At 68.3% G+C, this 55,715-nt stretch carries 55 protein-coding genes (1 of these 55 cut by a window edge); 45 read left to right on the plus strand and 10 right to left on the minus strand.

Annotation, left to right across the window (positions count from 1 at the left end; genetic code table 11):
- Nucleotides 1-52 precede the first annotated feature (52 nt).
- Nucleotides 53-310: a BTH_I0359 family protein gene (locus CBM2586_RS00555; RefSeq protein ID WP_012351433.1), complete on the plus strand. Its 258-nt coding sequence runs from the start codon at nucleotides 53-55 to the stop codon at nucleotides 308-310.
- A 97-nt stretch (nucleotides 311-407) separates the two neighbouring features.
- Here the strand turns inward: CBM2586_RS00555 and CBM2586_RS00560 are convergent, their stop codons facing one another.
- Nucleotides 408-800 (minus strand): rhodanese-like domain-containing protein, encoded by a 393-nt coding sequence (locus tag CBM2586_RS00560; protein ID WP_115663338.1) that lies wholly within the window; start codon nucleotides 798-800, stop codon nucleotides 408-410.
- Nucleotides 801-1,000: 200 nt separating this feature from the next.
- Here CBM2586_RS00560 and CBM2586_RS00565 point away from each other — a divergent pair, with 200 nt between their 5' ends.
- The 5 genes from CBM2586_RS00565 to CBM2586_RS00585 all read left to right on the plus strand — a co-directional run bounded on the left by CBM2586_RS00565 (nucleotide 1,001) and on the right by CBM2586_RS00585 (nucleotide 6,944).
- On the plus strand, nucleotides 1,001-2,062 hold the full coding sequence (locus CBM2586_RS00565; RefSeq protein ID WP_115686604.1) for a homocysteine S-methyltransferase family protein: 1,062 nt from the start codon (nucleotides 1,001-1,003) through the stop codon (nucleotides 2,060-2,062).
- A 17-nt stretch (nucleotides 2,063-2,079) separates the two neighbouring features.
- A complete protein-coding gene (gene metH, locus CBM2586_RS00570) occupies nucleotides 2,080-4,827 on the plus strand; it encodes a methionine synthase (protein ID WP_115686605.1) in 2,748 nt (915 codons plus the stop codon).
- 262 nt (nucleotides 4,828-5,089) lie between these two features.
- Nucleotides 5,090-5,545: a hypothetical protein gene (locus CBM2586_RS00575; RefSeq protein ID WP_115663335.1), complete on the plus strand. Its 456-nt coding sequence runs from the start codon at nucleotides 5,090-5,092 to the stop codon at nucleotides 5,543-5,545.
- Between the two features lie 308 nt (nucleotides 5,546-5,853).
- Complete coding sequence (locus tag CBM2586_RS00580) at nucleotides 5,854-6,486, plus strand: response regulator (protein ID WP_018006648.1); 633 nt, start codon at nucleotides 5,854-5,856, stop codon at nucleotides 6,484-6,486.
- Nucleotides 6,487-6,542: 56 nt separating this feature from the next.
- Nucleotides 6,543-6,944, plus strand: coding sequence for a response regulator (locus CBM2586_RS00585; protein ID WP_115663334.1), 402 nt, complete (start codon nucleotides 6,543-6,545; stop codon nucleotides 6,942-6,944).
- Between the two features lie 10 nt (nucleotides 6,945-6,954).
- Here the strand turns inward: CBM2586_RS00585 and CBM2586_RS00590 are convergent, their stop codons facing one another.
- On the minus strand, nucleotides 6,955-8,358 hold the full coding sequence (locus CBM2586_RS00590) for a sensor histidine kinase (protein ID WP_115663333.1): 1,404 nt from the start codon (nucleotides 8,356-8,358) through the stop codon (nucleotides 6,955-6,957).
- 307 nt (nucleotides 8,359-8,665) lie between these two features.
- On the opposite strand from CBM2586_RS00590, the gene CBM2586_RS00595 reads away from it, so the two are divergent.
- The 3 genes from CBM2586_RS00595 (at nucleotide 8,666) to CBM2586_RS00605 (ending at nucleotide 10,752) form a co-directional block, all read left to right on the plus strand.
- Nucleotides 8,666-8,833 carry a DUF1328 domain-containing protein gene (locus CBM2586_RS00595; protein ID WP_010812883.1) on the plus strand — a complete coding sequence of 56 codons (168 nt, stop codon included), beginning with the start codon at nucleotides 8,666-8,668 and terminating at the stop codon, nucleotides 8,831-8,833.
- A gap of 53 nt (nucleotides 8,834-8,886) precedes the next feature.
- The gene (locus tag CBM2586_RS00600; protein ID WP_115663332.1) at nucleotides 8,887-9,318 is read left to right on the plus strand and encodes a DUF883 family protein; all 432 of its coding nucleotides are present in this window, start codon (nucleotides 8,887-8,889) and stop codon (nucleotides 9,316-9,318) included.
- 213 nt (nucleotides 9,319-9,531) lie between these two features.
- A complete protein-coding gene (locus CBM2586_RS00605) occupies nucleotides 9,532-10,752 on the plus strand; it encodes an ISL3-like element ISRta1 family transposase (RefSeq protein ID WP_012353615.1) in 1,221 nt (406 codons plus the stop codon).
- A gap of 71 nt (nucleotides 10,753-10,823) precedes the next feature.
- On the opposite strand, the gene CBM2586_RS00610 is transcribed toward CBM2586_RS00605, so the two are convergent.
- Nucleotides 10,824-11,147, minus strand: coding sequence for a DUF1840 domain-containing protein (locus CBM2586_RS00610; protein WP_115663331.1), 324 nt, complete (start codon nucleotides 11,145-11,147; stop codon nucleotides 10,824-10,826).
- A 277-nt stretch (nucleotides 11,148-11,424) separates the two neighbouring features.
- Here CBM2586_RS00610 and argS point away from each other — a divergent pair, with 277 nt between their 5' ends.
- From argS to CBM2586_RS00635, 5 genes are all read left to right on the plus strand, one after another.
- A complete protein-coding gene (argS, locus tag CBM2586_RS00615) occupies nucleotides 11,425-13,212 on the plus strand; it encodes an arginine--tRNA ligase (protein WP_115686606.1) in 1,788 nt (595 codons plus the stop codon).
- A gap of 123 nt (nucleotides 13,213-13,335) precedes the next feature.
- Nucleotides 13,336-14,049, plus strand: a complete 714-nt coding sequence (locus tag CBM2586_RS00620; protein WP_115663329.1) for an SPOR domain-containing protein — start codon at nucleotides 13,336-13,338, stop codon at nucleotides 14,047-14,049.
- Between the two features lie 138 nt (nucleotides 14,050-14,187).
- Complete coding sequence (locus tag CBM2586_RS00625; RefSeq protein WP_115663328.1) at nucleotides 14,188-14,823, plus strand: thiol:disulfide interchange protein DsbA/DsbL; 636 nt, start codon at nucleotides 14,188-14,190, stop codon at nucleotides 14,821-14,823.
- Nucleotides 14,824-15,083: 260 nt separating this feature from the next.
- The gene (locus CBM2586_RS00630) at nucleotides 15,084-15,890 is read left to right on the plus strand and encodes an SDR family oxidoreductase (protein WP_115686607.1); all 807 of its coding nucleotides are present in this window, start codon (nucleotides 15,084-15,086) and stop codon (nucleotides 15,888-15,890) included.
- 1 nt (nucleotide 15,891) lies between these two features.
- Entirely contained in the window at nucleotides 15,892-16,725 is an 834-nt protein-coding gene (locus CBM2586_RS00635; RefSeq protein ID WP_115686608.1) for a helical backbone metal receptor, read from the plus strand.
- Between the two features lie 13 nt (nucleotides 16,726-16,738).
- Here the strand turns inward: CBM2586_RS00635 and CBM2586_RS00640 are convergent, their stop codons facing one another.
- Nucleotides 16,739-17,815: an MBL fold metallo-hydrolase gene (locus tag CBM2586_RS00640; RefSeq protein ID WP_115686609.1), complete on the minus strand. Its 1,077-nt coding sequence runs from the start codon at nucleotides 17,813-17,815 to the stop codon at nucleotides 16,739-16,741.
- A gap of 210 nt (nucleotides 17,816-18,025) precedes the next feature.
- Here CBM2586_RS00640 and CBM2586_RS00645 point away from each other — a divergent pair, with 210 nt between their 5' ends.
- From CBM2586_RS00645 to CBM2586_RS00775, 27 genes are all read left to right on the plus strand, one after another.
- Complete coding sequence (locus CBM2586_RS00645) at nucleotides 18,026-18,466, plus strand: MerR family transcriptional regulator (protein WP_115663324.1); 441 nt, start codon at nucleotides 18,026-18,028, stop codon at nucleotides 18,464-18,466.
- A 125-nt stretch (nucleotides 18,467-18,591) separates the two neighbouring features.
- On the plus strand, nucleotides 18,592-19,068 hold the full coding sequence (locus CBM2586_RS00650) for a PaaI family thioesterase (RefSeq protein ID WP_115663323.1): 477 nt from the start codon (nucleotides 18,592-18,594) through the stop codon (nucleotides 19,066-19,068).
- Nucleotides 19,069-19,127: 59 nt separating this feature from the next.
- Nucleotides 19,128-20,309 (plus strand): isovaleryl-CoA dehydrogenase, encoded by a 1,182-nt coding sequence (locus CBM2586_RS00655; protein WP_115663322.1) that lies wholly within the window; start codon nucleotides 19,128-19,130, stop codon nucleotides 20,307-20,309.
- Nucleotides 20,310-20,430: 121 nt separating this feature from the next.
- Nucleotides 20,431-22,278, plus strand: coding sequence for a bifunctional isocitrate dehydrogenase kinase/phosphatase (aceK, locus tag CBM2586_RS00660; RefSeq protein WP_115663321.1), 1,848 nt, complete (start codon nucleotides 20,431-20,433; stop codon nucleotides 22,276-22,278).
- Nucleotides 22,275-22,946 (plus strand): carbonate dehydratase, encoded by a 672-nt coding sequence (can, locus tag CBM2586_RS00665; RefSeq protein WP_115663320.1) that lies wholly within the window; start codon nucleotides 22,275-22,277, stop codon nucleotides 22,944-22,946. Before aceK ends, can begins: the two co-directional genes overlap by 4 nt.
- Nucleotides 22,947-22,997: 51 nt before the next feature.
- The gene (locus CBM2586_RS00670; RefSeq protein WP_115663319.1) at nucleotides 22,998-24,176 is read left to right on the plus strand and encodes an acetyl-CoA C-acetyltransferase; all 1,179 of its coding nucleotides are present in this window, start codon (nucleotides 22,998-23,000) and stop codon (nucleotides 24,174-24,176) included.
- A 203-nt stretch (nucleotides 24,177-24,379) separates the two neighbouring features.
- The gene (locus CBM2586_RS00675; protein ID WP_062796281.1) at nucleotides 24,380-25,060 is read left to right on the plus strand and encodes an SDR family oxidoreductase; all 681 of its coding nucleotides are present in this window, start codon (nucleotides 24,380-24,382) and stop codon (nucleotides 25,058-25,060) included.
- Nucleotides 25,061-25,091: 31 nt separating this feature from the next.
- Complete coding sequence (locus CBM2586_RS00680; protein WP_058698937.1) at nucleotides 25,092-26,222, plus strand: acyl-CoA dehydrogenase family protein; 1,131 nt, start codon at nucleotides 25,092-25,094, stop codon at nucleotides 26,220-26,222.
- A gap of 93 nt (nucleotides 26,223-26,315) precedes the next feature.
- The gene (locus CBM2586_RS00685) at nucleotides 26,316-26,972 is read left to right on the plus strand and encodes a 2-hydroxychromene-2-carboxylate isomerase (protein WP_115663317.1); all 657 of its coding nucleotides are present in this window, start codon (nucleotides 26,316-26,318) and stop codon (nucleotides 26,970-26,972) included.
- Nucleotides 26,969-27,655, plus strand: a complete 687-nt coding sequence (locus CBM2586_RS00690; RefSeq protein ID WP_115686610.1) for an HAD family hydrolase — start codon at nucleotides 26,969-26,971, stop codon at nucleotides 27,653-27,655. Before CBM2586_RS00685 ends, CBM2586_RS00690 begins: the two co-directional genes overlap by 4 nt.
- Entirely contained in the window at nucleotides 27,652-28,110 is a 459-nt protein-coding gene (locus tag CBM2586_RS00695) for a YchJ family protein (RefSeq protein WP_115663315.1), read from the plus strand. Before CBM2586_RS00690 ends, CBM2586_RS00695 begins: the two co-directional genes overlap by 4 nt.
- Nucleotides 28,107-28,796, plus strand: coding sequence for a glutathione S-transferase family protein (locus tag CBM2586_RS00700; protein WP_115686611.1), 690 nt, complete (start codon nucleotides 28,107-28,109; stop codon nucleotides 28,794-28,796). Before CBM2586_RS00695 ends, CBM2586_RS00700 begins: the two co-directional genes overlap by 4 nt.
- 64 nt (nucleotides 28,797-28,860) lie before the next feature.
- Nucleotides 28,861-30,468 carry a carboxyl transferase domain-containing protein gene (locus CBM2586_RS00705; RefSeq protein WP_115686612.1) on the plus strand — a complete coding sequence of 536 codons (1,608 nt, stop codon included), beginning with the start codon at nucleotides 28,861-28,863 and terminating at the stop codon, nucleotides 30,466-30,468.
- A gap of 39 nt (nucleotides 30,469-30,507) precedes the next feature.
- Nucleotides 30,508-31,404, plus strand: a complete 897-nt coding sequence (locus CBM2586_RS00710) for a dienelactone hydrolase family protein (RefSeq protein ID WP_115663312.1) — start codon at nucleotides 30,508-30,510, stop codon at nucleotides 31,402-31,404.
- 43 nt (nucleotides 31,405-31,447) lie between these two features.
- Nucleotides 31,448-32,236, plus strand: a complete 789-nt coding sequence (locus CBM2586_RS00715) for an enoyl-CoA hydratase/isomerase family protein (protein WP_115686613.1) — start codon at nucleotides 31,448-31,450, stop codon at nucleotides 32,234-32,236.
- A gap of 322 nt (nucleotides 32,237-32,558) precedes the next feature.
- A complete protein-coding gene (gene bioA, locus CBM2586_RS00720; RefSeq protein WP_115686614.1) occupies nucleotides 32,559-33,977 on the plus strand; it encodes an adenosylmethionine--8-amino-7-oxononanoate transaminase in 1,419 nt (472 codons plus the stop codon).
- Nucleotides 33,967-35,181 carry an 8-amino-7-oxononanoate synthase gene (gene bioF, locus CBM2586_RS00725; protein ID WP_115686615.1) on the plus strand — a complete coding sequence of 405 codons (1,215 nt, stop codon included), beginning with the start codon at nucleotides 33,967-33,969 and terminating at the stop codon, nucleotides 35,179-35,181. Before bioA ends, bioF begins: the two co-directional genes overlap by 11 nt.
- Nucleotides 35,178-35,921, plus strand: coding sequence for a dethiobiotin synthase (bioD, locus tag CBM2586_RS00730; protein ID WP_115663308.1), 744 nt, complete (start codon nucleotides 35,178-35,180; stop codon nucleotides 35,919-35,921). Before bioF ends, bioD begins: the two co-directional genes overlap by 4 nt.
- A gap of 20 nt (nucleotides 35,922-35,941) precedes the next feature.
- Nucleotides 35,942-36,964 carry a biotin synthase BioB gene (gene bioB, locus CBM2586_RS00735; RefSeq protein WP_115663307.1) on the plus strand — a complete coding sequence of 341 codons (1,023 nt, stop codon included), beginning with the start codon at nucleotides 35,942-35,944 and terminating at the stop codon, nucleotides 36,962-36,964.
- Between the two features lie 82 nt (nucleotides 36,965-37,046).
- Nucleotides 37,047-39,077 carry an acetyl/propionyl/methylcrotonyl-CoA carboxylase subunit alpha gene (locus CBM2586_RS00740; RefSeq protein ID WP_115663306.1) on the plus strand — a complete coding sequence of 677 codons (2,031 nt, stop codon included), beginning with the start codon at nucleotides 37,047-37,049 and terminating at the stop codon, nucleotides 39,075-39,077.
- Between the two features lie 221 nt (nucleotides 39,078-39,298).
- Entirely contained in the window at nucleotides 39,299-40,204 is a 906-nt protein-coding gene (locus CBM2586_RS00745) for a fimbrial protein (RefSeq protein WP_172587046.1), read from the plus strand.
- 172 nt (nucleotides 40,205-40,376) lie between these two features.
- Complete coding sequence (locus CBM2586_RS00750) at nucleotides 40,377-41,318, plus strand: 2-hydroxyacid dehydrogenase (protein ID WP_115686617.1); 942 nt, start codon at nucleotides 40,377-40,379, stop codon at nucleotides 41,316-41,318.
- A 63-nt stretch (nucleotides 41,319-41,381) separates the two neighbouring features.
- Nucleotides 41,382-42,317: a hydroxymethylglutaryl-CoA lyase gene (locus CBM2586_RS00755; protein ID WP_115686618.1), complete on the plus strand. Its 936-nt coding sequence runs from the start codon at nucleotides 41,382-41,384 to the stop codon at nucleotides 42,315-42,317.
- 27 nt (nucleotides 42,318-42,344) lie between these two features.
- Nucleotides 42,345-42,857 (plus strand): YbaK/EbsC family protein, encoded by a 513-nt coding sequence (locus CBM2586_RS00760; protein ID WP_115686619.1) that lies wholly within the window; start codon nucleotides 42,345-42,347, stop codon nucleotides 42,855-42,857.
- Complete coding sequence (locus CBM2586_RS00765; protein WP_115663301.1) at nucleotides 42,854-43,282, plus strand: thioesterase family protein; 429 nt, start codon at nucleotides 42,854-42,856, stop codon at nucleotides 43,280-43,282. The genes CBM2586_RS00760 and CBM2586_RS00765 overlap by 4 nt, the downstream gene beginning before the upstream one ends.
- A gap of 8 nt (nucleotides 43,283-43,290) precedes the next feature.
- A complete protein-coding gene (locus CBM2586_RS00770) occupies nucleotides 43,291-43,551 on the plus strand; it encodes a DUF1289 domain-containing protein (protein WP_115663300.1) in 261 nt (86 codons plus the stop codon).
- On the plus strand, nucleotides 43,521-44,477 hold the full coding sequence (locus tag CBM2586_RS00775; RefSeq protein ID WP_115686620.1) for an MBL fold metallo-hydrolase: 957 nt from the start codon (nucleotides 43,521-43,523) through the stop codon (nucleotides 44,475-44,477). The genes CBM2586_RS00770 and CBM2586_RS00775 overlap by 31 nt, the downstream gene beginning before the upstream one ends.
- Nucleotides 44,478-44,699: 222 nt before the next feature.
- Here the strand turns inward: CBM2586_RS00775 and CBM2586_RS00780 are convergent, their stop codons facing one another.
- From CBM2586_RS00780 to CBM2586_RS00805, 6 genes are all read right to left on the minus strand, one after another.
- Complete coding sequence (locus CBM2586_RS00780; protein WP_115688588.1) at nucleotides 44,700-46,895, minus strand: TonB-dependent receptor; 2,196 nt, start codon at nucleotides 46,893-46,895, stop codon at nucleotides 44,700-44,702.
- A gap of 159 nt (nucleotides 46,896-47,054) precedes the next feature.
- On the minus strand, nucleotides 47,055-47,453 hold the full coding sequence (locus CBM2586_RS00785) for a hypothetical protein (protein WP_231942522.1): 399 nt from the start codon (nucleotides 47,451-47,453) through the stop codon (nucleotides 47,055-47,057).
- A complete protein-coding gene (locus CBM2586_RS00790; protein ID WP_115686621.1) occupies nucleotides 47,443-48,738 on the minus strand; it encodes a GTP-binding protein in 1,296 nt (431 codons plus the stop codon). Before CBM2586_RS00790 ends, CBM2586_RS00785 begins: the two co-directional genes overlap by 11 nt.
- Nucleotides 48,739-48,991: 253 nt before the next feature.
- A complete protein-coding gene (gene dksA, locus CBM2586_RS00795) occupies nucleotides 48,992-49,411 on the minus strand; it encodes an RNA polymerase-binding protein DksA (RefSeq protein ID WP_010813282.1) in 420 nt (139 codons plus the stop codon).
- Between the two features lie 611 nt (nucleotides 49,412-50,022).
- The gene (locus CBM2586_RS00800; RefSeq protein ID WP_115686622.1) at nucleotides 50,023-51,102 is read right to left on the minus strand and encodes a CobW family GTP-binding protein; all 1,080 of its coding nucleotides are present in this window, start codon (nucleotides 51,100-51,102) and stop codon (nucleotides 50,023-50,025) included.
- Nucleotides 51,103-51,130: 28 nt separating this feature from the next.
- A complete protein-coding gene (locus CBM2586_RS00805; protein ID WP_115686623.1) occupies nucleotides 51,131-51,652 on the minus strand; it encodes a Fur family transcriptional regulator in 522 nt (173 codons plus the stop codon).
- Nucleotides 51,653-51,757: 105 nt separating this feature from the next.
- Between CBM2586_RS00805 and CBM2586_RS00810 the strand changes: the two genes are divergently transcribed.
- The 4 genes from CBM2586_RS00810 to hslU form a co-directional block, all read left to right on the plus strand.
- Complete coding sequence (locus CBM2586_RS00810) at nucleotides 51,758-52,657, plus strand: alpha/beta fold hydrolase (protein ID WP_115686624.1); 900 nt, start codon at nucleotides 51,758-51,760, stop codon at nucleotides 52,655-52,657.
- Nucleotides 52,658-52,948: 291 nt separating this feature from the next.
- Nucleotides 52,949-53,935, plus strand: a complete 987-nt coding sequence (locus CBM2586_RS00815; RefSeq protein WP_115663293.1) for a tripartite tricarboxylate transporter substrate-binding protein — start codon at nucleotides 52,949-52,951, stop codon at nucleotides 53,933-53,935.
- A 235-nt stretch (nucleotides 53,936-54,170) separates the two neighbouring features.
- Nucleotides 54,171-54,707, plus strand: coding sequence for an ATP-dependent protease subunit HslV (gene hslV, locus CBM2586_RS00820; RefSeq protein ID WP_012351483.1), 537 nt, complete (start codon nucleotides 54,171-54,173; stop codon nucleotides 54,705-54,707).
- A gap of 72 nt (nucleotides 54,708-54,779) precedes the next feature.
- On the plus strand, nucleotides 54,780-55,715 hold the 5' portion of the coding sequence (gene hslU / locus CBM2586_RS00825) for an ATP-dependent protease ATPase subunit HslU (RefSeq protein ID WP_115663292.1). It continues 396 nt past the right edge of the window; the window shows 936 of its 1,332 coding nt (coding positions 1-936); its start codon is at nucleotides 54,780-54,782; its stop codon lies off the right edge, out of view.

Below are 55,715 nucleotides of genomic sequence, written 5' to 3' on the forward strand. Positions count from 1 at the left end.
GGCAAGAACCACAAGGGCGAGCCGCCCATCCATGACGCCCAGGAGGTGTGCCATGCAAATGATCTACAACAGCGACAATTACTGCATCGTCGAGTTCGGTGCGGATGTCGAGCAAGCGCCGCTCGAATTCGGGGGCTATGAAATCGTCGACAAGAACCTGAAGCGCGAGATTTTCCTGGGCGGCCAGCTCGCCGAAAGCTTCCGTGCCGACGTCAAGCGGCTGATCGAAAGTGAGCCGTCGGTGGAGGAGGTCGATGACTTCCTCGGCAAGTTCGACAACGTGATGACGCATCCGCTGGTGATGCACTGAGCAGCCACGCCGTGCCGGCGCGCCGAGCCGCCGCGCCGCCCGGTTTCATGACGAGAGCCATGCCCGCTTCGGCGGGCTTTTGTTTGTTGCAGCGGGTTCAGTACTGCTCCCAGGGCAGCCCGTCGTGGCGCCAGCCGTTGAGCGTATTGCGGTGGCGCTGCGCATCGAGGTCGCCCTCGAAGCCGTGCAACACAAACTGGACGTTGGAAAACCCGGCGCCCTCCAGCGCGCGCGCCGCCGCCGACGAGCGGTTGCCGCTGCGGCAGATCAGCAGCACGGGCCGCGCCGATGCCTGCCCGGCGAGCTTTTTCACCATCTGCACGAAATGCGGGTTGACCTCCCAGTCGGGGCCGTCGTTCCAGGGCACGTTGTGCGCGCCCTTGGGATGGCCGACGAACAGGTATTCCATCTCGCTGCGGCAGTCGATGAAGAGCGTTTCGGGCGATTGCGCCAGCAAGGCGTGGGCGTCGGTCGGGGACAAGTGTTGCATGGTCGGAGGGAGCGCGGCGCGGGCCGTTGGACGGTGATGTCTGCGTCTCTCAGTGTAGGCGCCGGAGCGTCCGGCAGGCAACCGACCACGCCCGCAAGGCCTTGATACACCTGATAAAATCGCACCTCCCTGGCCGCCATCGGCCACCCGCGGCCTACCGTCGAAGCTCCGCCGGCCCCGCCTTTCCAGAGTTCCCCGCCATGAGTGCCCCTGAATCCCGCGCGGCCGCACCGCGCCCCTACACCCGGGCTGCCGAGTTGCCCCGGCTGCTGCAAGAACGCATCCTGGTCCTGGATGGCGCCATGGGCACCATGATCCAGCGCTACAAGCTGTCCGAGGCCGACTACCGCGGCGAGCGCTTCGCCGAACACAAGATCGACGTCAAGGGCAACAACGAACTGCTGCTGCTGACGCGCCCGCAGGTCATCAGCGAGATCCACGAGCAATACCTGGCCGCCGGCGCCGACCTGATCGAGACCAATACCTTCGGCGCCACGCGCGTGGCGCAGGAAGACTACAAGATGGCCGAGCTGGCGTACGAGATGAACGTCGAGGCCGCGCGGCTGGCGCGCGCCGCCTGCGACAAGTACAGCACGCCCGACAAGCCGCGCTTCGTCGCCGGCGCCTTCGGCCCGACGCCCAAGACCGCCAGCATCTCGCCCGACGTGAACGACCCCGGCGCGCGCAACGTCACCTTCGAAGAGCTGCGCGAGTCGTACTACGAGCAAGGCAAGGGCCTGCTCGAAGGCGGCGCCGACGTATTCCTGGTCGAAACCATTTTCGACACGCTCAACGCCAAGGCGGCGCTGTTCGCCATCGACCAGCTGTTCGAGGACACCGGCGAGCGCGTGCCGGTGATGATCTCCGGCACCGTCACCGACGCCTCGGGCCGCATCCTGTCGGGCCAGACCGTGGAAGCGTTCTGGAACAGCCTGCGCCACGCGCGGCCGGTTACGTTCGGCCTGAACTGCGCGCTGGGCGCGACGCTGATGCGTCCGTATATCGCCGAGCTGGCCAAGATCTGCGATGCCGCGGTGTCGTGCTACCCCAACGCGGGTTTGCCGAATCCGATGAGCGACACGGGCTTCGACGAAACGCCCGAGGTCACGTCGTCGCTGGTCGAAGAGTTTGCCGCCTCCGGGCTGGTGAATCTGGTGGGCGGCTGCTGCGGCACCACGCCCGAGCACATCGCCGCCATCGCCCAGCGCGTGGCCGACAAGAAACCCCGCAGCTGGCCCGGCCAGTATCGCGACGCCGCCTGAGCCCGAGAGCCGACAACATGAGCGACAACCAACTGCCCCCGCGCCCGATGCGCCTGTCCGGCCTCGAGCCCTTCACCATCGACGACGACACGCTGTTCGTCAACGTCGGCGAGCGCACCAACGTGACCGGCTCCAAGGCCTTCGCGCGCATGATCCTCAACGGCCAGTTCGACGAGGCGCTGGCGGTGGCGCGCCAGCAGGTCGAGAACGGCGCGCAGATCATCGACATCAACATGGACGAGGCCATGCTGGACTCGAAGGCCGCGATGGTGCGCTTCCTGAACCTGATCGCCTCCGAGCCCGACATCGCGCGCGTGCCGATCATGCTGGATTCGTCCAAGTGGGAGGTGATCGAGGCCGGCCTGCAGTGCGTGCAGGGCAAGCCGGTGGTGAACTCGATCTCGCTGAAGGAGGGCGAGGAGCAGTTCCGCCACCACGCCGAGCTGATCCGCCGCTACGGCGCTGCCAGCGTGGTGATGGCCTTCGACGAAAAGGGCCAGGCCGATACCTTCGCGCGCAAGACCGAGATCTGCCAGCGCAGCTACGACATCCTGGTCAATGAAGTCGGCTTCCCGCCGGAAGACATCATCTTCGACCCGAACATCTTCGCGGTCGCGACCGGCATCGAGGAACACAACAACTACGCGGTGGACTTCATCGAAGCCACGCGCTGGATCAAGCAGAACCTGCCGTATGCCAAGGTCAGCGGCGGCGTCTCCAACGTGTCGTTCTCGTTCCGCGGCAACGATGTGGTGCGCGAGGCGATCCACACCGTGTTCCTGTACCACGCGATCGGCGCGGGCATGGACATGGGCATTGTCAACGCGGGGCAGCTCGGCGTGTATGACCAGCTCGATCCCGAGCTGCGCGAGCGCGTGGAAGACGTGGTGCTGAACCGCCGCGAGGATTCCACCGATCGCCTGCTGGAAATCGCCGACCGCTACAAGGGCGGCGGCGCGAAGAAGGAAGAAAACCTGGCCTGGCGCGGCACGCCCGAGCAGCCGGTGCCGGTGGGCGAACGCCTGGCGCACGCGCTGGTGCATGGCATCACCACCTTCATCGTCGGAGACACTGAAGAAGTCCGCCAGCAGGTCGCCGCGCGCGGCGGCCGTCCGATCGAGGTGATCGAGGGCCCGCTGATGGACGGCATGAACATCGTCGGCGACCTGTTCGGCGCCGGCAAGATGTTCCTGCCGCAGGTGGTCAAGAGCGCGCGCGTGATGAAGCAGGCCGTGGCGCACCTGTTGCCCTTCATCGAGGAAGAGAAGCGCCTGCTGGCCGAGGCCGGCGGCGATGTGCGCGCGCGCGGCAAGATCGTGATCGCCACCGTGAAGGGCGACGTGCACGACATCGGCAAGAACATCGTCTCGGTGGTGCTCCAGTGCAATAACTTCGAAGTGGTCAACATGGGCGTGATGGTGCCGTGCAACGAGATCCTGGCCAAGGCCAAGGTCGAGGGTGCGGACATCGTCGGCCTGTCGGGGCTGATCACGCCGTCGCTGGAAGAAATGGCCTACGTCGCGTCCGAGATGCAGCGCGACGACTACTTCCGCGTGAAGAAGATCCCGCTGCTGATCGGCGGCGCCACCACCTCGCGCGTGCATACCGCGGTCAAGATCGCGCCCAACTACGAAGGCCCGGTGGTGTACGTGCCGGACGCCTCGCGCTCGGTCAGCGTGGCGTCGAGCCTGCTGTCCGACGAAGGCGCGGCCAGGTACCTGGACGAGCTGAAGAGCGACTACGAGCGCATCCGCACCCAGCACGCCAACAAGAAGGCCACGCCGATGGTGACGCTGGCGCAGGCGCGCGCCAACAAGACGCCGATCGACTGGAGCACTTACGTGCCGCCGAAGCCGAAGTTCATCGGCCGCCGCGTGTTCCGCAACTACGACCTCGCGGAGCTGGCCAACTACATCGACTGGGGCCCGTTCTTCCAGACCTGGGACCTGGCCGGCAAATTCCCCGACATCCTCAACGACGAGATCGTCGGCGAGTCGGCGCGCAAGGTGTTCTCGGATGGCAAGGCGATGCTGTCACGGCTGATCCAGGGCCGCTGGCTGAGTGCCAACGGCGTGATCGCGCTGCTGCCGGCCAATACCGTCAACGACGACGATATCGAGATCTACACCGACGAGACCCGCAGCCAGGTCGCGCTGACCTGGCACAACCTGCGCCAGCAGAGCGAGCGCCCGGTGGTCGAAGGCGTGCGCCGGCCCAACCGTTGTCTCGCGGACTTTGTCGCACCGAAGGACAGCGGCATCGCCGACTATGTCGGCATCTTCGCCGTGACCGCGGGCCTGGGCGTCGACAAGAAGGAGGCCCAGTTCGAGGCCGACCACGACGACTACAGCGCGATCATGCTCAAGGCGCTGGCCGACCGCCTGGCCGAGGGCTTCGCCGAATGCCTGCACGAGCGCGTGCGCCGCGACCTGTGGGGCTATGACGCGGCCGAGGCCCTGAGCAACGACGAACTGATCGCCGAGAAATACCGCGGCATCCGTCCCGCGCCCGGCTATCCGGCGTGCCCAGAGCATACCGTCAAGGGGCCGATGTTCGAATTCCTGAACGCGGCCGAGATCGGCATGGGCATCACCGAATCGCTGGCGATGACGCCGGCGGCCTCGGTCAGCGGCTTCTACCTGGCGCATCCCGCGTCGACCTACTTCACCATCGGCAAGATCGGCCAGGACCAGCTCGACGACATGGTGGCGCGCCGCCACGAGGACCGCGCCGCGCTGGCGCGCGCGCTCGCGCCCAACCTGTAACCGGGTGCGACGCCCGGGCGGCAGCGGCGGCGGCGGGGCCGCGCCGCCAGCCCTTTGATGCAGGGGGAAAAGCGCAGCGGATGGCCCGCACGGCGCCGCCGGGGTGGCGTGCGGGCCGCCTCACAACTCCTTACAGTGCCTTTCAACTGCTCACAGACCGCCGCAGTCCGGCTCCCTAGACTGAGGGCTCGATACACGCAATCACCAGCGTGATCACCGCGGCGAATGTTTCGCCGCGGGGCATCCTGAAAGGAGTCTGTCCATGAAGAAACTGCTGCTCTCCCTGTCCGCACTGTCGATCGCCGCCGCTTCCTCGCTGGCCATGGCCCAAGGCACCGGCGTCGGCGTTGGCACCAAGGCCGATGTCGGTGCCTCGGTGACCACGCCCTCGCCGGCCGCCGCGGCGCAGGGCGGTCTGAACACCGCCGGCAGCGCCGCCACGGGTGCCGCTGGTGGGGCCGAAAAGGGCCTGTCGACCGCTGGCGCGGCGACCGACAAGGGTCTGTCGGCAGCGGGCACGGCGGCCGACAAGGGCCTGTCGACCGCGGGCGCCGCAGTCGAAAAGGGTGCCGGCACCGCCGCCGACGCCACCGGCTCGGCCAAGGCAGACGCCGGCAGCAAGACCAAGCACGGCAAGCATGCCGCCAAGTCGACCAAGAAGTCGAAGGCAGACGCCAGCGTGGGGGTGGGCGCGGAAGCCGGCGCCAAGGCCCAGTAAGCACCTCCGGTAGTCGCTTGCAGGACTAGCCACAGCCTCTGCCGGTGCCGGCGCGCCGGGCTCACCTCCAGGGCAGTTCACGACCCTGACGCGCCGCAGCAAAGCGGGACGGATTGCATCCGTCCCGCTTTGCTTTGGAGCGGCCACGGCGTGCCCGCGGCCGGCCTTGGCGCCACGCGCATTGTCAGCCTGACACCGACAGCCTGAGCGCGCGCGCGGCACTACAATGACAACATCGCAAGCGGTTCCGCCTGCACCCGACGTGCACCGGGCCAAAGTGCCGGTCCGTTCAACCCGTGGAGCCCCACATGATCCGCGTCCTGATCGCCGACGACCACGAGATTGTGCGTGCCGGGCTGCGTCAGTTCATTTCCGAAGAACCCGATATCCAGGTGACCGGCGAGGCCGGCAGTGGCGACGAAGTCATGGCGCAGCTGCGCGATGCCGAGTTCGACGTGCTGGTGCTGGACATCTCGATGCCGGACCGCAATGGCATCGATGTGCTCAAGCTGATCCGCCAGCGCAAGCCCGACCTGCCGGTGCTGATCCTGTCGACGTATCCGGAAGACCAGTACGCGATCAACCTGATCCGTGCCGGCGCGTCCGGCTACCTGACCAAGGAAAGCGCCCCCGACGACCTGGTCAAGGCGATCCGCACGGTGGCGCAGGGCCGCCGCTACGTCAGCGCCACCGTGGCCGACCTGCTGATCGGCGGGCTCGACAAGCCGACCGAGCAGCCGGTGCACCAGATGCTGTCCGAGCGCGAGTTCCAGATCTTCTGCAAGCTGTCGCGCGGGCAGTCGGTGTCGGTGATAGCCGACGAGCTGTTTCTCAGCGTCAAGACCGTCAGCACCTACCGTTCGCGCATCCTGGAGAAAATGGGCATGAAGACCAACGCCGACCTGACCTACTACGCGATCAAGAACGGCCTGGTGGAATAGCAGTTCAATCGCGGCCCCGCGCGGGCCGCCCCGGAAGGGTACCCGCAATACACAATATGTCGGAGCAGGATTCGAACACTTCCTACCGCGCGCTGAACGTGCTGCTGATTGAAGATTCGGCGGTCCTGCGCGGCATGCTGCTCGAATACCTGAAGGATTTCCCGTTTATCGAGAACGTCGACTGGGCCGATACCGAAGCCCTGGCGTTGCGCCTGCTCGGCGCCGGCAAGTACGACGTCGCCATCGTCGACCTGCAGCTGCGCCAGGGAAACGGCATCAACGTGCTGCGCGCGATGCAGCGCGCCGGCACCGGCACCGTGCGCATCGTCTACACCAACCATGCCCAGCTCGAGATGTACCGGCGCCAGTGCGCCGAGGCGGGCGCCGACTACTTCTTCGACAAGTCGCTGGAGCTGGAGCAGGTGTTCCGCGTGATCGAGGAACACGCCGCGCTGTAGGCCTGACACCTCAGGCGCGTGCCGGCTCCGGACTCTCGGGTTCTTCGGCCGGCGCCAGCACCGATGCGGTCAGCGGCACCTCGATCCGGATCCGTACCCCGGCATCCGGCGACGAATCGATCTGCATGCTGCCGCCGAGCGCGGTGACGCGCTGCTCCATCCCCAGCAAGCCGTGGTGGCCGGCCTGGCTGCCGGCGTCGAAGTCCGGCGGCAGGCCCTTGCCGTCGTCGCGCACGGTCAGCGTCAGCAGTTCGCCCTGGCACGCCAGCGACACATCGACGTGCCTGGCCTCGGAGTACTTGCTGGCATTGGTCAGCGATTCCTGCACGATCCGGTACAGCGCGATCGCGGCTTCGTCGCGCAGCGCCGGCAGGTCTTCGGGCACGCTGACCCCGGTCTGCCAGTTGTTGCGCGCGCCGACTTCCTCGACCAGCTGAGTGACTGCCGCGCGCAGGCCAAGGTTGAGCAGCACGGTGGGGCGCAGGTCCTCGATCAGGCGGCGCTTGATCTGGATGCCCTGGTCCACATGCAGCATCACGCGCGTCAGGCGCTCGGCCGCCACCGGCTGGTCCGCCTGTATCTTGCGGCGCACCCAGTGCAGGTCGAGCTTGATCGCGGTCAGGATCGCGCCCAGTTCGTCATGCAGTTCGCGCGCGAGCCGGGTCTTCTCGTCTTCGGTCACGCGCTGCAGGTGGCCCGCCAGCGCCGACAGCTGGCGCGTACGCGCGCGCACCTTGCGGTCCAGCCGCACGCTTTCCTCTTCGAGCTGGGTGCGCACCGCCTCGGCCATCGACAGCCGCTTGGCGTGGCCGATGCCGACCGCCATCAGCAGGATGATGTTGATGGCGGTGAGAAGGCCAATGCCGTAGCGCGACAGCTGCACGTCGTTCTCGGCGCCCTCGAGCCGGTGCGAGACCGCGCCGGCCTCGCGCGCCTGCAGCTGGTCGAGCCCGCGGCGCGCGTTGTCCATGGTCTGCTTGCCGTAGTCGGTGCGGATCAGGTCCAGCGCCACTTCGAGGTCGCGCTTGCCGTACACCAGCGTCAGCGCCATCTCGTTGAGCTTGCTGTTGACCAGCTTGGAGGTGTCGCCGAACTGCTTCAGGCCTTCCGGGTCATTGGCGTAGCCCGCGCGGATCTGCGCCATCAGTTCGGCGATGCGCGGCAGCGCCTTGTAGTAGGGCTCCAGGTAGCTTTCCTTGCCGGTCAGCAGGAAGCCGCGCTGGCCGGCCTCGGCATTGACCAGCTCGCCGTTGAGCGCGGCCAGCTCGGTCTGCAGGCGCTGCGAGCGGATCACGTCGGTATAGCTTTCGCGCAGGCGGATATTGCCGGTTTCCGACGCCACCAGCACCGCCAGGGTCAGCAGGATGCCGCCCGCGAGCAACAGCGTGTGAGGGAGAAATGACTGCTTGAACATGGGGCAATTCCTCTCGTGAAGGCGCGCTCGCCCGCCGCGGCGCCAAGGGAGGGCCCATGGAATCACATCGACCGCCATGGGTCAACCCGGCGCCGGTTTCCGGGTCGCATTTCGCGCCGGCGCGGCAGCTGCGTGGCGCGCGGCCGCCGTTGTAGGACTTGGCTGACAGCGGAATCGGCTGCCTGTCGGTATTGGCACGAAGCGTGGCTTTCTACGATGAGGCTATGAGCTTGCACCCGTTGGCGCAAGCCTCACATGGGCCCAGCCAGGGCGCCTGGCCAGGTCCGAAATCTTCGGGAGCCTAGCCATGCTGCAATATGCACTCGTATTTTTCGTCATCGCCCTGATCGCCGCGATTTTCGGCTTCGGCGGGATTGCCGCCGGCGCCGTGGAAATCGCCAAGATCCTGTTCTTCATCTTCCTGGTCGTGGCGCTGGTTGCCGCGGTGATGGGACTGGTTCGCAGGGGACGATAAAGCCGGCGCAAGCCGGCGTCACGCCCTCGCCGACCCGAACCTGAGGAGACCGTATGCTGACGCAGAACCCCAAAGTCCGGAAGGAACTGAACCACCTGTCCGACAGTGCCGACAGTGCGATCCGCCATATCAAGCATGCCGCGCGCGATACGCGCGAGGCCGCGGCGCCGGTGTCGAGCGAAGTCAAGTCGCTGATCTCGCAGCTCGAGCACACCATCCAGGTGCTGGCGCGCGAGGGCTCTGCCGAGAGCCTCCAGGCCGGCCACCGCCTGCGTGAACGCGCCAGCGACATGGCGCACCGCCTGCGCGCCCAGACCGCCGACGGCATGATGCGCGCGCGCGAACGCGTGGACGGCGCGGTAGTGCAGGCCCAGCACCGCGTGGCCGAATCCCCGCTAAAGGCGCTGGCGATTGCCGCTGCCGTCGGCGCGTTGATCGGGCTGCTGCTGGCCAACGGCCGGCACCATGCCGATGATGAGGAATAGCCGCGCGGATCAGCCGGCAAGACCTGACCCGGAGATCCGGCTGGCGCGCCAGCCGGGCTCCGCCGGAATTCCCCCCTTTCCGGAACCCTCGTCCGGAAGCCCGGCCGCCAGCTGTGGTGCCGGGTGTTTTTTTAGGTTCTTCGCAGAAAACCGTGGCCCGAAAGAGCACATTTTGTATGCTGATGTCTGTTTCTTCAGGTATCAGGGGGATGTGTGCTGGATCGCAAGACGCTGCAAGCACTGGGTTGCTGGAAGGGCTACCGGCTGGAGCGCGTGGAATGGCCGGAGGGAGAGAGCCGTACGCTGTCGTTGTACTTGAAGCCGGTCAGCAAGGTCATGCATTGCGAGGAGTGTGGCGCGCGCTGCCATCAGGTGCATGAGACAGTGGTCAGGCGAGTCCGGGACCTTCCGCTGTTCGAGTATCGGGTCGTACTGCACGTGCCGCGCCGGCGCGTTTGGTGCGACCGTTGCGGCGGTCCGAGGCTGGAGCGGCTGGAATGGCTTGGGCGCTACCAACGCGTGACGGCCCGCTTGGCCCAGGCTTGCGGCCACTTGTTGCGCCACTGTACGGTGCAGGCGGTGGCGGCCTTCTACGATCTGGGCTGGCACACAGTTAAATCGATCGATAAGGCTCGCTTGCGTGAGGCAGTGGCCGAGCCGGACTGGTCCAATATCCGCTACCTGGCCATGGATGAGTTCGCGCTACACAAGGGGCATCGATATGCCACGGTGGTAGTCGACCCCATTGGGCGGCAGGTGCTCTGGATCGGACAGGGGCGCTCACGCGAGACCGCCCGAGCCTTCTTTGAGCAGCTCCCCGCCGGCGTTGCGCAGCGCATCGAGGCCGTCGCCATCGACATGACGACCGCGTATGAGTTGGAGATCCGGGCGCATTGCCCGCAAGCAGAGGTGGTCTTCGACCTGTTCCACGTGGTAGCTAAGTACGGGCGTGAGGTCATCGACCGAGTACGGGTGGATCAGGCCAATCAGCTGCGGCACGATCGGCCGGCCAGACGGGTGCTCAAGTCCACACGCTGGCTACTGCTGCGGAATCGGGAGAACTTGAGCGTCCCCCAGGCGGTTCATCTGGATGAGGTCCTGGAGGCGAACCGGCCATTGCTGACAGTCTATCTGTTGCGCGACGAGCTAAAGCGGCTATGGTTCTACCGCCGCCCGGCGTGGGCGCAAAAAGCTTGGGAGCAATGGTGCGAGCAGGCTCGGCAGAGCCGAATACCTGCCCTGGAGTTGTTTGCGAAGCGCCTGCAAGGCTACTGGCATGGCATCTTGGCCCGCTGCCGCCACCCATTGAACACCAGCGTGGTCGAAGGCATCAACAACACCATCAAGGTCATCAAGCGCCGCGCGTACGGCTATCGCGACGAGGAATACTTCTTCCTCAAAATCCGCGCAGCCTTCCCCGGAATTCCTCGATGAACCTTTTTTTATCCGCCGCCGCCGGACCGGCGCGCAGCGGCGCTCAGCGCCTTGCGGCCGGCGGGCGCCGCTCAGACGCCCCAGAGGACATTGACCCCTTCGCGCTGCGACGCGCGCAGCATGTCGAGGAAGGGATAGGCGCGCTGCCCCAGGTGCAGCGGCTCTTCCGCTTCGTCGTCGGCATCGGGCCGGGCCTCGACCGCGGTGTCGGCCGGATGCGCGCGGCGCGCGTCGGCCACGGCCGCTTCAAGCTTGCGGATCGCGTGCGGCAGTTCTTCGACGGTGATCACCCCCCGTTCTCCCAGATGCTTGCCGATGATGCCCAGGAGCGTCACGGCCAGATCCTTCATCATGATCAGGTCCTGCGCGGCGTGGGATTTGAAGGTGATCAGCATGATGGTTTTTCCTTTCACGGAGAACGGTGGGCGGCGTCCCCGGGGCGGGATGCCGCGCCGGTTCGGGCATGGTCCGGTGCGGCCGCCGGAGCGGATTGTGGTCCGTGGCCGTCCTTGCGCATGATGTCAGCATAGCACCTGATAAAATTGCGCGTTCCCGATTCCCATGCCAGGCACGCGGCGCGGCGTTGATTCGCCGTCACTTGCCGCGTACGTGGCACCGGCGCGGCCCGCGAGGCCTGCGCCCGAATACCAGCCCACAGGGCTTCCGACATCCATGCTGCCTGTTCAGACCTCAAATCTTGCCGCCGCGTTCACCGATGCCGTGCGCGCGCTCGCCCCGGCCGATGCCACCTTGCCCGGCGTCACCTTCGAGCGGCCCAAGGTCGCCGCCCATGGCGACCTGGCCTGCAATATCGCCATGCAGGTCGCGCGCGCGCTCAAGAGCAATCCGCGCGAGCTGGCGCAGCGCATCGTCGCCGCGGTGCAGGCCGATGCGCGCGCGCAGGAGCTGGTCGCGGCGATGGAGATCGCCGGTCCCGGCTTCATCAACCTGCGCCTGACGCCGGCGGCCAAGGCCGAGGTGCTGCGCGCGGTGCTGAACCAGGGCGACCACTACGGCGCGCGCGAGCGCGGCGTGCATGGCCAGGTGCTGGTGGAGTTCGTCTCGGCCAACCCGACCGGCCCGCTGCACGTCGGCCACGGCCGCCAGGCGGCGCTGGGCGATGCGCTCGCCAACCTGCTGTCGTGGCAGGGCTGGCACGTGCACCGCGAGTTCTACTACAACGACGCCGGCGTGCAGATCCAGACCCTGGCGCTGTCGGTGCAGGCGCGCGCGCGCGGCCTGAAGCCGGGCGATGCCAGCTGGCCCGAGGCCGCCTACAACGGCGATTACATCGCCGACATCGCCGCCGACTTCCTCGCCGGCAAGACCGTCAGCGCTTCCGACGGCGAGCCGGTGACCGCGTCGGGCAACGTCGACGACATCGACTCGATCCGCAAGTTTGCCGTGACCTACCTGCGCAACGAGCAGGACATCGACCTGCAGGCCTTCGGCGTCAAGTTCGACCGCTACTACCTGGAGTCCTCGCTGTACAGCGACGGCCGTGTCGACGCCGCGGTGCAGTCGCTGATCGGTAAAGGCAAGACCTACGAGAGCGAGGGCGCGCTGTGGCTGCGCACCACCGACGACGGCGACGACAAGGACCGCGTGATGAAGAAGAGCGACGGCACCTATACCTACTTCGTGCCGGACGTGGCCTACCACACCACCAAGTGGGAGCGCGGCTTCACCAAGGTCATCAACGTGCAGGGCAGCGACCACCACGGCACCATCGCGCGCGTGCGCGCCGGCCTGCAGGGCCTGGACATCGGCATCCCGCAGGGCTATCCCGACTACGTGCTGCACAAGATGGTGACCGTGATGAAGAACGGCGAGGAGGTCAAGATCTCCAAGCGCGCTGGCTCCTACGTCACCGTGCGCGACCTGATCGAATGGTCCAACGGCGGTGACGAGACCATCCGCGGCTGCCTCGACGGCGGCGTGGCCGACTGGCCCGCGCACTTCACCCGCGGCCGCGATGCGGTGCGCTTCTTCCTGCTGTCGCGCAAGGCCGATACCGAATTCGTGTTCGACGTCGACCTGGCGCTCAAGCAGAACGACGAGAACCCGGTGTACTACGTCCAGTACGCCCATGCCCGCATCTGCTCGATCTTCGAGTCGTGGGGCGGCGCGGACTGGGAAGCGCGTCTGGCCGAGCTGGCCGGCGCCGACCTGTCTGCCGTGACCGGCGCCGAAGCCAGCGCCCAGGCGCAGGCGCTGGGACAGCGCCTGGCCGATTTCCCCGACATGCTGTCGGCCGCCGCGGCCGAACTGGCGCCGCACGCGGTGGCCTTCTACCTGCGCGACCTGGCCGGCGACTTCCACGCCTTCTACAACGCCGACCGCGTGCTGGTCGACGACGAAGCCGTCAAGCGCGCCCGCCTGGCGCTGCTGGCCGCTACGCGCCAGGTGCTGCGCAACGGCCTGGCGGTGATCGGGGTGTCCGCTCCGCGCCGCATGTAAGCAGGCAGTCGGCGCCCGGCACGCGCGCCGGGCGACGCACGGGGCCAGCCGGCCCCGGGGACGATCCAGTGCGGCCGCCGGCGGCACTGGCTCTATAATCCCGGCATCACCGAAGAGGACTTCATGCAACAGCAACGCAAGCGCGAGTCGCGCAATGTCCGCCGCAGCCAGCAACGCGGCGGTACGTTCCTGGGCCTGGTGCTCGGGCTGATCGTCGGGCTGGCCATCGCCGTGGTGGTCGCCCTGTACATCACCAAGTCGCCGACGCCGTTCCAGCAGAAGCACGCCCCCCGGCCGAGCGAGCCGGGCAACGTCACCAGCCAGCTGCCGGCCCCGGCGCAGCGCGCCGACGAGGGCCCGAGCGACCCCAACAAGCCGCTGTGGAGCAAGACCCCGGCCAAGCCGGTGGGGCAGGCGCCGGAGCCCGAGCCCAAGCAGAACGGCCAGCCGCCGGTGGCGGCCCGCCCGGCGGAAAAGCCGGTGGAGCGGCCGCTGGAAAAGCCGGTGGAAAAACCGGCTGACAAGCCGATCGCCAGCAAGCCCGCCGAGAAGCCGGTGTCCGACCCGATCGCCGAGATCGCCCAGGCCGATGCGCACAAGGTCGGCTACCTGCTGCAGGTGGGCGCGTTCCGCTCGTCGGACGACGCCGATCGACAGAAGGCCAACCTGGCGATGCAGGGCTTCGAGGCCCGCATCACCGAGCGTGACGTCAACGGGGTCAAGATGTACCGGGTGCGCCTGGGGCCGTTCAACCGCATCGAAGACATGAACAAGGCACGCGACCGGCTGCAGTCGTCCGGTTTCGAGGCTTCGGTGATCCGCTTTACCAAGCAGTAAGCCGGCACCGCCCAATACCCGGTAACCGCCGCAACACCGCAGCAACAGGTTCCCGCCAGATCCAGCGGGGGCGCCGATGAACCGGGTGCCGCCGCCGCTGTCATACGCTCATCGTCCAAACCGCAAGGCCGTTCTCAAATGAAAAAACTCGCCGCACTGTTCGCCATGTTCGCCGCCGTGGGCGGCCTGCTGATGTCCGCCCCGTCGCAGGCGGCACCCACCGAAGGCAAGGAATACCAGGTCCTGAAGACGCCCCAGCCGGTGGCGGCGGGCAAGATCGAGGTGACCGAGTTCTTCTGGTATGGCTGCCCGCACTGCTATGACTTCGAGCCGGAGCTGGAGGCGTGGGTCAAGAAGCAGGGCGGCAATGTGGTGTTCAAGCGCGTGCCGGTCGCCTTCCGCGACGACCTGCTGCCGCACACCAAGATCTTCTACGCGCTGGAAGCCATCGGCAAGCTCGACGCCATGCACAACAAGGTCTTCAGCGCCATCCACGTGGACCGCAAGCGCCTGACCGACCCCAACGAGATCGCCGATTTCATGGCCAAGAACGGCGTCGACCGCAAGGCCTTCCTGGATGCGTACAACTCGTTCACGGTGACGACCAATTCGCAGCGCGCCAACAAGATCGCCGACGCCTACAAGATCGACGGCGTGCCGACCGTGGTGGTGCAGGGCAAGTACGTGACCTCGCCGTCGATCGCCGGCAACAAGCAGGGCGCGGTGCAGACCATGGATTACCTGGTGGAGCAGATCAAGGCGAAGAAGATGTGATTGTGACTGGCGGCCGTTCTTAAGCCGCCGGCTGTCTCCCCTCTCGCGCTTGCGGGACAGGGGCAGGGGGTGAGGGCAGGCGCAGGCATACCGACGCGCTGTACTTCGTCGATATTCCCGCCCTCACCCCACTCCCTCTCCCGCGAGCGGGAGAGGGAGTGGGAGTGGGAGTACCCAGGCAGGATGTCAAAGGCCTGTGGCAAGCCAAACGGCTGGTATCCTGTACCAGCCGTTTTTCATTTCAAGTCGCCTTCGCTTCTATGCGTCCCCTCAAAGTCTTCCTCACCGGCGCCTCCAGCGGCCTGGGCCAGGCGCTCGCGCGCGAGTACGCCGCGCAGGGTGCCATCCTCGGCCTGGTGGCGCGCCGCGAGAACGCGCTGCGCGAGTTCGTGGCGACGCTGCCCAACCCGGGCGCGGTGCGGGTCTATGGCGCCGACGTGCGCGATGCCGACGCGATGGCGCTCGCGGCGGAAGACTTCCTTGGCCATTTCGGCTGTCCGGACGTGGTGATCGCCAATGCCGGGGTCTCGGTTGGCACCGTCGCCAGCGAGCGCGAGGACCTGGACGCCTTCCGCCAGGTCATGGACACCAACTGGTTCGGCGTGCTGACCACCTTCCAGCCGTTCCTGCACGCGATGCAGGCGCGCGAGCCCGGCCACTTCGGGCGGCGCGGCACGCTGGTGGGCATTGCCAGCGTTGCCGGCGTGCGCGGGCTGCCGGGCGCCGGGGCCTACAGCGCTTCCAAGTCGGCGGTGATCAAGCTGCTCGAAAGCCTGCGGCTGGAGCAGCGCCGGCACGACATCCGCGTGGTCACGATCGCGCCCGGCTATATTCGCACGCCGATGACCGCGGACAACCCGTACCGCATGCCGTTCCTGACCGATGCCGAAGTGTTCGCGCGCAAGGCCGTGCGCGTGATCGCCGCGGGCCGGCGCTTCCGCGTGATCCCGTGGCCGATGGGCGTGGTGGCGGCGCTGCTGCACGTGATGCCGCGCTGGCTGTACGACGCGCTCGCCGCGGGCGCGCCGCGCAAGCCGCGCCGTGCCGACGCTGCCCGGGAGCCCTGAGATGTGGCGCGACGCCATCGGCCAGCAGCATGCCGCCGCCACCGGCGTGGTGCGGATCGCCTCGCTGGTGCCGTCGGTGACCGAACTGTTGTTTGCGCTCGGGCTGGCGCGGCAGATGGTGGCGCGCACCGGCTTCTGCATCCACCCGGAGCCGGCGGTGCGCGCTGTGCCCAAGGTGGGCGGCACCAAGGACGTCAACGTGGCGCGGCTGCGCGCGCTGGCGCCCACCCATGTGGTGGTCAATATCGACGAGAACCGGCGCGAGACCGTGGACGAGATCCGCGGCTTCGTGCCCAACGTGATCGTCACCCATCCGTGCGCGCCCGAGGACAACCTCGGGCTGTACCGGCTGCTGGGGGGCATCTTCGGCTGCCACGCCGAGGCCGAGGCGCTGTGCGCGGCGCTGCAGGCGCAACTGGATGCAATCCGCGTGCGGCCATGGCCGGCGCGGCGCGTGCTGTACGCGATCTGGCAGGACCCGTGGATGACGGTGTCGCGCGACACCTATATCAGCCGCATGCTGGCGCTGGCCAACTGGCACACCTGGCCGGCCGGCGTGGAGGCCGATAAAGCCTGCCAGGGCGGCGACTGCAGCCGTCCCAATGCGCCCGGCGAGCGCTATCCCAGCTTCCGCTGGAGCGACGCGCTGGTGCGCGAGCTCGACCTGGTGCTGCTGTCGACCGAGCCTTACCGCTTTACCGAAGACCACGCCGACGCGCTCGAGCGCCAGCTCGGCAAGCCGGTGCTGCTGGTCGACGGCGAGATGCTGTCGTGGTACGGCAGCCGCGCGGTCGACGGGGTGCGCTACCTGGCGGCGCTGGCGGCCGCCAACTGAGGAGCCGGCCTGGTCAGGCGGCGCGGAAGCGGATTACGCCGTCGTCGCCGGTTGCGCGCACCAGCTCGCCGCGGTGCCACAGGCAGTGCAGGTGGGCGAGCGACTCGCCCATGGCGAAAGTCATCTGGTGGATGTCGAACTGGCGCTTGAAGATCACGCTGACGATGTCGTGTGCGCTGCAGGGTTTTTCGCGGCACGCCTCCAGCGTTTCGGCGAGGCGGTCGGCATGGTGTTCGCGCAGCTGCATGATGCGGGTATGCAGGTTGCGGAAGGGGCGGCCGTGCGACGGCAGGATCAGCACGTCCTGCGGCAGCGGTTCGTACTTGCCCAGCGAATCCAGGTAGAGCTGCAGCGAATTGGCCTCGGGCTCCATGTCGAACACGCTGACATTGGTCGAGATGCGCGGCAGCACCATGTCGCCGGAAACCAGCACATTGGTGGCGGCGTTATACAGCGCCACATGCTCGGGCGAATGGCCGAAGCCGGTGATCACGCGCCAGCCGGAGGTCGCCGGGTCGGTGCCGACCCGCACCGTGTCGCCTTCCATCAGGCGGCGGTATTGGGTCGGCAGGTCGGGCACCAGCGACGGGTAGTAGGTCTTGCGCGCGCGCAGCTTTTCCTGGCTGTCGGGATCGGTCAGGCCGTGCAGCGCGAAATGCGCGGCGGCCGCTTCGCCGCCGGCGCTGGAGCCGGCCCCCGTGCCGCTGCCCATCACGCGCGCGCTCATGTAGTCGCCCAGGCTCATCCAGAGGCGCACGTCGAAACGCCGGCACAGCCAGTGCGCCAGGCCGACGTGGTCGGGATGGCTGTGCGTGACCAGCACGCGCACCACCGGCAGGCCTTCCAGCTCGTTGGCGAAGATGGTTTCCCAGTGCGCCTTGATGGTGTCGTTGGTGATGCCGCAGTCGATGATGGTCCAGCCCTCGCGTCCGTCGAGGCGGTCGCGCAGCAGCCACAGGTTGATATGGTCGAGCGCGAACGGCAGCGGCATGCGCAGCCAGTAGACGCCGGGGGCGACCTCCTGCCTGGTGCCGGGCGCCGGCATGGTGTCGCCGAACGGATATTGGAGCTGGTGTTCGAGTGCGTTCATGGGGAGTCTCGTGGTCGAAGCCTGGCGGCGGGGCGCGGGCTTTCTCATTCTGCCGGCACGTCCCTGATCGCGCGCGAGGGGGCGTGCAAGCACCGGTTGCCAGCCGATCTGGTTGACGCTAACGTAAACGTCAACAATACGGGTTCGTTTCCATCTTAAGCGAAAACTTGACTTCGCAACGAACGACCGTTCACTTTCTTTGGTCAGGCCATGTCAGCGACTCCAGCGGCGGCTTCCGCCACCTACACCATCACCGACCTCGCGCGTGAGTTCGACGTCACGCCACGCGCGATCCGCTTCTACGAGGACCAGGGCCTGCTGTCGCCGCAGCGCGAGGGGCCGGGCGGACGCAAGCGGGTCTACAACGGCCGCGAGCGGACCCGGCTGAAGCTCACGCTGCGCGGCAAAAGGTTGGGGCTTACTCTCAACGAGATCCGCGAAATTCTTGACCTGTATGAATCGCCGCGCGATACCGCCCCGCAACTGGACCGGTTCCTGGTCGCGCTTGCGGCGCACCGGCGCGCGCTCGAGCGCCAGCTGGAAGACCTGCAGGCGCAACTGGCCGAGATCGACCAGCATGAGCGCCAGTGCAAGGCGTTGCTGGCGGCGCAGGCCGGCGACGATGCGCCGGACCCGACCCATGCCGCCTGAAGCGCCACTTTGCGCGCGAGTTGGTGCGATCCAGGATTGACGTTTACGTAAACGTAAATAGAATAGCCGGACAGCGCGTTGGCCGTGCGCTGCCCGTCCAGACTGGCCCCACACCGGAACCCGCCATGACCGCCTCCCTCGCCCATGCCGTGCCCGCTGAACCGGAACCGCTGCCCGCCGCGCGGGCCGACGCCATTGCCACCAGCTTCTCGCGCCAGGGGCTGATGCGGACCTTCGGCGCCGAGCTGGCGCGCGTGCAGCGCGGCGAGGTCGAACTGGCGATGCCGTGGTCCGAGGGCGTGACCCAGCAACACGGCTTTTTCCACGGCGGCGTGGTCGGCGCGCTGGCCGACAGCGCCTGCGGCTATGCCGCGCTGACTCTGGTCGGCGAAGAGGAGGCGGGGCTGACCGCCGAATACAAGATCAACCTGCTGTCCCCCGCCCAGGGCGAACGCCTGGTGGCGGTGGGGCGGGTGCTCAAGCCCGGGCGCACGCTGATCGTGGCCCAGGGCGATGTCTACGTCGAGCAGCAAGGCCGCCGCAAGCCGGTGGCGACCATGCTGATGACGCTGTGCGTGGTCAAAACGCTGGGCCACGTCTGAACCGATCGATCCGGCGATCCCGGAACCCACCGACACACCGATTCCTACAGGAGACCATCATGACTGAATTGCCAGGGCTGAAATTCGATCTGGGCGAAGACATCGAAATGCTGCGCGGCGCCGTGCGCGACTGGGCGCAGGCCGAACTGGCCCCGCGCGCGGCCGAGATCGACCGTACCGACCAGTTCCCGATGGACGCCTGGAAGAAGATGGGCGACCTCGGCGTGCTCGGCATCACCGTGGCCGAGGAGTACGGCGGCGCCAACATGGGCTACCTGGCGCACATGATCGCGATGGAGGAAATCAGCCGCGCCTCGGCCTCGGTGGGGCTGTCGTACGGCGCGCATTCCAACCTGTGCGTGAACCAGATCCACCGCAACGGCACGCCGGCGCAGAAGGCGAAGTACCTGCCGAAGCTGGTCTCGGGCGAATGGATCGGCGCGCTGGCGATGAGCGAGCCCAACGCCGGTTCCGACGTGGTCAGCATGAAGCTGCGCGCGCAACTGAAGGGCGACCGCTACGTGCTGAACGGCACCAAGATGTGGATCACCAACGGCCCGGACTGCGACGTGCTGGTGGTCTACGCCAAGACCGAGCCCGAGCTGGGCGCGCGCGGCATGACCGCCTTTATCGTCGAAAAGGGCATGAAGGGCTTCTCGGTGGCGCAGAAGCTGGACAAGCTGGGCATGCGCGGCTCGCACACCGGCGAGCTGGTGTTCGAGGACGTGGAAGTGCCGGTCGAGAACATCCTGGGTGCCGAGAACGGCGGCGCCAGGGTGCTGATGAGCGGCCTGGACTACGAGCGCGCGGTGCTGTCGGGCGGCCCGGTCGGCATCATGCAGGCGTGCATGGACGTGGTCACGCCGTATATCCACGACCGCAAGCAGTTCGGCCAGAGCATCGGCGAATTCCAGCTGATCCAGGGCAAGGTGGCCGACATGTACACCACGCTGCAGGCGGCGCGCAGCTACCTGTACACGGTCGGCAAGAACCTCGACGCGCTCGGCAGCGACCACGTGCGCCAGGTGCGCAAGGACTGCGCCGCGGTGATCCTGTACACCGCCGAGAAGGCCACCTGGATGGCGGGCGAGACCGTGCAGATCCTGGGCGGCAACGGCTATATCAATGAATACCCGGCCGGGCGCCTGTGGCGCGACGCCAAGCTGTACGAGATCGGTGCCGGCACCTCGGAGATCCGCCGCATGCTGATCGGGCGCGAGCTGTTCGCGGAAACGATGTAACGGCGGGCGGGGACGCCGGAATCACCTCCGGCGTCCCCGGACATCCGGGGCCCTGGCCCGGAACCCATTTACAATCTCACTACCCGTCGCAAGACCCTCACGCAGTCGCCCCCGTCGACCCATGTCCCACTTCCCCAAACTGCTCTCCTCGCAGATTGCCTACGATGTGGCGAGAACGATGCTCGACGGGTTCGACAAGCACTACCGCCTGTTCCGCGAGGTCAGCCACCAGGCCAAGCTGAAGTTCGAGGCCGGCGACTGGCACGGGCTGCAGCAGATCCAGCGCGACCGCATCGCGTTCTACAACGAGCGCGTGCGCGAATCCAGCGTGATCCTGGAAGACGAATACGACGCCGAGAACATCGAGGACGAGATCTGGCAGCAGATCAAGCTGCACTACATCGGGCTGCTGACCAACCATCACCAGCCCGAGCTGGCCGAGACCTTCTTCAACTCGGTGTGCACGCGCATCCTGCACCGCTCGTACTTCAACAACGATTTCATCTTCGTGCGCCCGGCGATCTCGACCGAATACATCGAGAACGAGGAATCGCCGACGCGCCCGACCTTCCGCGCCTACTACCCGGGCAGCCGCGACGGCATGGCCGCGTGCTTCGAGCGCGTCGTCCACAACTTCCAGCTCGAGCGCCCGTTCGAAGACCTGCCGCGCGACATCGGCTACGTGGTGCGCGCCGTCGGCGAGCATTTCGGCGACCTGCGCATCGCGCCGAATTTCCAGATCCACACGCTGTCGTCGCTGTTCTTCCGCAACAAGGCGGCCTTCATCATCGGCCGCATCCTGAACGGCGACCGCACCTTCCCGCTGGCGATCCCGATCCTGCACGGGCCCTCGGGCAAGCTGGTGCTCGACACCGTGCTGCTGAAGAAGGAACAGCTGCTGATCCTGTTCTCGTTCACGCATTCCTACTTCATGGTCGACATGGAGATCCCGTCGGCCTACGTGACCTTCCTGCGCGACATCATGCCGCGCAAGCCGCGCGCGGAGATCTATACCTCGCTGGGCCTGCAGAAGCAGGGCAAGAACCTGTTCTACCGCGATTTCCTGCACCACCTGCAGCATTCGTCGGACCAGTTCATCATCGCGCCCGGCATCCGCGGGCTGGTGATGCTGGTGTTCACGCTGCCGTCGTACCCTTATGTGTTCAAGGTGATCCGCGACGTGATTCCGGCGCCCAAGGAAACCACGCGCGAGCTGGTCAAGTCGAAGTACCAGCTGGTCAAGCAGCACGATCGCGTCGGCCGCATGGCCGATACCCTCGAATACTCCGACGTGGCGTTCCCGCTGTCGCGCTTCGACGAGGCGCTGGTGCGCGAGTTCGAGCAGCTGGCCCCGTCGATGATCGAATACCAGCGCGCCAAGGACGGCGGCGAAGAGATCGTGGTGCGCCACGTCTATATCGAGCGCCGCATGACGCCGCTGAACATCTACCTGCAGGAGGGTTCCGACGCGCAGGTCGAGCACGGCGTGATCGAATACGGCAACGCGATCAAGGAGCTGATTGCGGCGAACATCTTCCCGGGCGACATGCTGTACAAGAACTTCGGCGTGACGCGCCACGGCCGCGTGGTGTTCTACGACTACGACGAGATCGAGTACCTGACCGACTGCAACATCCGCCACGTGCCGCAGCCGCGCAACGAGGAAGAGGAGATGTCGGGCGAAGTCTGGTACACCGTGCGCCCGCACGACATCTTTCCCGAGACCTTCCGCACCTTCCTGCTGGGTGACGCGCGCGTACGCGCGGCGTTCCTGCGTCACCATGCGGATTTTTTTGACCCTGCCATGTGGCAGAGCCACAAGGACCGGCTGCTGGCCGGACATGTCCATGACTTCTTTGCCTACCACGCTTCAGAACGATTTATTCACCGCTACGGCGCTGCCACCGGGCCGTCCGTCAATCAGGCCGACCCGCAGCCCGCCGCCGGCCCTGCAAGGAGAGTCGCATGAATGACGCCATCGCCCAGCTGTTTCGCAACAACCGCGACTGGGTCGACCGCGTCAACGCGGAAGACCCGGCCTTCTTCACCCGCCTGGCCAACCAGCAGGCGCCGGAATACCTGTGGATCGGCTGCTCCGATTCGCGCGTGCCGGCCAACCAGATCCTGGGCCTGGCCCCGGGCGAGGTGTTCGTCCACCGCAACATCGCCAACGTGATCGCGCACAGCGACCTGAACGCGCTGTCGGTGATCCAGTTCGCGGTGGAGGTGCTCAAGGTGCGCCATATCACCGTGGTCGGCCACTACGGCTGCGGCGGCGTCAAGGTCGCGCTCAAGCGCGAGCGCATCGGCCTGGCCGACAACTGGCTGCGCCATGTGCGCGACGTGGCCGACAAGCATGAGTCCTACCTCGGCACCATCCTGCGCGAGGAAGACGCCCACACCCGGCTGTGCGAGCTCAACGTGATCGAGCAGGTCAACAACGTCTGCCAGACCACCGTGATCCAGGACGCCTGGTCCCGCGGCCAGGCCATCACCGTGCACGGCTGGATCTACGGCGTGTCCGACGGCCTGCTGCGCGACCTCGGCATGGCCGCCAGCAACAACGACGAGCTGCACGAGCAGCTGGCCGCGGCCTACCGCCAGTACGGCGAGCCGCCGCAGGCGTCGATCCGCTGACCCCCCTATCCGCCACCAACGCTACCTAGCTACCGATCCAGGAGACCCGAGATGGAAGAGATCGTCATCGTTTCAGCCGCCCGCACGCCGATGGCTGCGTTCCAGGGCGAATTCGCCAGCGTCACCGCGCCGCAGCTGGGCGCCACGGCTATCCGCGCCGCGGTCGAGCGCGCCGGGATCAAGCCCGAGCAGGTAGAGGAAGTGGTGTTCGGCTGCGTGCTGCCAGCCGGCCAGGGACAGGCCCCGGCGCGCCAGGCCGCGCTGGGCGCGGGCCTGCCGCTCAGCGTGGGCTGCACCACCGTCAACAAGATGTGCGGCTCGGGCATGCGCGCGGCCATGACGGTTTATGACGGCTTGCTCGCGGGCTCGTTCGACATTGCCGTGGCCGGCGGCATGGAAAGCATGACCAATGCGCCCTACCTGATCCCCAAGGGCCGCGGCGGCTACCGCATCGGCCACGGCATGATCTACGACCACATGATGCTGGACGGCCTGGAAGACGCGTATGACAAGGGCCGCGCCATGGGCACCTTCGGCGAGGACTGCGCCGCCAAGTACGGCTTCACGCGCCAGCAGCAGGACGAGTTCGCGATGGAAAGCGTGCGCCGTGCGCAGCAGGCCACCGAGAACGGCGATTTCCGCTGGGAGATCGCGCCGGTGACGGTGGCGGGCAAGGGCGGCGACACCGTGATCGACACCGACGAAGGCCCGCGCCGCATCAAGCTCGACAAGATCCCGTCGCTCAGGCCGGCGTTTGCCAAGGACGGCACCATCACCGCGGCCTCGTCGTCGTCGATCAACGACGGCGCCTCGGCGCTGGTGATGATGCGCGCCTCCACCGCGAAGGCGCTGGGCCTGCAGCCGATCGCGCGCATGCTGGGCCACACCACCCACGCGCAGGCGCCGGGCTGGTTCACCACCGCGCCGGTCGAGGCCATCGCCAAGCTGTACCGCAAGCTCGACTGGAGCACCGACAGCGTCGACCTGTTCGAGATCAACGAGGCCTTCGCCGTGGTGCCGATGGCAGCGATGCACGATCTCAAGATCCCGCGCGACAAGGTCAATATCCACGGCGGCGCCTGCGCGCTGGGTCACCCGATCGGGGCCTCGGGCGCGCGCATCATGACCACGCTGATCGGCGCGCTGCGCAAGACCGGCGGCAAGCGGGGGGTGGCGAGCCTTTGCATCGGCGGTGGGGAGGCGACGGCGGTGGGGATCGAGCTGCTGTAACGCACGTTCGCTAACCGCTTGGATTTCCCCCTCTCCCGCTCGCGGGAGAGGGGCCGGGGGAGAGGGCAGAAGCCGGCCAAGCACGACAGGCTTCACTTCGTGGCAACGCCGGCCCTCTCCCCCAACCCCTCTCCCAAAGGGAGAGGGGAGCCGTACAGAGGCAGTTTGCTTAACCTGTGCGTACCCAGAACAAGGAGCAACCCTTGCCAACCGCCCTCATCCTCGGTGCCTCGCGCGGCATCGGCCTTGAATTCGTGCGCCAGTACCGTGCCGACGGCTGGCGCGTCATCGCGGCGGCGCGCACGCCCGAAGGCGTCGGTGCGCTGGAGGCGCTTGGCGCCGAGGCGCACCAGGCTGACCTGTCCGATGCCGGCGCGGTGGCGGGCCTGGGCTGGAAGCTCGACGGCGAGGCGCTCGACGTGGCGGTCTACAACGCCGGCGTGATGGGGCCGCGCACCGAGAGCGCGCAGCCGGTCACGCCGCCAGAGTTCGACCGCGTCATGCACGTCAACGTGCTCGGGCCGATGATGGCGCTGCCGTTGCTGCTGCCCTATGTCGAGGCCGGGCAGTCCGGCCACGGCGGCGTGCTGGCGGTGCTGTCGTCGCGCATGGGCAGCATCGGCGCGATGGAGCACAGCACCAGCTGGCTGTACCGCGTCAGCAAGGCGGGCGCCAACGCCGCGCTGCGCGCGGTGGCGCTGGACGCGCGCCACGCTACCTGCGTTGCGCTGCATCCCGGCTGGGTCAAGACCGACATGGGCGGCCAGGAAGCCGACCTGACCGTGCAGCAGAGCGTCAAGGGCATGCGCCAGGTGCTGGCCAGCGTCAAGCGCCGCGACAACGGCACCTTCCACAACTACGACGGCACGCCCATCCCCTGGTAAGGGCGTGCGCACAACCCAACCCCGAACCGACATGCTGCTGACCCCCGAACAGGAAATGATCCGCGACGCCGTGCGCCAGTTCGCGCAGGAGGTGATCGCGCCGCAGGCCGCGCAGTGGGACCGCGACAAGACCTTTCCCAAGGACGTGCATCGGGAACTGGCGGCGCTGGGTGCCTATGGCGTGGCCGTGCCGGAAGAATACGGCGGCGCCGGCCTCGACTACCTGTCGCTCGCGCTGATCCTGGAAGAGATCGCGGCCGGCGACGGCGGCACTTCCACCGTCATCAGCGTCAACAACTGCCCGGTGTGCAGCATGCTGATGTCGTTCGCCAGCGAGGCGCAGAAGCAGCAGTGGCTGGTGCCGCTGGCGCGCGGCGAGATGCTCGGCGCGTTCTGCCTGACCGAGCCGCACGTCGGCTCCGATGCCTCGGCGCTGCGCACCACGGCGGTCCGCGACGGCGATCACTACGTGCTCAACGGCGTCAAGCAGTTCATCACCAGCGGGCAGAACGCCGACGTGGCGATCGTGCTGGCGGTGACCGACAAGGCCGCCGGCAAGCGCGGCATCAGCGCCTTCATCGTGCCGACCTCGACCCCGGGCTACGTGGTCGCGCGGCTCGAGGACAAGCTTGGCCAGCATTCGTCGGACACCGCGCAGATCCTGTTCGAGGATTGCCGCGTGCCGGCCGCGAACCTGCTCGGCGACGAGGGCGGCGGCTACAAGATGGCGCTGTCGGGGCTGGAGGGCGGCCGCATCGGCATCGCCTCGCAGAGCATCGGCATGGCGCGCGCCGCGTTCGAGGCGGCGCTGGCCTATGCCAAGGAACGCGAGAGTTTCGGCCAGCCGTTGTTCCAGCACCAGGCGGTGCAGTTCCGCCTGGCCGAGATGGCCACGCGCATCGACGTCGCGCGCCAGATGGTGTGGCACGCCGCCGCGCTGCGCGATGCCGGCCGTCCCTGCCTGAAGGAAGCGGCGATGGCCAAGCTCTTCGCCAGCGAGATGGCGGAGCGGGTCTGCTCCGACGCGATCCAGGTGTTCGGCGGCTATGGCTACGTCAGCGACTTCCCGGTCGAGCGCATCTACCGCGACGTGCGCGTGTGCCAGATCTACGAGGGCACCAGCGACATCCAGAAGATCCTGATCGCGCGCGCGCTGGCCTAGCGCCGCCATTTGCGCGTACGATGAGCAGGCGTGCCGCGCCGGCGTCACGTATTCCCGCAACCGGACCTGCCACCACAAGAATAGGGCCCCGACATGACCGCAGCGATCGACTTCTACTTCGATTTCTCTTCGCCGTACGGCTACTTCGCCAGCACCCGTATCGACGACCTGGCGCAGAAGTACGGGCGCAACGTCGCCTGGCATCCGATCCTGCTGGGCGTGGTGTTCAAGACCACCGGCGCGTCGCCGCTGCCGCAGCTGCCGCTCAAGGGCGACTACAGCTGGCGCGACTTCGAGCGTACCGCGCGCTTCCACGGCATCGACTACAAGCGTCCCACGCATTTCCCGCTGCCGACCACGCATGCCGCGCGCGCCATGCTGTGGCTGCAGAACCATCACGGCGACGACCTGGCCGCGGCCTTTGCCCGTTCGGTGTACCGCGCGCTGTTCGTCGACGACATCAACATTGCCGAGCCGGCCGAGATCATGAAGCTGGCCGAGCCGCTGGGCGTGGACGTGCAGGCGCTCGATGCCGGCGCCAGCAGCTACCAGATCAAGGACCAGCTCAAGGCCGAGATCGAGGTGGCGATGGCCAAGGGCGTGTTCGGCTCGCCCTTCGTCATCGTCGACGGCGAGCCGTTCTGGGGCTTCGACCGCTTCGACCAGGTCGAGGCCCACCTGAAGAGCCGCCGCCAGACCGAGCTCCGGGCCGTGCCCAACCTCGATACCAAGGAAAAGAAACCCGCATGACTGCAGCAACCCCCGGCCATTCCGGCCGCTTCGATTGTGTGATCTTCGATTGCGACGGCGTGCTCGTCGACAGCGAGCCCATCGTCAACCGCGTGCTCAACCAGATGCTGAACGAACTCGGCATCGAGATCTCGCTGGAAGACTCCACGCGCCTGTTCCTGGGCCGCGCGGTGCGCGAAGAGCTCGACATGATCGAACGCATGCGCGGCGCGCCGCTGCCCGAGAACTGGCTGTCGACCTGGCTGGCGCGCCGCAATGCGGTGCTGGAAGAAGAGGTTGTGGCGGTGGCGCATGTGCGCGAGGCCATCCGCGCGGTCGCGGCCACCGGCATGCCGGTGTGCGTGGCGTCGGGCGCGGACCGCGTCAAGGTCAAGCTGCAGCTGACCAAGACCGGGCTGGTCGAGCTGTTCCAGCAGGACCAGCGCGAGCATATCTTCTCGGCCACCGAGGTGGCGCGCAGCAAGCCGGCGCCGGACGTGTACCTGCTGGCCGCGCGCACCATGGGCGTCGAGCCGGCGCGCTGCGCCGTGGTGGAAGACAGCCCGACCGGCGTGACCGCGGGCGTGGCGGCCGGCATGACGGTGTTCGGCTACGCCGCGCGCAACGATGCCGCGCAACTGCGTGAGGCCGGCGCGCGCACCATCTTCACCGACATGCGCGAGCTGCCGGAGCTGGTGGGATGACGGGCGCGAAGGCGGCCAGGGCGGCCAAGGTCCCGCAGCGCCTGCCCAAGGCAGGGCCGGTGCCGTGCCCGTGCGGCAGTGCGGACTATGACGCCTGCTGCGGCCGCTTTCACCGCGGCGAGGCGCTGCCGCCCAATGCCGAGGCGCTGATGCGCTCGCGCTACAGCGCCTATGTGCTGAACGACCTCGGCTGGCTGCGCCAGACCTGGCATGCGTCTACCTGCCCGCCCGACCTGGTGCCCGACACCGCGACGCGCTGGCTCGGCCTGACGGTCAAGGCGCATGCGCAGCAGGACGACACGCATGCCGAAGTGGAATTCGTGGCGCGCTACAAGGTAGGCGGGCGCGCCTGGCGGCTGCATGAGCGCAGCCGCTTTGTCTGCGAGGCGCGCGCCCCGGGCGAGCTGCCGCGCTGGCTTTATGTGGATGGCGACATCATCGGGGAGGCACCATGAGCATCGACAAGCAGAAAGAGCCGGAGTACCTGCTGTATTGCTTTGCCCAGTCCGGCAACGCCTACAAGGTGGCGCAGCTGCTCGAAACCGTCGGCGTGCAGCGCGGCCAGCCGCCGCATCAGCCACTCTGGCGGGCGCGCTTTGTCGATTTCTTCAACGGCGAGACCCGCACCCCCGAATACCGCGCCATCAACGTGATGGGCGAGGTGCCGGTGCTGGAGTTCGCCGGCCAGCGCCTGTCGCAGTCCGGCGCCATCCTCGAGACGCTGGCCGCGCGGCTGGATGCGTTCGGCCCGCGCAACGAAGCCGAGCGCGCCGAGGTGCTGCGCTGGCTGCTGTTCGACAACCACAAGTTCACCTCGTACACCGCCACCTACCGCTTCATGCGCAACTTCGCCAGGTCGCCCGATGCCGCCGTGCTGGAGTTCTTCCGCGCGCGCTGCGAAGGCGCGTGGAACATACTGAACGCACACCTGGCCGGGCGCGACTTCGTGCTGGGCGAGCGCCCCACCATCGCCGACTTCTCGCTGGCGGGCTACGTTTTCTTCGATGACGAGATCGGCGTGCACTGGCGCAAGGAATATCCGCATATCCATGCGTGGACCGAGCGCTTCCGCGCGTTGCCGGGCTGGAAGCATCCCTACGACCTGATGCCGGGGCATCCGTTACCCAAGGCCGCCGGCTGAGCCCGGCCGCGGCAGCACGGCGGCAGGCGGCGCACAACCCTATCTGGCAGCGAGAGACTCCGAGATGCCCACGCTCGAAACCAAACTGAACGTCCGCTCCGAATCGTTCAAGGCTAATGCCGAGGCCATGCGCGCGCTGGTGGCCGACCTCAAGGCGAAGATCGCGAAGCTGGCCGAAGGCGGCGGCGCGGCCGCACGGGACAAGCACCTGGCGCGCGGCAAGCTGCTGCCGCGCGAGCGCGTGCAGCAGCTGCTCGACCCGGGCACGCCGTTCCTGGAGCTGTCGCAGCTGGCCGCGTACGACATGTACGACGATGCCGCGCCGGGCGCCGGCATCATCACCGGCATCGGCCGCGTGGCCGGGCAGGAATGCGTGATCGTCTGCAACGACGCCACCGTCAAGGGCGGCACGTATTACCCGATGACGGTCAAGAAGCATGTGCGCGCGCAGGAGATCGCCGAGGAGAACCACCTGCCGTGCATCTACCTGGTCGATTCCGGCGGCGCCAACCTGCCCAACCAGGACGAGGTCTTCCCCGACCGCGACCACTTCGGCCGCATCTTCTACAACCAGGCCAACCTGTCCAAGCGCGGCATCCCGCAGATCGCGGTGGTGATGGGCTCGTGTACCGCGGGCGGCGCCTACGTGCCGGCGATGAGCGACGAATCGATCATCGTCAGGAACCAGGGCACCATCTTCCTGGGCGGCCCGCCGCTGGTGAAGGCGGCCACCGGCGAGGAGGTCAGCGCCGAGGACCTGGGCGGCGCCGACGTGCATACGCGCCTGTCCGGCGTGGCCGACTACTTCGCGCAGAACGACCACCACGCGCTCAGCCTGGCGCGCAATATCGTGCAGCACCTGAACCGCCGCAAGCCGGACCAGATCCGCCTGCACCAGCCGGTCGAGCCGCTGTACCCGGTGGAGGAGCTGTACGGCGTGATCCCGACCGACACGCGCAAGCCGTACGACGTGCGCGAGGTGATCGCGCGCCTGGTCGACGGCTCGGAGTTCGACGAGTTCAAGGCGCGCTATGGCACCACGCTGGTATGCGGCTTCGCGCGCATCTGGGGCTATCCGGTCGGCATCGTTGCCAACAACGGCATCCTGTTCTCGGAGTCGGCGCTGAAGGGCGCGCACTTTATCGAGCTGTGCTGCCAGCGCAAGATCCCGCTGGTGTTCCTGCAGAACATCACGGGCTTCATGGTGGGGCGCAAGTACGAGAACGAAGGCATCGCCCGCAACGGCGCCAAGATGGTGACGGCGGTGGCGACCGCGCAGGTGCCTAAGTTCACGGTGATCATCGGCGGCTCGTTTGGCGCGGGAAACTACGGCATGTGCGGCCGTGCGTATTCGCCGCGCTTCCTGTGGATGTGGCCGAACGCGCGCATCTCGGTGATGGGCGGCGAGCAGGCCGCGAGCGTGCTGGCGACGGTGCGCCGCGATGGCATCGAAGCCAGGGGCGGCCAGTGGAGCGCGCAGGAAGAAGATGCCTTCAAGCAGCCGATCCGCGACCAGTACGAGCACCAGGGCCACCCGTACTACGCCAGCGCGCGGCTGTGGGACGACGGCGTGATCGATCCCGCGCAGACGCGCACGGTGCTGGGACTGGGCCTGTCGGCCAGCCTCAATGCGCCGATCGACGAGATGAAGTTCGGCGTGTTCCGCATGTAAGCGTGTAACGCTCCACCGCCCGATATTGCCTGACCCCCGATGCGCCGCGCCGCCCGCCTGTTTCACCGCCTCGCCCTGGCCACGGTGCTTGCCCTGCTGGCACCGCTGTGCGGGCATGCGCAGATGGCGAACGACAACGGCCAGTCGGCGGCGCGCGTGCGCTTCCAGGAGCAGGTGGTGATGCTGCCCAAGGCCGCGATCCCCTCGCGCATCGACCTGGAAGCGACGGTGTTCAAGCCGCCCGGCGCCGGGCCGTTCCCGCTGGTGGTGATCAACCACGGCAAGGCGCCGGGCCGGCCCGCCATGCAGGGGCGCGCGCGCTTCCCGGCGCAGAGCGTGGAGTTCCTGCGCCGCGGCTACGTGGTGGTGCTGCCGATGCGGCAAGGCTTTGCGCGCTCGGGCGGCGCCTATATCGGCGGCAGCTGCGACATCGAGACCAATGGCATGATGCAGGCCGACGACGTAGTCGCCACGCTCGACTACATGGCCACGCAGCCCTATGTCGACATGGACCGCATCGTCGTGATCGGCCAGTCGCACGGCGGGCTGACCACCATGGCATTCAGCACCATCGCCTATCCCGGCGTGCGCGGCGTGGTCAACTTTGCCGGCGGGTTGCGCAACCTGAACTGCCCGGACTGGGAAGAGCGCCTGGTCGATGCCTTCGCCAGCTACGGCAGCGTGGCGCGCTACCCCTCGCTGTGGGTCTATGGCGAGAATGACAGCTACTGGCCGGTGCCCTTGCCCGGCCGCATGTTCAACGCCTTCAAGGCGCGCGCCAGCGGTCCCGCGGCGCAGGCCCGGCTGGTCGACGTGGGCGAGTTCGGCGCCGACTCGCACCGCCTGTTCAGCGCGCGCGAAGGCATCCCGGTGTGGCTGCCGGAGGTGGGCGAGTTCTTTCGCTCGCTGGGGCTGCCCTTCGATCCGGGCGCCTGAGCCGCATCATCCCTATCCGCCATATCCGCCAACGGAGCGAACCATGGAATTCACTGCCCTGACCGTCAATATCGCCAACCACGTCGCCACCGTCACGCTGAACCGGCCCGACGTGCGCAACGCCTTCAACGAGACCGTGATCGCCGAGCTGACCGGCGCCTTCCGCGCGCTGGGCGACATGGACGAGGTGCGCGCCATCGTGCTGGCCGGCAGCGGCCCGGCCTTCTGCGCCGGCGCCGACCTGAACTGGATGAAGAAGATGGCGGGCTACTCCGACGACCAGAACCGCGCCGATGCGCTGACGCTGGCGCAGATGCTGCACACCATCTGGTCGTGCCCGCGCCCGGTGATCGCGCGCATCCAGGGTGACACCTATGCCGGCGGCATGGGCCTGGTGGCCGCATGCGATATCGCGGTGGCGGCCGAGCATGCGCATTTCTGCCTGTCCGAGGCGCGCCTGGGCCTGCTGCCCGCCACCATCGGCCCGTACGTGATCCGTGCCATGGGTGAGCAGGCCGCGCGCCGCTACTTCATCACCGCCGAGCGCTTCGACGCGGCCGAGGCGCTGCGCCTGGGCCTGCTGCATGCGGTGGTGCCGGCCGAGGCGCTCGACGCCAAGGTTGCCGAACTGACCGCCGCGCTGGTGGCCAACAGTCCCAATGCCGTGCGCGAGAGCAAGCGGCTGGTGCAGGACATCGCCGGGCGCGCCATCGACAACGACCTGCTGGCGGATACGGCAGAGCGCATCGCCAGCATCCGGGCGTCGGAAGAGGGACGCGAAGGGGTGAAGTCGTTCCTGGAAAAGCGCACGCCGTCGTGGCGGCCGGCTTGAAGAAGTCATCCTTGCAGCTTGTTTGCTCCCCTCTCCCGCGCGCGGGAGAGGAGAGCCTCCCACGGCATGCGACAGCGCGACGCAGCAAATAAAGAGCGCGCGCGATTGCGTGGAGATGGCGGCACGCTAGCCACAAGCGCAGTGCTTCTTGCTAGCAAACTTCGCTAAATCCCGTCAAAGCGGCGCTAACGGGAAAATTCCCGCGACGTTGCCAAGGCGCGGAAGTCGTCCCTACCATGACCCTCCCAATCCGCCCGCGACCAGCGCGCCGACCGGCCCCGCCGGCAGCGCCAGCGCGGACGGCCAACCAAGGAGGGCTATCTTGGACCACCTGTCCCTTTCCCCAGGCAGCGCACCGGCGCTGGGCGAGCGCAGCCGCGCTGCCGTCTGGCACCCGTGCACGCGCCTGCGCCCTGCCGACGACGCCGTGCCGCTGGCGATCGTGCGCGGCGAAGGCCCGTGGCTGCACGACGCCGACGGCCAGCGCTATTTCGATGCCACCAGCTCCTGGTGGGTCAACCTGTTCGGCCACGCCAATCCGCGCATCAACGCCGCGCTGGCAAGCCAGCTGGAGACGCTCGAGCATGTGATGCTCGCCGGCTGCACGCATGCGCCCGCGGTGGAGCTGGCCGAGCGCCTGTCGGCGCTGACCGGCGGCGCGCTCGGCAACGTCTTCTACGCCTCGGACGGCGCCTCGGCGGTCGAGATCGCGCTGAAGATGAGCTTCCACTACTGGCGCAACACCGGCCTGCCGGCCAAGCGCGAGTTCGTCTGCCTGCGCCACGGCTACCACGGCGAAACCGTGGGCGCGCTCGCCGTCACCGACGTCGAGATCTTCCGCGACGCCTACGACGCGCTGATCCGCCGCGCCCATGTGGTGATGTCGCCCGATGCGCGGCAGGCGCGGCGCGGCGAGTCCGCCGCCGAGGTGGCGGCGCGCGCGCTGGCGGCGCTGGAGGCGCTGCTGCGCGAGCGCGCCGGCGCCATTGCCGCGCTGATCGTCGAGCCGCTGGTGCAGGGCGCCGCCGGCATGGCGATGCATGACCCGTGCTATCTCGACGGCGTGCGCGCGCTGTGCGACCGCTACCGCGTGCACCTGATCGCCGACGAGATCGCGGTGGGGTGCGGACGCACCGGCACCTTCTTCGCATGGGAGCAGTCGCGCGGCACCGAGGCGCCGCTGCCCGCGCATGCCTGGCCGGATTTCCTGTGCCTGTCCAAGGGCATCAGCGGCGGCTACCTGCCGCTGTCGCTGGTGCTGTCGCGCCCGGAAATCCAGCGCGCCTTCGTCGCCGATGACGTGGCGCGCAGCTTCCTGCATTCGCATTCGTACACCGGCAACCCGCTCGCCTGCCGCGCGGCGCTGGCCACGCTGGACCTGTTCGCGCAGGACCAGGTGCTGGCGCGCAACCGCGAGCGCGCGCAATGGCTGGCCGACGGCATGGTCGCGCTGGCCGCCGACGCGCGCGTGCACCACGTGCGCCAGCGTGGCCTGATCTGGGCCGCCGACGTGCGCGACGAGGTTGCCGACGGCGCCGGCTTCGCCGCGCGCTTCCACCATGCCGCGCGCGCGCGCGAGCTGCTGGTGCGCCCGATCGGCAATACGCTCTACGTGATGCCGCCCTATGTCTTCGACGCCGCGCAGGCGCGCTGGCTGGGTGAACGGCTGCTGGCCACGCTCGACGACGTCACCGCGCATGTGACCGGGACCGCCGGCAAGGAGGTGCGCCATGCTGCTTGAACAACTGCAGCAGGCCGCGCAGCAGCGCCACGCGCTTGCGCTGACGCGGCGCCGCCGCGTCGCCCACACCGCCTGCGCGCCGCACCAGGCCGTGGGCGAGGACGGGACCGCGCCGGAATCGCTGCTGACCTTCTGCAGCAACGATTACCTCGGGCTGGCCAACCACCCGCAAGTGATCGCCGCGCTGGTGGAAGGCGCGCAGCGCTACGGTGCCGGCAGCGGCGCCTCGCACCTGGTCAGCGGTCACTCGCTCGCGCACGCTCAGCTGGAAGCGGAACTGGCACGCTGGTTCGCGCCGCACATCGCGCAGGCGCGCACGCTGTATTTCTGCACCGGCTACATGGCCAATATGGCCGTGCTGACCGCGCTCGGCGCGGCCGGGGCGACGCTGTTCTGCGAGTCGCTCAACCATGCGTCGCTGATCGACGGCGCACGGCTGGCGCGGGCCGAGGTGCAGCGCTACCCGCATTGCGACACCGCTGCGCTGGAAGCGCTGCTCGCGGCCAGCACCAGCGAGCGCAAGCTGATCGTCACCGACAGCGTGTTCAGCATGGACGGCAACGTCGCGCCGCTGCGCCAGCTGCTGGCGCTGGCCGAGCGTTACGACGCGTGGATCGTGGTCGACGATGCCCACGGCTTCGGCGTGCTCGGCGAGCAGGGGCATGGCGTGCTGGAAGCGCTTGGACTGTCGTCCGAACGCTTTATTTACATCGGCACGCTCGGCAAGGCGGCCGGCGTCGCCGGCGCCTTTGTCGCCGCGCACGAGACCATCATCGAGCACCTGGTCAACACCGCGCGGCCGTATATCTACACCACGGCCGCGCCGCCCGCGGTCGCGCACGCGCTGCTGGCCAGCCTGGCGCTCATCGAAGGCGACGAGGGCCGGCAACGGCGGACGCAACTGGCGCGCTGCATCGCCACGCTGCGCGAAGGGCTGGCCCAGCTGGCCGCGATCGCGGGCTGGACCCTGGGCGACAGCCAGACCGCGGTGCAGCCGCTGATCGTCGGCGACAACGGTGCCGCGCTGGCGCTGTCGGCCACGCTGGAAGCCGACGGCATCCGCGTCGGCGCGATCCGTCCGCCGACCGTGCCGGAGGGCACCGCGCGGCTGCGCATCACGCTGTCGGCGGCGCACACCGAAGCCGATGTGCGGCGCCTGCTCGAGGCACTGAGCGCCGCGGTGGCGCAGCGGGAGGCCGCATGAGTGCCCGGACTCCCTTCGCCTGCTTTGTCACCGGCACCGATACCGGCGTCGGCAAGACCCACGCCAGCGCCGCGCTGCTGCATGCGCTCCATGGTGCCGGCTACCGCACCGCCGGCATGAAGCCGGTGGCCAGCGGCAGCGAATGGCGCGACGGCCACTGGCACAACGACGACGTGGCGCAGCTGCGCGCCGCCAGCTCGGTCGCGGTGCCGCTCGGCCAGACCTGCCCGTTCCTGCTGCGCACGCCGTGCTCGCCGCACCTCGCGGCGGCGCAGGAAGGCGTGCGCATCACGCGCGCGCCCATCCGTGCCGCCTTCGACGCGCTGCGCCGCCAGGCCGACGCCGTGGTGGTGGAGGGCGTGGGCGGCTTCAACGTGCCGCTCGACGCCGGCGCGGTGCGCTGGAACACCGCCGACCTCGCCGTGATGCTGAGCGTGCCGGTGGTGCTGGTGGTCGGCATCCGGCTCGGCTGCCTGAACCACGCCGTGCTGAGCGCCGAAGCCATCCGCGCGCGCGGCCTGCCGCTGGCCGGCTGGATCGCCAACCGGGTCGACCCGGACATGCTGCTGGCCGACGAGAACATCGCCACGCTGCACGCCGCGCTGGACGCGCCGTGCCTGGGCGAGTTGCCGTGGCAACTGGCGCCCGCCGCCGCCGCCGCTGCCGGCCGGCTCGAGCTCGCGCCGCTGCTGGCCGCCGCCACCCGCTACCAGGCCGAGGCCGCCGGCCTGGCTGCCTGACAACAAAAATTCCATTGATCATGACCCAAGCCCACACCGTTACCACCATCTCCGCCGAATCGCTGCGCCAGACCGCGCGCCAGCATGCCTTGCCCGACGACGCCAGATGGCGTGTCGATGACGTTGCCGCGCTGTTCGCGCTGCCGTTCAACGACCTGCTGTTCCGCGCCCAGCAGGTGCACCGCGAGCACTTTGATGCCAACACCGTGCAGCTGTCGACGCTGCTGTCGATCAAGACCGGCGGCTGCGAGGAGGATTGCGGCTACTGCCCGCAAAGCGCGCACCACGACGCCGGTGTCAAGGCCGAGAAGCTGATGGCGCTGGACGAGGTGCTGGACGCCGCGCGCGCGGCCAAGGCCAACGGCGCCACCCGCTTCTGCATGGGCGCGGCCTGGCGCAGCCCCAAGGACCGCCACCTGGAGCCGGTGATGGACATGGTGCGCGAAGTCAAGGCGATGGGCCTGGAGACCTGCGTCACGCTGGGCATGCTCAAGTCCGAGCAGGCGCAGCAGCTCAAGGAAGCCGGCCTGGACTACTACAACCATAACCTCGACACCTCGCCAGAGTTCTACGGCAAGATCATCACCACGCGCACCTACCAGGACCGGCTCGACACCATCGGCCATGTGCGCGACGCCGGCATCAACGTCTGCTGCGGCGGCATCGTCGGCATGGGCGAGTCGCGCGAGGCGCGCGCCGGCCTGATCGCGCAACTGGCCAATATGGACCCGTATCCGGAATCGGTGCCGATCAACAACCTGGTGCAGGTCGAAGGCACGCCGCTGGCGGGCACCGAGGCGCTGGACCCGTTCGAGTTCGTCCGCACCATCGCGGTGGCGCGCATCACCATGCCGCAAGCGATGGTGCGCCTGTCCGCGGGCCGCGAGGCCATGGATGAAGCGCTGCAGGCGCTGTGCTTCATGGCCGGCGCCAATTCGATCTTCTACGGCGAAAAGCTGCTGACCACCGGCAACCCGCAGGCCGACCGCGATCGCGCGCTGCTGGCCCGCCTCGACATCCGCGCCGAAGGCTACGCGGGGTAACTCGGGCTAACGTCGCAGGAAAGTGCCCGCTGGACGGCGCGCCGCCGTAATATCCCGGTTACCGGGATAACAAGGAGGGCGCATGTTCAACAAGATCCTGATCGCCAACCGCGGTGAAATCGCCTGCCGCGTCGCCGCCACCTGCCGCCGGCTGGGCATCCGCACCGTCGCGGTGTATTCCGATGCCGATGCCGAGGCGCGCCACGTCGCCTTCTGCGACGAGGCCGTGCATATCGGCGGCGCCGCAGCGCGCGACAGCTACCTGCGCGCCGACCACATCATCGAGATGGCGAAGGAGACCGGCGCCCAGGCGATCCACCCGGGCTACGGTTTCCTGTCCGAGAACGAAGCCTTCGCCGAGGCCTGCGCCGCGGCCGGGCTGGTCTTTATCGGTCCGCCGGCATCGGCCATCCACGCGATGGGCAGCAAGAGCGCGGCCAAGCAGCTGATGGAACAGGCGTCGGTGCCGCTGGTGCCGGGCTACCACGGCGAAGACCAGGACCCGGCGCTGCTGCGGCGCGAGGCCGACCGCATCGGCTATCCAGTGCTGCTCAAGGCCAGCGCGGGCGGCGGCGGCAAGGGCATGCGCGTAGTCGAGTCGGGCGAGGGCTTCGAGGCCGCGCTGGCGTCGGTCAAGCGCGAGGCCAGCGCCAGCTTCGGCGACGACAAGGTGCTGGTCGAGAAATACCTGACCCGTCCGCGCCATATCGAGATCCAGGTGTTCGCCGATACTCACGGCAACTGCGTCTACCTGTTCGAGCGCGATTGCTCGGTGCAGCGCCGGCACCAGAAGGTGCTGGAGGAAGCGCCCGCGCCGGGCATGACCGAGGAGCGTCGTCGCGCCATGGGCGAAGCGGCGGTGGCCGCCGCCAAGGCCGTGGGTTATGTCGGCGCCGGCACGGTAGAGTTCATCGCCAACCAGGACGGCTCGTTCTACTTCATGGAGATGAACACGCGCCTGCAGGTCGAGCACCCCGTCACCGAGATGATCACCGGCCAGGACCTGGTCGAATGGCAGCTGCGCGTCGCCGCCGGCGAGCCGTTGCCGCTGGCGCAGGAGCAGCTGCGCATCGACGGCCACGCGCTGGAGGCGCGCATCTACGCCGAGAACCCCGACAAGCAGTTCCTGCCGTCCACCGGCACGCTGCGCTTCCTGCGCACGCCGCCGGCGGTGCAGTTCATGCGCGGCGACGGGGTTGACGGAAACCCGCACGGCCCGGCCGGGGTGCGCATCGACGCCGGCGTGCGCGAGGGCGACACCATCAGCCCGTTCTACGATCCGATGATCGCCAAGCTGATCGTCTGGGGCAAGGACCGCGACGAGGCGCTGGCGCGCATGCGCCAGGCGCTGGCGGCCTACCACGTGGTGGGGCTGTCGACCAACGTGGCGTTCCTGCAGCGGCTGGTGAAGTCCGAGGCGTTCCGCACCGCCGACCTCGACACCGGGCTGATCGGGCGCAACGAGGCGGTCCTGTTCCCGCCGCCCGCGCCGGTCGGCATGGAGCTGATCGCGCTGGCGGTGGCGGCGCTGCTGGATCGCGAGGCGCGCGAATTGCGCATCGATGCCGCCGATCCGCACTCGCCGTGGACCCACGCCGGCGCCTGGCGGCTCAATGGCGGCGCGTCGCGCACGCTGCGCTTCGGCTATGGCGCGCAGGTGCTCGACGTGAAGCTGGACAGCAATGCACGCGGCAGCACGCTGATCTACGCCGACCAGGCCGCGCCCTTTGCCTATACCTGCCAGGCCGACGATCTCCGCGTCAACCTCGGCACGCGGCGCGCGCACGGGCAGGTGCATGCCGACGGCGATACCTTCCACGTCTTCTACGCCGCCCGGCATGTGAGCCTGGCGTGGCTCGACCCGCTCGCGCATGCGGGCGAGGCCGAAGGCGAGGGCGGCAAGCTGACCGCGCCGATGCCGGGCAAGGTCATCGCCGTGATGGTCGAGGCCGGCAGCACGGTCACGCGCGGCACCCCGCTGCTGGTGATGGAGGCGATGAAGATGGAACACACCATCAGCGCGCCGGCCGATGGGGTGGTCAGCGAAATCCTGTACGGCGTTGGCGAACAGGTGGCGGAAGGCGCCCAGCTGCTCGCGTTCGAAGGGGGCTAGACGGTCGGTCGCCGGACCGGCGCAAGCGCCGGTGGCCGGCCGCGGCAGCGGGGGGCGATCGCCGCAATATGACTTTTCCCGCCTGAGGTTGAGACGTTGCCTACGCATTGGCTCGATGTATCGTGGCTAGAATTGCGGACCTTCCGTATGTCGCTCCGCATCCGATGCTGCCAACGTCTTGCCGGATCCTCTTCTGGGCTTTACTGGTGTCCGGCCACGCCATGGCTTGTACCGGGAACGCGGTCACCTCGACCATCGCGTTGCCAGCCAGCCTGACCGTTGCGCGGGACCTGCCGCTCGGCAGCATCCTGTTCGACACCGGCTGGGTTGGGAGCAGTTCAGCGTATATCGAATGCGGGCCCCTCGAAATATGGAGCCATGGCTATGCCATGCCGATGACGCCGGCGGCTGGCGTCGGCGTCTATGAAACCGGCGTGCCGGGCATCGGCATTCGGGCCGGGTGGTCGAACACGCTCAGCGTGCAGCCAGCCGACATCACCCAGTCCATGCTGCAGAACTGGCCGCGTGCGCAGCAGACGCTGCCCAACATGCAGGGCGTCTATCTGCCGCCCGCGCTGTATCGGGTCCAGCTGCTCAAGACCGGACCGATTACGCCGGGCGTGATTGCGTTCCAGAATCCCACCGCGACCTCGATCTATGGCGGCATTGTCGCCACCTCGACCAACTTCACCAGTACGCAGGTCAATATCCGCACGGCAGGCTGCCGTGTTACCAATAGCAACCTCATCGTCGAGCTGCCGAGCGCAAGCCTGAACAGCTTTGGCGGCGTCGGTTCGACGCAGGGCGCGACACCGTTCAGCATTCCGCTGGTGTGCGATGCCGACATCAGCATTGCCTACGAACTGGACGGCACGGCGGACGCATCGAATGCCCCGGGCGTGCTGGCAAACCAGGCCGGCAGCGGCATGGCCACCGGCGTCGGGGTCCAGGTGCTGCAAGGCAGGACGCCGGTGGCGCTGGGTGTGGTGTCGTCTCCGTATGTGCGGACCACCAGCGACAACGAGGCCGTCAGCATTCCGATGACCGCACGGTATTTCAAGACCAGCCAGGTCGTGACCAGCGGACGCGTGAACGCGATTGCGACGCTGAACATGAACTACCAGTAGCGGCCCCGCGCCGCCTGGCGCCGCTGTACGAGCCCGGCGAGCCGCAGCAATCCAGGAGATGCCCCGCCAGCGCGCGGGGCATTTTCCATGGGCGGCGCGCCCGCCACCCGCCCCCGCGGCGCATTCCTCTGCCAAAATAGCCCCTTGAACCACCAGAGTCGCTGGAGACATCATGAAGTTGCAGTTGTACGTTCCGGATGGCCGTTACCAACCATGGATCGAAGGCTTCGCCGAGGCGCTGCCGGAGGCCACCTGCGTGACCTGGGACGACAGCCGTGGCGAAGCTGCCGATTACGCCGTGGTGTGGCGCCCGCCGGTCGAGATGCTGCGCGGCCGCACCGACCTGAAGGCGGTGTTCAACCTCGGCGCCGGCGTCGACGGCATCCTGCGCCTGCGCGACCAGGACCCCCAGGCGCTGCCGGCCGGCGTGCCGATCGTGCGGCTGGACGACGCCGGCATGGCCGCCCAGATGGCCGAATACGTCACCTCTGCCGTGCTGCGCTATTTCCGCCGGCTGGACGATTACGCCGCCCAGGCGCAGGCCGGCAAGTGGAAGTTCCTCAAGCCGCACCGCCGCGAAGACTTCACCATCGGCGTGATGGGCGTCGGCACGCTCGGCACGCATATCGCACGCACGCTGGCCGGCTTCGGCTTTCCGGTACGCGGCTGGAGCCGCACCGCGCGCGCCATCGAGGGCGTGGTGGGCTTCCACGGCGATGCCGGCCGCGCGCCGTTCCTGGACGGCCTGCGCGTGCTGGTCAATGTGCTGCCGCTGACGCCGCAGACCGAGAACATCCTCAACGGCGAACTGTTCGGCAAGCTGGCGCAGGGTGCCTACGTGATCAATGTCGCGCGCGGCCAGCACCTGGTCGAAGCCGACCTGCTCGCGGCGGTGCAGGCCGGCCAGCTCGCGGGCGCGACGCTGGACGTGTTCCGCACCGAGCCGCTGCCCGCCGGGCATCCGTTCTGGCAGGAGCCGCGCATCACCATTACCCCGCATATCTCGGCGCTGACGCTGCGCGAGGACAGCATCGCGCAGATCGCCGGCAAGATCCGCGCGCTGCGCGCCGGCCAGCCGATCGCGGGCGTGGTCGACCTGCAGCGCGGCTATTGAGCGCCGCGCCAGCCGCCATGCAAGCCAACCATACCCCCACTGGATAAACGACAGGAGACAGCCATGACCATGCCGAACTACGTGAAGATCGTTGAAGTGGGCCCGCGCGACGGCCTGCAGAACGAAAAGGCAATGGTGCCGACGGACGTGAAGGTCGCGCTGATCAACCAGCTCACCGACGCCGGCTTCGTCAACATCGAGGCCGCCTCGTTCGTGTCGCCCAAATGGGTGCCGCAGATGGCCGACGGCGCCGACGTGATGGCGCGCATCCAGCGCCGAGCGGGCACGCTGTATTCGGCGCTGACGCCGAACATGAAGGGCTTCGAGGGCGCGATCGCGGCCGGCGCCGACGAGGTGGTGATCTTCGGCGCGGCCAGCGAGGCGTTCTCGCAGAAGAACATCAATTGCTCGATCGCCGAGTCGATCGCGCGCTTCGCGCCGGTAGCGGCCGCGGCCAAGGAGCAGGGCGTGCGCCTGCGCGGCAGCATCTCGTGCGCGCTCGGCTGCCCCTACCAGGGCGAGGTGCCGGTCAGTTCGGTGGTCGACGTGGTGCGGCGCATGCGCGAGCTGGGCTGCGACGAGATCGACATCGCCGACACCATCGGCGTGGGCACGCCGGTGCGGGTGCAGGAAGTGATGCGCGCCGCGGCGGCGGAGTTTGCGCTGGACCGGCTCTCCGGCCATTTCCACGATACCTACGGCCAGGCCCTGTCCAACATCCTGGCCAGCCTGGAAGTGGGCGTCGCGATCTTCCATGCCTCGGTCGCGGGGCTGGGCGGCTGCCCCTATGCCAAGGGCGCCACCGGCAACGTCGCCACCGAGGACGTGCTCTACATGCTGCACGGCATGGGCATCCACACCGGCATCGACCTGGAAGCGGTGGTGCGCGCCGGCGACTACATCTCGCAGGCGATCGACCGCGCCAACAGTTCGCGCGTGGGCCGTGCCCTGCTGACCAAATGGGCCGCCGCCAGCGACGCGGCACCGGCCTGCGTGTAAAGCGCGCGGCCGCACACAGGAGAACGCATGACGATGCCTGACCAAGCGCTGCCCGAGTCCGCGCAGCGCGTGGCCGAACTGCTGGCCGGCCTCGGCCACGACCGGCCCGTGGTGATGCTGCCCGCCACCGGCAAGACCTCGGCCGAGGCCGCGGCGGGGCTGGGCTGCAGCGTGGCCGAAATCGCCAAGTCCATCATCTTCCGCCGCGTCGCCGACGATGCGCCGGTGCTGGTGATCGCCAGCGGCAGCAACCGCGTCGACGAGGCCAAGGTGGCCGCGCGCGCGGGCGCGCTGGGCAAGGCCGACGCGCGCTTCGTGCGCGAAAAGACCGGCTATGCCATCGGCGGGGTCTGCCCGATCGGCCATGCGGTGGCGCCGGTGATGCTGCTGGACCAGGATCTGTTCCGCCATGACAGCCTGTGGGCCGCGGCCGGCCATCCGCATGCGGTGTTCAACCTGACGCCGCGGCAACTGCAGCAGATGACCGGGGCCGAAGTGGCCGATGTCGCGATCGCAGCCACTCCCGGGGCCATGGCATGAGCCCGGACCTGCGCCCCGGCCTGGCGTTCACCTGGCAATACACGGTGCCGCCCAAGGCCACGGTGCCGCGCCTGTATGACGATATCCCGGGCTGCCCCGAGATGCCGGACGTGCTGGCCACCGGCTACCTGGTCGGCATCATGGAGTGCGCCTGCCTGCAGATGCTGCGCGCGCACCTGGACTGGCCGCGCGAGCAGTCGCTCGGCACGCTGGTCAGCTTCTCGCACCTGGCGCCGACGCCGCCGGGCATGACGGTGACGGTCAGGGGCGCTCTGGTCGAGGTCGACGGGCGCCGGCTGCGCTTCGAGCTGAGCGCATGGGACGGCGAGGACAAGATCTCGGAGGGCGTGCACGAGCGCCACCTGATCGACGCCGGCCGCTTCAACCAGAAGGTCGCGGCCAAGGCCGCGCGCGCGGCGGGCTGAGCGGTCCGATGGCCACCATGCCCGCGCCCGTCCCCTCCGCGGCCGACCTGGCGGCGCAAGCCGAACTTGCGCTGCGCGCGTCGCCAGTGCCTTCGCCATGCCGCAACATTTGCCACATGGACCCATTCAGCGGCTACTGCGCAGGTTGCCTGCGCACCATCGACGAAATCGCCGGCTGGTCCTCGGCCAGCGACGAAGACAAGCGCCACGTGTGGGCACAACTGCCGCAGCGCGCAGCATGGCTGGCAGGCGAGGAGGCATCCCCTTGAGTGCAACCCCGGTCCCGCAGTTGCCGCCATCCATGCGCGTGTTCGAGCGCGGCTGGCTGTCGGCCAACAACATCCTGTTCGCCGACGGCGACGATACCGCGCTGGTCGACACCGGCTACGTCACCCACGCAGCGCAGACGGTCGCGCTGGTGGCGTCAGCGCTGCAGGGCCAGCCGCTCGCGCGCGTGATCAACACCCATCTGCACTCCGACCACTGCGGCGGCAATGCCGCGCTGCAGGCGCGCTGGCAGCCGCGCACCGCGATCCCCGCGGCCGAGGCCGATGCCGTGGCCGCGTGGGACACGGAGGCGCTCAGCTACAAGGCCACTGGCCAGCAGTGCGACCGCTTTGCCTTCGACAGCGTGCTGAACGACGGCGACACGCTGCGCCTGGGCGGCATCGACTGGCAGGTGGTGGCGGCCCCCGGCCATGACCCGCACGCGGTGATGCTGTTCGCGCCCGCCGAGGGCATCCTGATTTCCGGCGATGCGCTGTGGCAGAACGGTTTCGGCGTGATCTTTCCCGAACTGGAGGGCGAGAGCGGCTTCGCCGAACAGGCGGCGGTGCTGGCGCGCATCGCGCAGCTCGACGTGCGCGTAGTGATCCCGGGCCACGGCAGCGTGTTCACCGACGTCGCGGCGGCGCTCGAACGCGCCCAGGGACGCCTGGCGTACCTGAGCGCCGACCCGGCGCGCAATGCCGCCCATGCGGTCAAGGTGCTGGTGAAATTCAAGCTGCTCGAGGCGCAGCGGATGACGCTGGCGGCGTTGGCGGCGTGGATGGAGGCGGCGCCGTTGATGGCGCACATGCGCGAGCGCTTTATGCCGGGACCGCCGATGGCGGAGATCTGCGCGCAGACGGTGGGGGCGCTGGCACGTGTCGGGGCGGCGCAGATCGAAGGGGAATGGGTGGTGAATCGGGATTGAGGTGTTTGAAGGGTGTTGGGATGGAGGCGCCTGCCCTCTCCCCCGGCCCCTCTCCCGTGCGCGGGAGAGGGGAGCAGACAAGCTGGACTTCAGGCGTAGTGCTGGTAGCGCAAACCTCAGCACGTCCGCGGTGTTCTCCCCTCTCCCGCTTGCGGGAGAGCGGCGGGGAGAGGGCCGGTGCATCCACGAAGTACTGCGACAACCCACACCGCAGTCTTGTCTTCAGAACGACGTCCTGAACCCCACCTTCACACTCCTGCCCGCCATCGGCGCGATATCCCGCAGGATCGATGCGGCGTTGCGCGCGTCCTGGTTGGTCAGGTTGTCGCCGCGCAGGTACACCAGGGTTTGCGTCCCCGCCACCTTGAACTTGTAGGTCAGTGCCAGGCTCAGCAGCGTATAGGCATCGGTCGGCGTGTCGTTGGACGGCACGCGCGTCTGCCTGGCCGCGTACGTCACATCCACGCGCGCGCCCCAGGGCCCGGCGCCATACACCAGCGCGCCGCCCACGCGCAGCGGCGCGAGCCGGGGCAGCGGCTCGCCGGTGTCGCGGTTCTCGCCGCGCACGTAGTCGGCGCGCGCCTCGAAGTCCAACGTGTCGCTGCTGGTCAGCATCTTCTGCAGCAGGCGCGTCTTGCCTTCGGCCTCGAAGCCGTACAGCGTCGCCGGCACGCCCAGGTACTGGAACTCGGGCAGCGCGTCCGGGCTGCCGACGGCGACCACGTCGCCAGCTTCGTCGCGCGCGCGTCCGGTGGCGCTGAGCGCGAGGTAGTTGGCAAAGCGGCTGTAGTAGCCCGACACGCTGGCGCTGTGCGCGCCTGACTTGAAGCGCACGCCCAGGTCGATCGAGGTAGCGCGCTCCTTGCTGGCGTTGGGATCGCCGACTTCCCAGGCGCCGGTGGCGACATGGGGCCCATTGGCGTACAGCTCGTAGAAGGTCGGCGCGCGTTCCGTGTAGGACAGGTTGCTGGTCAGCGACCACGCCGGGTTCATCTTGTACAGCAGTCCGGCCGAGGCGCTGGTGGCGTTGAAGCTGCGGCTGGCGTCGGCGAAGCGGTCGTTGCCATTGGCGCTGGCCTTGACGCTGCTGTGGTCGAGCCGGCCGCCGAAGTTCAGCTTCAGGTCGCGGCCGGCGGTCAGCGGCAATTCCTCGAACAGGAACAGCGCGGCGTTGTCGGTGTTGGTGCTGGGCACGAAGGCCTCTTCCCCCAGCGCCGAGAAATTGGTGTGCCCCAACTGCGTGCCGACCACGCCGGTCAGGTTGCCGATCTTCGCGTGTTTGGCCTCGAAGCGCGCATCCCAGCCGCGGTTCTTGAAGATGGTGCCGGTCTCGCCGTCCTCGATTTCGCGGTGCTCGTAGTCAGTGAAGCTGACCTTGCCCTTGACCGATTCGAGCCAGCCGCCGGTGTTGCCGGCCAGGTTGCGCGCCTCGCCTTCCAGGGCGAAGCGGCCCTGCTTCATCTTCAGCCGCACCGCGTCCTCGGCGGGCGTGCCGTAGTCGTTGCGGTAGGCGCTGTAGTTGGCGCCGAGGAAGCCATCGGCCCAGGTGTAGGAGCCGCCCAGCGAGCCGCCCTGCTGGTCGGCGCTGGTATTGGGCAGGCGCCCGTAGGGCTCGGCCTCGCCTTCGGGCAGGGGCTCGGCGTTGCGCAGGCGGTCGCTGCGCGCGTAGCCGGGGATGCGCAGGTCGCTGGTCTTGCGCGCGAAGGCATCGGCGTGCACGGCAAACCTGCCGTTGCCGGCCTCGAGCAGCGCGCTGGCGTTGCGCGCCTGGTCGCCGCCGGCGGTGGCGCTGGCATCGACCGCACCGCCGACGCCTTCGATCGGCTCCTTGGGGATGCGGTTGTCGATCACGTTGACCACGCCGCCGATGGCATTGCCACCGTACATCAGCGCCGCCGGGCCGCGCACGACTTCGATGCGCTCGGCCACCAGCGGATCCACTGGCACGGCGTGGTCGTAGGACAGCGTCGAGGCGTCGACCGTGGTACCGCCGTTCTGCAGCACCTTGATGCGGTCGCCGTCGAGGCCGCGGATCACCGGCCGGCTGGCGTTGGGACCGAAGTAGGTGGACGACACCCCCGGCAGCTTGTCCAGGGTCTCGCCCAGCGTGCTGGCCTGGCGCACCGCGAGCGCGTCGCCGCCCAGCGTCGAGACCGGCGCCACCATGTCGTTCAGCTCGCTGCCCAGCGGGTTGGCGGTGACCACGACTTCGCGCAGCGTGGCGCCGGCCGGGGCGGCAGGAGCGGCCGCGGGAGCGGCATCGGTGGCCGGCGCCGTGGCGGTCTGCGCCAGCGCGGCGGGCGCCACCAGCGTGGTGGCCAGGGTAGCGGTCAGGGCGGCGGCAAGCGCCGCCAGCGGCGTCAGGCGCGGGGCGGCAGGCTGGCTGTAACGGCGGGCGGTGTAACGGTTCTTCGACATGGCGCGCGGAGCAATGCAGTGGCAATCGGCCCGGCTGGCACGGCGGCGTCCGGCCAGGCGCGGCACGCCCGCGATGGGCATGGCGGCGCGGCCGGCAGGGCGCGTGTTCAGCTCGGAATGCGTAAGACGGCGGGTGCGCGGCGCTGGCCGCGTCCCGGATCAGGCGAGGGCGATGGCCGGCACCGGCGGGGCGCGCGACTGGAAGGGATGGGCCGAGGGCAGGTCGGGCCAGCGCCAGGCCAGGCTGGCGGGCTTGACCGGCTTGCCGAAGGCAAGCTGCAGCGGCGGCAGCTTGCCGCAATGGGTGTCGGCGACGGTGGCGCCATCGAACAGCACGCACGAGTGCCCGCTGAAGGCCTGCGACAGCGGGTGCGGGCCGTGGTCGGACGCGGCGCCGGTGTTGGCCGCCGCAGCGCTGGCCGGCGCCGGCAGGCCGCCGTGGACGATGCGGTGGGTCAGCCCGGCATGCTGCGCCAGCAGCAGGCACAGCGCCAGCCACAGCGCGGACCACAGGCCCGGGCCGTGCGCGCGCAGGCGGGCGAACCAGTCACTGCCCATGGGGAGGGCCGCCGTGGCCGCCATGACCGTGGCCGTGATCGTGGTCGGGATCGCCGCAGTCGCAGTCGTCGCCATGGTTGTGATCGTGGCCATGGTCGTGGTCGTCGTCGAAATCATCGACCCAGGCCGGGAACGGGTCCGCATAGGCGGCCCAGGCATCCACCCCGGCGGCCATCTCGGCGTCGCTCAGCAGGCAGGCGTCGAGCCGGGCCTGCAGCGCGGCAGGGTCCAGGTCCAGGCCGATCAGCACCAGTTCCTGGCGGCGGTCGCCGAACGGCGCCGGGGCGCCGGCGTCAAGCATGTCGGCTTCCACCTCCGCGCGCTCGGCGGCGTCGGCCGGCCATTGCGCCGGGTCCAGCGCGGCCCACCAGGCGCCGGCGCCGCCATGGCGGCAGACGCCGCCGGACTGGTTCCAGTCGCCCGCGGTCTCCATGCGGCTCGCCAGCCAGAACAGGCCTTTGGAGCGCAGCACGCTGCCGTGCTCGCGCAGCCATTCGGTATGGATCAGGTCGGCGAAGCGTTGGGGGTGGAACGGGCGGCGGCGGCGGTAGACCAGCGTGGAGACGCCGTTGGCGGCGTCCGCCGGGAGTGCTTCGCCACGCAGCGCGGCGAGCCAGCCGGCGCCATCGGCGGCGGCTTCGAAGTCAAAGCGGCCGCTGCCCTGCACGCGCCCGGGCGGGACCTTGCCGAAGCTGGCTTCGACGATGTCGGCGCGCGGGTTCAGCGCCTGCAGCGCCGCGCGCAGCCGCGCCAGTTCGGCGGCGCCGACGAGCTCGGCCTTGTTCAGCACGAGCACGTCGCAGCCCTCGATCTGCGCGACCAGCACTTCGGCCACGGTGCGGTCGTCGTCCTCGCGCTGGGCCAGGCCGCGGTCGGCCAGGAACTCGGCTTCGTTGAGGTCGCGCAGCACGGTGGCGGCATCGATCACGGTCACCAGCGTGTCGGGCTGTACGGCCGCGTCGGGCCCCGCGCCATGTTCGGCCTCGAACAGGAAGCCTTCGGCAATCGCCAGCGGTTCGTCCAGGCCGTCGGCCTCGACCAGCAGCGCGTCGAAACGGCCCGTCGCGGCCAGCCGGGCGGCCTCTGCGAGCAGCGGCTGGCCCGACGGCAGCGCCGTGGCCTCGCAGCCAGGTGGCAAGGGCGCCAGCGCTTGCCCGTGCTGCGCGCCGCAGACCAGCACGCCGACACGCCCGTGCGCGCCATGCGCGAGCAGGTGGTTCAGCAGCGTGGTCTTGCCGGCGCCGGGAAAACCGGACAGCACGGTGACGGGCAGGCGATCAGCCATGGCAGCAGCAGGGAATGTGGAGAGGGCAACGCAGTGCGCACAGATCGCGGGCGCGCTGTTGCAACAAGGTTGCGAATTTACCAGAAAGGCCGCTGCGGCAACAGCCGGATGATTCTCAATGGCAGGCCGTGGCCATGGCGCGACAAGGCCAGGCGCGCTGATCGCGGCCCGCGCGGGCCGGCACCAAAGCAAACGGCCCGGGTATCCGGGCCGTCTCGTCACGCAGGCTGCGCCGGCTGGCCGGCGCCGTGCTTCAGTCGCCGAACAGCTTCTGGCGCAGTTCGCGGCGTTGCTGCGCTTCCAGCGACAGCGTCGCGGTGGGGCGCGCCAGCAGGCGAGGCACGCCGATCGGCTCGCCGGTCTCCTCGCACCAGCCGTAGTCGCCGGACTCGATGCGCTGCAGCGACTGCTCGACCTTCTTCAGCAGCTTGCGTTCGCGGTCGCGCGTGCGCAGCTCCAGCGCGTGTTCTTCCTCGATGGTGGCGCGGTCGGCCGGATCCGGCACGATCACGGTTTCGCGCAGGTGTTCCGTGGTCTGGTCAGCGTTCTTCAGGATTTCGTCGCGCAGCTGTTCAAGGCGGTGCTTGAAGAAGGCGAGCTGCGCTTCGTTCATGTAATCCTTGTCGCTCATCTTCAGGATTTCAGCTTCAGTCAGAAGTTTGTTGCTGCTCATGGTTGCTGCTGATTCTCTTGTTGATGCGGCCGGCGGCGTCTCAGTCCGCACGGGTGCGCTGTCCGCGTGCTTGCGCGCCACGGTTGTTTCACTCTGGCTGGCTGCAGTCTTGCTGCTTCGCGGGCCTCCCTTCCTTGCGCCCGCTTCGGCGTTCGCCGTACTGCCGCGGGGAGCGGGCGCGGCCTTCACAGGCTGCGCCTTGAGCGTCTCTGCCGCTGCACTACCAGTCTTGCTGCGGCTTTCTTTGGTCTTCGTTGCGGCTGTCATGGGGACACCTCTCTCTCGCGTCAGTCAGTGACGGCGCGCGTCGGGGTACCCCAAGCGGAACAGGCGGTCTCCGCACGAAGCACTGCGACCGCACCTGCTGGCGGCCTGCCTCATGCTGACGACAACCGCCGCCCTGCAAGTCCACCGGCAAGCGGTGGACCGGACACCGGCGGCGGGAAAAAGGTGCGCCACCGGTATCAAATCCGGCCTATTGTACTTGAACAAATTTTTCGGAGATACCGGGAAAACCGGCTGGCGCTTCGGTATTTCCCCGGTACCCCGAACGGGGGGCAGCCGCTGGGCGGTGTCGCATGGGGTGCCGCCCCGTGGGACGGCAGGCGCACTCAGGCCAGGCAGTTCTCCAGGCCCTTGAGGATGGCGTCGCGGGGCAGGTCCACGCCGATGAACACCATGCGCGTGCCCGGGGTCTCGTCTTCCCACTTGGCACCGATGTCGCTGCCCATCAGCTGGTGAACGCCCTGGAACACCACTTTGCGGTCCACCCCCTCCATATATAGTACGCCCTTGTAGCGCAACAGTTTTTCCCCGTAGACCGCCAGGATGCCGGACAGGAATTCCTCCAGCTTGCCGTAGTGGAACGGCTTGTCGCTGCGGAAGACGAACGACGCGATGCGGTCGGTGTGGTGATGGTGGTGATGGTGGTCGTGCGCATGGCCATGCCCATGGCCATGATCGTGGTCGTGGCCGCAGTCGGCGCCGCAATGGTCGCCGTGCTCATGGTCGTGCGCGTGGTCGTGTTCCTCGGCGCGCAGGAATTCGGGATCGATCTCCAGCTTGGCGTTCAGGTTGAAGCCACGCAGGTCGAAGATGGTGTCGATCGGCGCCGCGCCGAAATTGACCTGGCGGATCGGCGCGCGCGGATTCATATGCAGCAGGCGGTGGCGCAGCTCGGCCACGTCGGCTTCGCCGACCAGGTCGGACTTGGTGATGAAGATGGCGTCGGCAAAGCCGACCTGGCGCTGCGCCTCTTCCTGCTTGTCCAGCTGCAGGTGGGCGTGCTTGGCATCGACCAGTGTGATCACCGCGTCGAGCAGGTAGCGCGAGGCAATTTCCTCGTCCATGAAGAAGGTCTGCGCCACCGGGCCGGGGTTGGCCACGCCGGTGGTCTCGATCACCACGCGGTCGAAGTCGATCTCGCCGGCGTCGCGGCGCGTCAGCAGCGTCGACAGCGCCTGCACCAGGTCGCCGCGGATGGTGCAGCAGATGCAGCCGTTGCTCATCTGCACGATCTGCTCGCGGCCGTCCTGCACCAGGATCTCGTTGTCGATGTTCTCTTCGCCGAACTCGTTCTCGATCACGGCGATCTTCATGCCGTGCTGCTCGTTCAGGATGCGCTTGAGCAGGGTGGTCTTGCCGCTGCCGAGGAAGCCGGTCAGGATCGTGACCGGAATCAGTTTGGACATTGTTGGTTCTCCGGGAAATGAGTGCCGGTCAGTGGGCGGCGCGGGTACGCTTGCCGCATTCGGCGCAGACGCCGTTCACGGTCAGTTCGACATGTTCGATGGCAAAGCCGCTGGGCACGCGCGGCGCGGCCGGGTGCGCCGGGGCGGCGGCATCGTCCAGGCAGAAGGTGCGGTCGCAGCGGGTGCAGTGGAAATGGCTGTGCTGGCGATGCTCCTGGGCGCGCGCGGCTTCGTGCTCGACCAGGCTGAAGCGGAACACGCGGTCGTTGCCGGCGCGCTTCTGCGCCACGCCCTGGTCCACCAGCCAGTCCAGCACGCGGTAGACGGTGACGCGGTCGATGGTCTCGCCGGCCTCGGGCAGGCGGTCGATCACGGCCTGGTGGGTCAGTGCCTCATCGCTGCCGATCAGGCAGGCCAGGATGCACAGCCGTGGCTGGGTCACGCGCGCACCCAGCCGGCGCAGGCGCTCGTGGGCGGCCTCGAGGGCCGCCGGGGTCGGGCTTGCCGGTTCCGGCGCCAGGGCCGGCCGGTCCGGACTGGGACGGGTCATGGCCGGATTTAACCATAGCCCTCCGGTTGATGCAATTCAGTTGCGTCAGCCGCGACGGCGGATTGCGCCTATGATCGGCACAGGACCACCTGAGCGGAGACCCCCATGCTGAATGACGCGAGCGCGCTGCTGTTCCCGAATTTCGAACCGTTCCGGCAACAGGTCGGCGAGGTCGAGATCGCCGGGGTGCGGGGCGGCTCGGGGCCGCCGCTGTTGCTGTTGCACGGCCATCCGCAAAGCCACCTGATCTGGCACCGCGTGGCGCCCGAGCTGGCCGACCACTTCACGGTGATCGCCACCGACCTGCGCGGTTACGGCAGCAGCGCCGCGCCGCCCGGCAATGCCGGCCACGAGCGCTACAGCAAGCGCACCATGGCGCAGGACCAGGTGGCGCTGATGGCGGCCCTCGGCTACCCGCGCTTCGCACTGTGCGGCCATGACCGCGGCGCGCGCGTCTCGCACCGGCTTTGCCTGGACCATCCCGAGGCGGTCAGCCGCGCCATGCTGCTCGACATCGCGCCGACGCTGGCCATGTACGAGCGCACCAGCATGGCCTTTGCCGCCGCCTATTGGCACTGGTTCTTCCTGATCCAGCCGGCGCCGTTCCCCGAGACCCTGATCAACGCCGAGCCGGACTTCTACATCCAGAAACTGATGGGGCTGCGCCATGCCGGCCTGGCGGCGTTCGCCCCCGACGCGATGGCGGCTTACACCGCGGCGATGCGCGACCCGGCGCGCGTCCATGCCATGTGCGAGGACTATCGCGCCGCCGCCACCATCGACCTCGAGCACGATCGCGCCGACCGCGAGGCCGGGCGTCGCCTGGCGCTGCCGCTGCGCGTGCTGTGGGGCGAGCACGGCGTGGTGGCGCGCTGCTTCGAGCCGCTGGCGCTATGGCAGGAAGTGGCCGCCGACGTAAGCGGACGCGCGCTGCCCTGCGGCCATTACATCCCCGAGGAAGCCCCTGAGCCGCTGCTGGAGGAAATGCTCGGTTTCTTCCGCTAGCGGCGGCGGGTGTCGCGAAACGCGGACTTTGCGGGCGATTGCTGCCATTTCTTCCCGCTTTTCCGCCATATGCCGCGGATTGCAGGCGGGTTAGCCCCTATACCTGCGCATTGTCTGGTGTTGCTAACATCATCTCCGCCCTTGCGGTTTACGGCAGGGCACGCGGCGCCAGCCGGTCATGGTCCAAGCGCGGCTAGTCAGACCGCGCCAGCGCGCCCCCGCAACCAGCAGGGGCCAAGCCGGCGGCAATGCATTGCATGACGGGTATTGAAGGAACCAGGAGAAGAGAGCATGAAACGAGTGGCAAAGACGATCGCGGCCGCGCTGGCAATCAGCGCGATGGGCCTGGCGGCAGGCGCGTATGCGCAGGAATTCCCGGGCGGCAAGCCCATTTCGGCCGTGGTGCCGTTCTCGGCCGGCGGCCCGACCGACAAGGTTTCGCGCGAGTTGACCGCAATCATGTCCAAGCACCTCGGCGCAACCATCGTGATCGAAAACCTGGGCGGCGCCGGTGGCACCATCGGTGCCAAAAAGGTGGCGCAGGCCAAGAACGACGGCCATACCGTGCTGATCCACCATATCGGCATGGCCACGGCGCCGGCGCTGTACCGCAATCTGGGCTTCGATCCGCTGAAGGACTTCGAGATGGTCGGTGAAATCGCCGACGTGCCGATGATCCTGGTCGGCAACAAGCAGCTGCCGCCGAACAGCTTCAAGGAGCTGCTGCCGTACATCAAGGCCAACGCCGCCAAGCTGTCGCTGGCCAATGCCGGCATCGGCTCGGCCTCGCACCTGTGCGGCCTGCTGTTCCAGAGCGCGCTCCAGACCGAGCTGACCACCGTGCCATACAAGGGCGCGGCGCCGGCGCTGACGGATATCCTGGGCGGCCAGGTCAACCTGCTGTGCGACCAGACCACCAACCTGGCGGGACACCTGAAGGCCCACTCGGTCAAGCCGTACGCCGCCATGCAGGCGAAACGCGTGGAAGCGTTCAAGGACGTCCCGACCGCGGCCGAGCAAGGCATGCCGAATGTGGAAGTAAAGGTCTGGCACGCCATGTACGCGCCGAAGGGCACGCCCAAGCCGGTGATCGACAAGCTGTCGGCGGCGCTGCAGAAGGCCGTGGCCGACCCGGCGTTCCGCGCCAAGATGGCCGAGCTGGGCGCCGAGGCCGTGCCGGCGCAGCGCGCCACGCCGGATTCGCTGCGCACCTTCCTGGGCGCCGAAATCAACAAGTGGACCCCGGTGATCAAGAAGGCCGGCGTGTACGCGGACTGAGCGGCCGGACTGATGCGGTGGAGTGATTGATGCGGCGCGCCGGCCTGCTGGCCGGTGCGTCCCGCCCGAGGGCCATGCGTTGCGCATGGCCCTTTTTGTTTCCGGACCGCCGCGACCAGCGAGGGCGGGCATCCTATATTGGTCAGACTGCCGCCGCCGGCGAGGTGCGCGACAGGCCTTGAAACCGTGCGGGGGCGTCGCCAACTACGGTCCTGACATATTCACGGAAGCCACCATGGAACAGTATCACGGCACTACCATCGTCAGCGTCCGCCGCGGCAATCAGGTCGCGCTGGGCGGTGATGGTCAGGTCACGCTCGGCAATATCGTGATGAAGGGCACCGCGCGCAAGGTGCGCCGCATCTACAACGGCAAGGTGCTGGTCGGCTTTGCCGGCAGCACCGCCGACGCCTTCTCGCTGCTGGACCGCTTCGAGGCCAAGCTGGAGAAATACCAGGGCAACCTGACCCGCGCCGCGGTCGACCTCGCCAAGGACTGGCGCTCGGACCGCGCGCTGCGCCGGCTGGAGGCCATGCTGATCACCGCCGACCGCGATACCACGCTGGTCATCACCGGCAACGGCGACGTGCTGGACCCCGAGGGCGGCATCGCCGCGATCGGCTCGGGCGGCGCGTATGCGCAGTCGGCGGCCAAGGCGCTGATGGAGAACACCGAGATGGCGCCGAAGGATGTGGTCGAGAAGGCGCTGACCATCGCCGGCGAGCTCTGCATCTACACCAACACCAACTTCGTCATCGAGACGCTGGAATAAGCCGCTGGCACCAGCGGGGGCCGGCGTACGCCCCTGCCCCCACGCGCCCCGCGCCCCAACTGAACGGATACCATGTCGCACACCATGACCCCGTCGGAAATCGTTTCCGAACTCGACAAGCACATCATCGGCCAGAACAAGGCCAAGAAGGCCGTGGCGGTGGCGCTGCGCAACCGCTGGCGCCGCCAGCAGGTGGCCGAGCCGCTGCGCCAGGAAATCACCCCCAAGAACATCCTGATGATCGGGCCGACCGGCGTCGGCAAGACCGAGATCGCGCGGCGCCTGGCCAAGCTGGCCGATGCGCCCTTCATCAAGATCGAGGCGACCAAGTTTACCGAGGTGGGCTATGTCGGCCGCGATGTCGACACCATCGTGCGCGACCTCGCCGAGATGGCAATCAAGCAGACGCGCGAATCCGAGATGAAGAAGGTGCGCACCAAGGCCGAGGACGCCGCCGAAGACCGCCTGCTCGACGTGCTGCTGCCGCCGCCGCGCGACATCGGCTTCTCGCAGCCGGAAGAGAAGGATTCCAACACGCGCCAGGTGTTCCGCAAGAAGCTGCGTGAAGGCCAGCTCGACGACAAGGACATCGAGCTCGAGGTCTCCGCCGGCATGCCGAGCATGGACATCATGGGCCCGCCGGGCATGGAAGACATGACCGAGCAGATCCGCTCGATGTTCGCCGGCCTGGGCCAGGGCAAGAAGGCGCGCCGCAAGATGAAGGTCAAGGAAGCCTTCAAGCTGCTGATCGACGAAGAGGCCGCCAAGCTGGTCAACGACGAGGAGCTCAAGCACAAGGCCATCGCCAACGTCGAGCAGAACGGCATCGTGTTCCTGGACGAGATCGACAAGATCGCCAGCCGCAGCGATATCGGTGGCGGCGAGGTCTCGCGCCAGGGCGTGCAGCGCGACCTGCTGCCGCTGGTCGAAGGCACCACGGTGAACACCAAGTACGGCATGATCAAGACCGACCATATCCTGTTCATCGCCTCGGGCGCGTTCCACCTG

This window comes from Cupriavidus taiwanensis (genome assembly GCF_900250115.1).
In the GTDB taxonomy this organism is placed as follows: domain Bacteria; phylum Pseudomonadota; class Gammaproteobacteria; order Burkholderiales; family Burkholderiaceae; genus Cupriavidus; species Cupriavidus taiwanensis_B.

Coding starts and splice junctions, on each gene's coding strand:
- CBM2586_RS00710 (WP_115663312.1), top strand. CDS start 30,508: ATGCGCCGCGCCGCCCGCCTGTTTCACCGCCTCGCCCTGGCCACGGTG.
- CBM2586_RS00800 (WP_115686622.1), bottom strand. CDS start 51,102: ATGTCCAAACTGATTCCGGTCACGATCCTGACCGGCTTCCTCGGCAGC.
- bioD (WP_115663308.1), top strand. CDS start 35,178: ATGAGTGCCCGGACTCCCTTCGCCTGCTTTGTCACCGGCACCGATACC.
- can (WP_115663320.1), top strand. CDS start 22,275: ATGAATGACGCCATCGCCCAGCTGTTTCGCAACAACCGCGACTGGGTC.
- CBM2586_RS00650 (WP_115663323.1), top strand. CDS start 18,592: ATGACCGCCTCCCTCGCCCATGCCGTGCCCGCTGAACCGGAACCGCTG.
- CBM2586_RS00785 (WP_231942522.1), bottom strand. CDS start 47,453: ATGGGCAGTGACTGGTTCGCCCGCCTGCGCGCGCACGGCCCGGGCCTG.
- CBM2586_RS00670 (WP_115663319.1), top strand. CDS start 22,998: ATGGAAGAGATCGTCATCGTTTCAGCCGCCCGCACGCCGATGGCTGCG.
- CBM2586_RS00645 (WP_115663324.1), top strand. CDS start 18,026: ATGTCAGCGACTCCAGCGGCGGCTTCCGCCACCTACACCATCACCGAC.
- CBM2586_RS00635 (WP_115686608.1), top strand. CDS start 15,892: ATGTGGCGCGACGCCATCGGCCAGCAGCATGCCGCCGCCACCGGCGTG.
- CBM2586_RS00780 (WP_115688588.1), bottom strand. CDS start 46,895: ATGTCGAAGAACCGTTACACCGCCCGCCGTTACAGCCAGCCTGCCGCC.
- CBM2586_RS00740 (WP_115663306.1), top strand. CDS start 37,047: ATGTTCAACAAGATCCTGATCGCCAACCGCGGTGAAATCGCCTGCCGC.
- CBM2586_RS00680 (WP_058698937.1), top strand. CDS start 25,092: ATGCTGCTGACCCCCGAACAGGAAATGATCCGCGACGCCGTGCGCCAG.
- CBM2586_RS00630 (WP_115686607.1), top strand. CDS start 15,084: ATGCGTCCCCTCAAAGTCTTCCTCACCGGCGCCTCCAGCGGCCTGGGC.
- CBM2586_RS00755 (WP_115686618.1), top strand. CDS start 41,382: ATGACCATGCCGAACTACGTGAAGATCGTTGAAGTGGGCCCGCGCGAC.
- bioF (WP_115686615.1), top strand. CDS start 33,967: ATGCTGCTTGAACAACTGCAGCAGGCCGCGCAGCAGCGCCACGCGCTT.
- CBM2586_RS00625 (WP_115663328.1), top strand. CDS start 14,188: ATGAAAAAACTCGCCGCACTGTTCGCCATGTTCGCCGCCGTGGGCGGC.
- argS (WP_115686606.1), top strand. CDS start 11,425: ATGCTGCCTGTTCAGACCTCAAATCTTGCCGCCGCGTTCACCGATGCC.
- CBM2586_RS00655 (WP_115663322.1), top strand. CDS start 19,128: ATGACTGAATTGCCAGGGCTGAAATTCGATCTGGGCGAAGACATCGAA.
- CBM2586_RS00715 (WP_115686613.1), top strand. CDS start 31,448: ATGGAATTCACTGCCCTGACCGTCAATATCGCCAACCACGTCGCCACC.
- CBM2586_RS00580 (WP_018006648.1), top strand. CDS start 5,854: ATGATCCGCGTCCTGATCGCCGACGACCACGAGATTGTGCGTGCCGGG.
- CBM2586_RS00595 (WP_010812883.1), top strand. CDS start 8,666: ATGCTGCAATATGCACTCGTATTTTTCGTCATCGCCCTGATCGCCGCG.
- CBM2586_RS00790 (WP_115686621.1), bottom strand. CDS start 48,738: ATGGCTGATCGCCTGCCCGTCACCGTGCTGTCCGGTTTTCCCGGCGCC.
- CBM2586_RS00765 (WP_115663301.1), top strand. CDS start 42,854: ATGAGCCCGGACCTGCGCCCCGGCCTGGCGTTCACCTGGCAATACACG.
- CBM2586_RS00575 (WP_115663335.1), top strand. CDS start 5,090: ATGAAGAAACTGCTGCTCTCCCTGTCCGCACTGTCGATCGCCGCCGCT.
- CBM2586_RS00805 (WP_115686623.1), bottom strand. CDS start 51,652: ATGACCCGTCCCAGTCCGGACCGGCCGGCCCTGGCGCCGGAACCGGCA.
- CBM2586_RS00610 (WP_115663331.1), bottom strand. CDS start 11,147: ATGCTGATCACCTTCAAATCCCACGCCGCGCAGGACCTGATCATGATG.
- CBM2586_RS00750 (WP_115686617.1), top strand. CDS start 40,377: ATGAAGTTGCAGTTGTACGTTCCGGATGGCCGTTACCAACCATGGATC.
- CBM2586_RS00565 (WP_115686604.1), top strand. CDS start 1,001: ATGAGTGCCCCTGAATCCCGCGCGGCCGCACCGCGCCCCTACACCCGG.
- CBM2586_RS00555 (WP_012351433.1), top strand. CDS start 53: ATGCAAATGATCTACAACAGCGACAATTACTGCATCGTCGAGTTCGGT.
- CBM2586_RS00810 (WP_115686624.1), top strand. CDS start 51,758: ATGCTGAATGACGCGAGCGCGCTGCTGTTCCCGAATTTCGAACCGTTC.
- CBM2586_RS00585 (WP_115663334.1), top strand. CDS start 6,543: ATGTCGGAGCAGGATTCGAACACTTCCTACCGCGCGCTGAACGTGCTG.
- CBM2586_RS00760 (WP_115686619.1), top strand. CDS start 42,345: ATGACGATGCCTGACCAAGCGCTGCCCGAGTCCGCGCAGCGCGTGGCC.
- CBM2586_RS00700 (WP_115686611.1), top strand. CDS start 28,107: ATGAGCATCGACAAGCAGAAAGAGCCGGAGTACCTGCTGTATTGCTTT.
- metH (WP_115686605.1), top strand. CDS start 2,080: ATGAGCGACAACCAACTGCCCCCGCGCCCGATGCGCCTGTCCGGCCTC.
- CBM2586_RS00815 (WP_115663293.1), top strand. CDS start 52,949: ATGAAACGAGTGGCAAAGACGATCGCGGCCGCGCTGGCAATCAGCGCG.
- dksA (WP_010813282.1), bottom strand. CDS start 49,411: ATGAGCAGCAACAAACTTCTGACTGAAGCTGAAATCCTGAAGATGAGC.
- CBM2586_RS00685 (WP_115663317.1), top strand. CDS start 26,316: ATGACCGCAGCGATCGACTTCTACTTCGATTTCTCTTCGCCGTACGGC.
- CBM2586_RS00775 (WP_115686620.1), top strand. CDS start 43,521: ATGGCTGGCAGGCGAGGAGGCATCCCCTTGAGTGCAACCCCGGTCCCG.
- CBM2586_RS00695 (WP_115663315.1), top strand. CDS start 27,652: ATGACGGGCGCGAAGGCGGCCAGGGCGGCCAAGGTCCCGCAGCGCCTG.
- CBM2586_RS00745 (WP_172587046.1), top strand. CDS start 39,299: ATGGCTTGTACCGGGAACGCGGTCACCTCGACCATCGCGTTGCCAGCC.
- CBM2586_RS00600 (WP_115663332.1), top strand. CDS start 8,887: ATGCTGACGCAGAACCCCAAAGTCCGGAAGGAACTGAACCACCTGTCC.
- hslV (WP_012351483.1), top strand. CDS start 54,171: ATGGAACAGTATCACGGCACTACCATCGTCAGCGTCCGCCGCGGCAAT.
- aceK (WP_115663321.1), top strand. CDS start 20,431: ATGTCCCACTTCCCCAAACTGCTCTCCTCGCAGATTGCCTACGATGTG.
- CBM2586_RS00640 (WP_115686609.1), bottom strand. CDS start 17,815: ATGAACGCACTCGAACACCAGCTCCAATATCCGTTCGGCGACACCATG.
- CBM2586_RS00705 (WP_115686612.1), top strand. CDS start 28,861: ATGCCCACGCTCGAAACCAAACTGAACGTCCGCTCCGAATCGTTCAAG.
- bioB (WP_115663307.1), top strand. CDS start 35,942: ATGACCCAAGCCCACACCGTTACCACCATCTCCGCCGAATCGCTGCGC.
- CBM2586_RS00560 (WP_115663338.1), bottom strand. CDS start 800: ATGCAACACTTGTCCCCGACCGACGCCCACGCCTTGCTGGCGCAATCG.
- CBM2586_RS00590 (WP_115663333.1), bottom strand. CDS start 8,358: ATGTTCAAGCAGTCATTTCTCCCTCACACGCTGTTGCTCGCGGGCGGC.
- CBM2586_RS00690 (WP_115686610.1), top strand. CDS start 26,969: ATGACTGCAGCAACCCCCGGCCATTCCGGCCGCTTCGATTGTGTGATC.
- CBM2586_RS00620 (WP_115663329.1), top strand. CDS start 13,336: ATGCAACAGCAACGCAAGCGCGAGTCGCGCAATGTCCGCCGCAGCCAG.
- CBM2586_RS00770 (WP_115663300.1), top strand. CDS start 43,291: ATGGCCACCATGCCCGCGCCCGTCCCCTCCGCGGCCGACCTGGCGGCG.